Origin of the sequence: Rheinheimera sp. 1928-s, assembly GCF_029269265.1 — a bacterium.
Taxonomy (GTDB): Bacteria; Pseudomonadota; Gammaproteobacteria; order Enterobacterales; family Alteromonadaceae; genus Pararheinheimera.
The window spans coordinates 346,028-402,773 of record NZ_JARIXP010000003.1; the positions used below are offsets into that span (position 1 = coordinate 346,028).

Sequence of the window (56,746 nt, forward strand, 5' to 3'; positions counted from 1 at the left end):
AACCGGGCTCTGCTTTAACTGTCGCAAGAAAGCATCTCCCATCACTTCAGTGATATGCCCATCGGCATGCCGCTGACAAAAAAACACTGAATTACTTGGAGCATTGTTACGCAGATCAAATTCAAACTTCCGATTCGCTTTACTGAGAATTGATCCTTTTGGAAACCTATTGGTGATAAATAACATGGCAAATCCCTTCTGTGTAAATGACGTTTCACCCGAACCTTTTTCGGGCACAGAAAGCATAGACAGATAATGGGGAAATTCACTACAGCAGAGCAGAGTTTTCACTCATATTGCCCACTGCAAATGCTTCAAGGCTGACCGCAAGAGGAGGTGGTCGATTGCAACCTTAGCCCTGCGTCTTTTCACCTTGTTTTGCTCAGGTTTGTGCTGGATCAAAGACCAGTTAACTGAAAGGCGTAGCATGAGGGACAAAGCACAGACAGGATAAACGCAATGACCGATTATAAATCTGTACTGCTTGCATCAGAGCGTCAATTGCAACACAAGCTGGATAAACTCCATGCGGACTTTGGCATAACTGCTAACGCCAATAGTTCAGAGCGGGCACTGGAGCGCGAAAATGATGAAGTGCTGAATCAGCTGGAACGCCAGACCGCACAAGCGCTACAACAGGTTCGCAACGCACTGCACGCCATAGCTGTAGGGAGCTACGGTAGCTGCATTGATTGTGGTGAAAAAATTCAGGCAGAACGATTAGATCTTTTACCTTACAGCCTGCAGTGCCAGCACTGCGCCTAACCAAAAACGGGGAAAACTATGCCAGATAAACACGATTTACATGCTGAATTTCCGGAATACAAAGAACAAATCCATCAGTTAAAGCAACACAACAATCACTTTGCTGTGTTGTTCAACCGCTACCATGAAATTGACCACGAAATACACCGTATTGAGCAAGGCTCAGAAGTCTGCAGCGACGATTATCTCGAGCAACAAAAAGTACAGCGTCTGCACTTAAAAGATGATTTATACATGATGATCAAAGCGGCTGAAGCGGCAGTTTAATCACCAGGACATGACTGCCAGCACACCAAGCACAAAGGCCGGTTCAAATCCGGCCTTTGACTTTAATCGGCTTTTTGTTCCAGTTCCAGCTTACGTTTTTCAGCTTGTTGTAACAGTTGATCCAGCGTAGCACGGTCATATACTTTGCCCTGATACAACAAAGTTTCAATACTGCGACTGGCTTTAATATCAGTCAGCGGGTTTTGGTTCAGTAGAACTAAATCTGCTTTTTTCCCGACAGCTATACTGCCGTAATCCTTGTCCTGACGCATAAAACGCGCACCATTGATGGTAGCCGTTTGCAGAATTTGAGCTGGTGTTAAACCAGCCTGCTGGAACAACTCCAGTTCGTCATGTAATGCCTGAGCCGGGTAGACATAAGTGTTCAGTGCTGCTGAATCACTGCCTGCCAGCAAAGTGACACCAGCCTGCTGCAGATAAGGTAATTGACTGGCAATCAGTTGTTCTTTGTCTTTACGCTGTTGTCGCTGTTCCGGCGTTTCATTGGCCATACGGTCAATACGCCATTGATAGTTAGAAGTAAAATCTTTGGTCAGATACTTTAAAAACTCATCATGGCTATGGTCAGTGTCATGCAAATGCGCCAGTTGCTGGCCACCAATTAAAGTGGGGGTAACTGCTACATTCAGCTGTTTGAGCATGCGGTAGCCTTGCAGCGCCTGCTGCTGATTAAAACCTGTTTTGTAGTGTTCTGCTGCTTGTTGATTCGTCAGGGTTCCGGCTCGCACTCTGGCGGCAACAAGACCTTCATCAGCAAAACCCAAACGCAGAAGATAAGAAGCATGTTCAAGGCTGGATAATCCTGCTTCGGCCAATTGCGCAATACTGGTGCCATAAGGCACATGGCTGGACACTAACAAACCACGTTTTTTTGCTTCTTTAATGGTTGCCAGATATAAATCAGCTTGCAGAGTATTTTCAGTGATCTTGATAAAGTCGACCTGCATCTGCTGCAACTTATCCATACCAGCGAGCATATCGGCTTCGCTGCCTATTTCCAGATCGCCATCCCATAAAGAGTTGATGCCTTCAAACTTCTGACCAGCGGTAAAAATTTTAGGCCCAAGCAGCTTGTTCTGATTAACCTGCTCACGCCAGTTCAGCACTACAGGAGCTAAATTGCTGGCCGCCTCACGCACACCGGTAATGCCATAGGCCAGATACACAGGTAAAAGCAGCGCATTGTCTTCCACTAAGTCGCGGCCTTCAAAATGCACATGCATATCCCACAAGCCCGGAATTAAATAGCGGCCACCTGCATCCAGTTGCTGCGCCTTTGGGTAATCACTTAACTTTGCTTCAGGCAAAATTGCCTGAATACGGTCTTGTTTGATCACCAGCAACTGGTCTTGCACCAACTGGCCTGTTTCCACATCAACCAGTTGCAGATTATGCAGCACCAGCAAAGGTTCGTTTGCCTTAGGGGTGCAACTGAATAAAACCACAGCAGCAGTGGCAATCAACGAAAGACGGATTAATTTCATCATCAACTCACGACAAATAACAAAGGCCTTATAGTGCCGCAACTAGCTGAAATACCTCTAGCTCGTCAAACGCAGTAAAAGCTACGCTGGTCTTATTGCTGTTCTGTATCCAGTTGTTCCATTTGCTTTAAAGCACTTAAGGAAACAGTGTTATTACTTTGAGCCTGGCTGTGTTTTGCCGCAAAAGCTTTACCATAGCGCCAATTCAAAGCCGTGGATCACAGCAATGCAGCAGTGGTGGTTATTGTTTAGCATAGCCTTGGTGACAACCTTTTCACCTGGCCCTGCCGTATTATTTGCCGTCAGTAATGCTTTGGGTATGGGAGCACGCACTGCAGTATTTGGCTCTTTGGGCAATGTACTGGGGCTAAGCTTATTATCCTTGCTGGCTTTTGTGGGTTTAGGTGTGGTGCTTGCCGCCTCACCACTGGCGTTTTTTATGTTGAAAATAGCTGGGGCAGGTTATCTGGTGTATCTGGCGCTGCAGCAATGGCAGCAGAGCAAGCAAAACAAAGCTGTGCAGGCTGGAGTACCACAAAAACGCCGGCAAATATTCCGTCAGGGCTTTGTCGTAGCCATTACCAACCCAAAAGCCATTTTGTTTTTCTCCGCATTGTTTCCACAATTTATTCAGCCGGATCAGGCTGCATGGCCGCAGTTTAGCCTGCTAAACGTTACTTTTATTCTCTGTTCTTTAATTTCACATGGCAGCTATTTGTTGCTGGCACATAAACTTCAGCCTTACCTGCAGCAGCCTAAACCCGCCCGCTGGCTGAACCGGATCAGCGCTTTGTTATTGCTGTTAATTGGCGTCAGTTTGCTATGGACTGAAAGCGGTAGCTGGTAACTGCCGCTTTATGTTTTTTCTCAACACCTATTGATCTTTTTCCTTTCAAGTCTGTGAAACGTTGTTTTGTCCTACAATAGGATGTATAAAAACTGCACAGCATTCAACCTACTGCATAAATCAAACTCCATACCTATCAATGGGAGAACTCGATGAGAGTAATAAAACCACTATTGCTGGCCCTCGGTTTTGGCCTGAGCGCTACAGCGCTGGCCGCCACACAAATTCAGCTTGATAGCAGCACTCAAGGTGCTGTGATCAATAAAAATATCTACGGTCAGTTTGCCGAACATTTAGGCCGCGGCATTTATGAAGGTATTTGGGTTGGCCAGGATTCAAAAATTGCCAACACCAAAGGCTGGCGTAACGATGTGTTAGCCGCGCTAAAAGACTTACAGGTGCCTTTGGTCCGCTGGCCAGGCGGCTGCTTTGCCGACGAATACCATTGGCGTGATGGCATAGGCCCACACAAACAAAGACCAGTAAAAGTAAACACCAACTGGGGCGGTGTGGAAGAAGACAACGCTGTAGGCACCCATGAGTTTTTTGATCTGGTGGAAATGCTCGGCGCTGAAGCTTATGTTAACGGTAACCTCGGCACAGGTACGCCACAGGAAATGGCTGAATGGCTGGAATATATGACAGCCGAAGGCAAATCCACTTTAGCCGAATTGCGCCGTAAAAACGGCCGCGATAAGCCATTTAAAGTGCATTATTTTGCTGTGGGTAACGAAGCCTGGGGTTGTGGCGGTAATATGTCGGTGGAGTACTACACCAATTTGTATAAGCATTACACCACCTTTCTGAAAACTCCGGCCAACAATACGCCCAAATGGATAGCCAGTGGCAGCCATGGTGAAGACACTTCATGGGCAGACTACATGACAGCCAATATCAAACAAAAAATGGATGCGGTGAGTTTCCATTACTACACCTTGCCTACAGGCCAATGGGATGTGAAAGGCGCAGCGCTGCAATTCCCGGAAAGTGACTGGATCAGCACCATGCACCGTACTCTGGCAATGGATGGTTTTATTACCAATAACAAAGTGGTGATGGATAAACATGATCCAGAGAAAAAAGTAGGTTTTTATGTCGATGAATGGGGCACCTGGTATGACGTTGAAAAAGGCGAGAATCCAGGCTTTTTGTACCAACAGAACAGCTTAAGAGACGCCATAGTAGCGGCACTGAACTTCAATATTTTCCATAAGCATGCCGACCGGGTGCATATGACCAATATTGCTCAGATGGTGAACGTATTGCAGGCCATGATACTGACAGATAAGGAAAAAATGCTCCTGACTCCTACTTACCATGCCTTTAAAATGTATGTGCCGTTTCAGGATGCCACCGCCTTACCGCTGAAGCTGAGCAATGTACCAGATTACAAACTGGGTGAGCTTTCAATACCAGCAGTCAGTGCCACAGCAGCAAAAGCCAAAGACGGCCATGTGTATCTGGCGCTGGTAAATGCCAATCCAAACAAAGCAGAAACAGCAGAGATCAACCTAGCAGGCATTACTATCAACAGCGTATCAGGCCAGTTACTGACAGCTGATGCGATGGACGCGCACAATACCTTCGCCAAACCAGAGGCCATTAAGCCAAAAGCTTTTAGTGCCAAAGGTAAAAACGGTAAGCTCAGCCTGGAGTTACCTGCGAAATCAATACTGGTTGTAAAAGTACAATAAGTGAATATGGGGTCAGAACACATTAGTTACGCATAACTAATGTGTTCTGACCCCATTTTTATCCCCTACCTTAGAAAAGAAAAACCTGCCGGATACTGATGCCAGCCATCAAAATCAGCTTTGCTTAAAGGCACCTGCTGAGCACGGGCTATGGCGTATACCATGCTGTAATGAAAGTAAAAATTAGGTAAGGCATACAAATAGACAAACTGCTCACCCGCCAGCTCCAGCTCTGCAAAACCCGCTGTGGTTGCTATAGGTTTTTGCTGCCAACCAGCAAAGTCTGGTGCTGTCAGCAGTGTTAAATAATCCAGACTCAACTGAATTTGTTGCTGTAGATCCAGCCACACAGGCATAGGTTTAGTAAAATTTGGCACTTCTTTTTCACATAAAGCACAACAAGCACGCAATGAAAAACCAATAGCAGTCTGCGCTTGCTGCCAGAGCGGAAACTGCTCAGCCGTTAAAGCAGCATCCAGCAAATCGGCATCATGCTGCTGAATTTTCTGCAACAACAAGGCGAACTGGCGCAAAGGATGAATAAAAAGCTCGTTGGGTAACATAGAGATATCCTTGCTCAATGCTAAAAATCTTTGGTTTAGTTACAGATATAACCCGTTCAGCAGCATCAGCATAACGCCAAAATGGGTTTAATACAGCCTGTTGATGTTGATGGTATCGACATGACGCAAGAACGTGTCGAAAAAATACGTTTTTTTAAACATGGCTTCTTGATATGTCGATGGTATCGACCTATTTCAGCTTGGGTAAGAACAAAATTTGAAGATTAATTACACTCACCGCGACAAATGTCGCAGATTTCACTTGACCACAATGTGACATCTGTCGCACTCTAAAGGCATAGTGAAATCACAGATTCAATTTTATGCACCAACCTACTGCTCCTGAGCTGGAAATTCTGAAGTTACTTTGGTTAAAACAACCTCTTACCGCGCGTGAATTGCATGACGAGCTGGAATCAGTGCTCGGCTGGGGTTATTCCTCTACCCGCAAAACTCTGGAGCGGATGGGTGAAAAAGGTTTTGTCGCTTGTGAAGCTTTGGGCAATAAAAACAGCTACAAAGCGCTACTGGACAAAATGCCGACGCTGGCGGCTTTTGCGCAGGATTTTGGCCGCAGGGTGTTTGAACTGAATGGTCCTTTGCCTGTAGCTATGTTTGCCAACAGCAAGCTGGTGAATGCGGATGAAATAGCTGACTTAGAAAAACTGCTGGCCGATTTAGCCCAGCAGCAAAATGCGCCAAGCAAAAAAGACGGGGCTTAAGATGGCTGAACAATTGTTGCTTTCTTTACTGCTTTGTAGCCTGTGGTCCGGACTGCTTTGGTTTGCGACTCAGCCTTTACTGAAAAAATTTAGCGCTTTGCAGCATTGGCCTGCTTTGTATTGGTGCCTGCTTATTTTAAGTTTTTTACCTTTATTACCTATGCCAGAGCTGTATCAAAGCTGGACTGTGCCTTCAGTATTATTGCTGGACACAGTGACGTCAGTGCAGGTTTTAGCAGCTCAACCGCAACATCCCAGCTTAGTGGAACCTGCTGTGAATACGACGTTTTATTGGCATATCACCTTAAGTGTTGTATGTATTGTCAGTTTGTTACTGCTATGGCGCTTAGTGAAACAATGGCAACAAGTACATCAACTGATCGCTCAGGCAGAACAGGTAGATACAGCGTCCTTACTAAGCCAGGCACAGCTTGAAGTCTTGCCTCAGCGTTTTGAAATTCGCCAAACCCAGGCTGCAATTTCGCCTTTTGTTGCTGGCTGGAACCGTATGGTCTTGGTGTTGCCCGCTTATATCGAGGATATGTCAGAGCAGCAGCGCCAGTTATTGATCGATCACGAACTGGTGCATTTGCAACGACGCGACCCACAACAGCTGTTACTGCTGCGTATTCTGGTGGCTTTATGTTGGTTTAACCCTGTATTACGACTGATTGAACAGGCCTTTATCCGCAGTATGGAGTTGGCGGTAGACAAAGCCGTACTGGCAAAGCAACCCGAACAAGCACTGTTGTATGGTAAAACCTTACTTTGCAGTTTAAAGCAAAGTCAGACAGAGCAAATGCCAGCGCTGATGCCGGGTTTTATTCAAAGCAATGCAAGCCAAAGTTTTTACCAACAACGTTTGCAGCAGTTATTTCAGCCTGCACCACAGTTGTCATACTGGCAAAAATGGCGCGCTACAGCAGTGTTATGCTGCACGGCTTTACTACTGAATGTGGGTTGCGCTCAGCTTAGCTTCAGCTCGCCGCCACAAGAATGGGTATTGCCTGTTGGCAAAGTGCCTATCAACTCTTTTTATGGTGAAAAACACCCGTTTCGCAAAAACCGCCCACATCAGGGGCTGGATTTTGGTGCTAAACGTGGCGCCACGGTAAAAGCAGCACAAAAAGGCAAAGTACTGATTGCCGACGACAAAAGCTTACATGACAGATATGGCAAAACGGTGTTGATTGACCATGGTCACGGTTATCAAACCTTGTACGCCCATCTGGATGATTTTTATATAAAACCAGGCCAGACGGTAGAACCAGGCCAGCCTATAGGCAAAGTGGGGTCGACAGGCCGGGTGACTGGGCCACATTTACATTTTGAATTGCTGGTTGACGGAAAACAGCAAGATCCAACTCCTTATTTAAAGTTGTAGTAGTTAAGGCAACCTGATGAAATTATTTATAAAAACCACCTTATGCAGCCTCTTGCTTTGCGTTTTTTCAACCTCAGCACAGTTTCAGCAAACCGAACTGCTGCAAGGGCTGGATTTGCAGTTTAGGGTGCAGCTAAACAAAGCCAAAGTGCCAGGTGGTGCTTATGCCGTAGTGCGTGGCAACCAGATTATTGCTACTGGCAGTTATGGTGTGCGGGCAATGGGCAAACCGGACAAAATTGATGCCGACACCGTATTCCGGCTGGCCTCTGTGTCGAAAACCTTTACCGGAGGCATCAGCGTATTGGCGGCGCAGCAAGGTAAAGTCAATTTAGATTTGCCGCTGATTAATTATGTACCTGAATTTAAATTAAAAACCGCTGCTGCTACCCGGCAAATTAAAGTGGATCAGGTGCTTAGCCAAAGCACGGGATTAATGCCTCATGCTTATGAAAATATGCTGGAAGACAAACAAACGCCGGAGCAAATTTTACCTAAATTCCGGGAACTTGACCCAGGCTGTAAACCCGGTACTTGTTACAGCTACCAGAACATTGTGTTTGCTTTGTTGGATCAGGTGCTCAATCGTGGTACAGGTCAAAGCTACGAAGAATTATTACCCGAACGTATTTTTAAACCTCTGCAAATGAACACAGCTTCGGTGGGCTATGCTCCTTTTTTAGCCTCTGAAAACAAAGCTATGCCACATAAAAGAGGCGGCAAAGGCTGGCGCCCTGTCAAAATCGACCCGAACTTTTATTGGGTCAATCCGGCCGCTGGTGTCAATGCCAGCGTCAATGATATGGCCAAGTACCTGATTGCCATGTTGGGGCATAAACCCGGCGTATTCAGTGCTGAAGCTTTAGCTCAGTTGCAACAACCTATGGTGAAATTACGCGGCAAACCTCGCTGGCCGGTGTGGCAACAATTCAAGCAGGTATCAAGCTGGTATGGCCGTGGTTGGCGTGTGATCCAATACGATGAAAACAAACTGTTTTATCACGGCGGTGTCGTCGATGGTTTCCGGCCTTATATCGCGTATTCACCAGAGCAGGACATAGGTTTAGTACTGCTAACCAATGCCGAAGCGGACATCACAGGCGATTTAGCCAAATGGTTCTGGCAACAGGTTTTAAGCTCTTAATTCTTAACCATTCAGAAGGATTCGCCATGAGGTTATTTATAGTTCTGTGTGCATTGTTCAGCCTGAACTTATCGGCGGACGAACAATTTCCGGCCTGGGAATTACCTAATACCCAGGTGCATCAGCTACCAGCGCAAAACAGTGGCCGCCATTACGAAGTTTGGGTTGAACTACCGCCATCCTATGGCAAAACAGAGAAGAAGTTTCCGGTACTCTTTGTGTCTGATGCCAATTACGCCTTTCCGCTAATTCGTAGCATCCGCAACCGTTTAGGTGCCGGTGGTCAGAATATTGAAGACTTTGTCATTGTAGGTTTGTCCTACGCCAAAGAAGATAATCCAACCGATAGCCGCAGCCTGGATTACACCCCAACCAATATTCTGGCGAATAGCAAAAAACGCAGCAAACATTTAACAGCTAAAGCTTATGGCGGCGCGGCTTTATATGCAGAGTATCTGCGACAACAAGTGATCCCTTTTGTGCTGAACCACTATCAGGTCAACCCAAAACGTAAATTGTTTGTTGGACATTCTTATGGTGGCTTATTAGGCGCACAAATACTGCTGACCCAGCCCGCTACGTTTGATACTTATATTCTAAGCAGCCCGTCGTTGTGGTTTGACGCAAAAACTATGTTCAGGCTGGAACAGCAGTACGCGACCAACCACAAAGATTTAACAGCTCAAGTGCAGCTGTATGCCGCTGAATTTGAACAGATAAAACCCGGACCAAGGTATGCCACCAGAGTCGACCTGCTCGCCGATATGAAGCTGTTTGAAAAAACCCTGAAAAGCCGGAACTACCCAGGTTTACAGATTCAAAGCCAGATTATTGCCGACGAAGATCATTTATCAGTGTTCCCTTCGATGATAAGCCGGGCTTTGGTTAAACTATTGCCTGGGCATGGCCCTTATACGCCGGGCTGATGACAGCCTTGTGCAGTCAGCGCATAATGCTTTTAACCTTGAATAACGAGCACAGGAGAGCACTATGAAATTAGTTAAACAAATACTGCTGACTACAGCACTGACTTTCGCTGCCTTTAGCACTTCAGCCAGCACTTTTGGTGGTGTTGTGGATAAAACCAAGCTGGTTGAGGTCGCTGATATTCTGGCGAAACCACAAAGCTACCTGCAGCAACAAGTGACGGTCAAAGGCACTGTGGAAGCGGTCTGCAAGAAAAAAGGCTGCTGGATGCAATTTGCGGCCGATGCTAATCAGCCGACTTTTCGCATTAAAGTAAAAGACGGCGATATGGTGTTTCCGGTGAGCGCCAAAGGCAAAACTGCTTATGCCAGTGGCAAGCTGGACCCTATCGAAATGGATTTAGAATCGACCCGTGAATATTTGGCGCATAAAGCCGAAGAACAAGGCGAAGCCTTTGATCCGCAAAGCGTCACTGAAGCCATCACTTTGTATCAGTTAGTGCCTGTCGCTGTTGAGATTGCAGATTAATCATTGTAGGGACGACCTTTATGGTCGTCCGGAACTCACATGAGCACTCAAGAGTTGTATTTTCAGCCCAACAGCAGCTTGACTGCTTTGGGTTTTAGCCAGCATCTGCCATCTGAGCAGCTAAAACCCTGGGTGCAGCAATACTGGACCATACAGGTTCCAGAGCAAGTGGATACTACACAACCTTATCCACAATATCCGGATGGCGGCAGCAATCTGACCTTTGAATTCCTGCCAAACCAGCTACCCTCGGCCTATATCCACTACAGCCAACAATTAAACCAAAGTTCATTTTTGCCAGGCCAGCATTTGCTGAGTGTGCGTTTCCTTGCCACAGGAGCTTTTCAGTTATTGGGCGTTAGTCCTGCCGAGCTGACGAAAGCAGCATTGGATATTCGCCTATGCAATCTGGTGGGCCTGGATTGGTTATTGGATCAACTGGCGAACAGCTCTAATCTGCCAGCCCGGCTTACAGCTATTGAATGTTGGTTATTACATTTAGCCGAACAGAGGGTGTCAAATACAACTTTGGTGCAAAAAAGCCTGACACTATTGCAGCAACCAGCCGCCGATTTGCAGCACTTGTACAGCCAGTTGCCAAAAAGCCGCCGACAGTTTGAACGCTTGTTTAAGCTGGAAACAGGTTTATCACCCGCGCAATTACAGCTGCTGTTTAAAGTAAAACTGGCAAGATTTTTAATCAGTAACAACCCAATCATTGACTTAGCCAGTGTGGCACAGCAAGCTGGTTTTTATGATCAAGCTCATATGCATCAGCATTTTGTCCGCATCACAGGCCAAACCCCGGGCCAGTATAAAAAACGTAAGATGTCGCAATTCTCCAATTCTGCCTGATAGCATGCCAGTACACTGAACACCTCAACTAACGGAGGTATTTATGTCAAAACGTATCAGTCGTAATGCGGTGTATAAAGGCCAGCCTGCTATAGTGCAGCATCTGGTGGGCTTAGCCAAAGCGGCCGAAGATTCTGGTTTGGATAAAAGCCTGATCCACTTAATGAAAATTCGGGCTTCCCAATTAAATGGCTGCGCCTTTTGCCAACATATGCATGCCAATGAAGCGAGAAAAGATGGTGAACAACAACATCGGCTGGATGTATTGCCATCCTGGCAGGAAGTGAAATCTGCTTTTACAGCCCGCGAGCAAGCAGCGTTAATCTGGACTGAAGCTTTAACTTTAGTGGCAGGTAAAGGGGTGTCGGATCAAGACTATGCTACTGTTGCAGAGCACTACTCAGAGCAGGAAATTTTGAACCTGACGGCGCTGATCGTCACCATCAATAGCTGGAACCGCATCGCAGTGGCCTTTCATTTTCAGCCTGAGTTTTAAAGCGTTATCGAATAGACGGGCGGGCACAAGGCCCGCCCCATGTTTTTAGCTTTACACCAGTTCCAGTTCTTGCGGCTCTTTCAAAAAATAGAATGCAAGCAACAACAGAGCCACAGGAAACAGAAAAATAGTACCAGGGCTTAAGAAAATGCTGAACTGCAAAACACAACAAAGCAACAGCACTACGGCAAAACATTTTAACAGGCCAGAAGCCGCGGTTCGCTTTAACAACAAAACAATGGCCAACACAAATGCAACCACAGCATAGGCAAACAAAATACCAAGTGCCACAGCAACTGTAGTTTCAGCGATCATGCTAAGTTGTGCATCCGGCATAACGCCACCTGAAAACACGATCACCAGATCAACCACTACTGTGGCGTGAAAGGCCACAACCAGCAAGGTCATCACAAGTAACAACACAGCTGCCGACCCCGACTGCAAACGCTCTGCAAAACTACGACGCAAACTCAGGTACACATACACCTCAAGTGCGCCTATCAGCACAAAAGCCAAATCTGACCAGCTGAGTTTCAGCAAGTCCGCTTTATATACTTCCATAAAGTTATCTGAACTCAGATGAAAGATATATAACCAGTACACCGGAAAACACAACGCCAATAACAAAGCCGCAATGCCCGGCCACAGATACTCATGATTTCGCATAAAACCTCCTGTTTAACTCAAATGCCGTTTTTGTCTTTTGCAGAGTCATCGGCAACATATTGCAAAATATCGCCAGGCTGACAGCTCAGAGCCTGACAAATGGCGGCCAGCGTACTAAAGCGGATAGCCTTCACCTTACCGGTTTTTAGCAACGACAGATTGGTCATGGATACCCCAACCTGTTGCGATAACTCGGTAAGCGACATCTTCTTTTTCGCCAGTTCTATATCGAGATTAATTTGTATGTTCATAGAAGTTGAATCTAGCTGACAATTTTATGATGATCAACTATTTTTTTATGTTTATCGTAAAATATTCAGCATAACAAATGATGGACTAAGTCCAGGACTGAACCTGAGCAGGGGGTGAAGATGCAGTTTTACAGTGATCTAGCGTAAACGGACAGGCGGGCGGGGATAAACTTTTTCTGGTTTTATGCTCAGCAAATAGACGGGCGGGCACAAGGCCCGCCCCTACGTTTTTTTCCATCAAAATTTTCGTAGGGGCGACTTTTATGGTCGCCCGCAGCCATGACTAGGCAGTGTTTCCAGCATCCACCACACGGCGCTGCATTTGCACCAGCGTGATTAAATAACAGATGACTGTGACTAAAGCGGCAGAGGTAATGGAATTCAGCGGTAACCATAAAAAAGCAGCAAAAAGGCCAAAAGCGCGCATCAATAAATGCTGTAAACCCAGCTTGTGTTGAATAATCCAGCCGTATAAAGGCCAGTGAATGGCTAAAGCTAAAGCCAGACTAAAAGGCACCAGTTTGGGTTGAGCGAACAGCAAAATTATATGCAAAACCCAGAGTGAGTTGGCCATAATGACACCTGTCAGCATCAGCTTGCCCAAGATATGGCCTTTCATAAACATATCTTCGTTGCGCCATTTGGCAAACAACAACGCCAGTGGAAAAATAGCGCCTGAGCCAAACAACATCACCAGCAATACGGTGTTAAAAGGCAACAGCAGGCTAAGCACCAGCACCACTGACCAAAACACTGTGCCAGCCAATGGCATAGACATCGACTTGTTACTGCGCTGTTCAAACTCCTGCCGAAGCTGGCTTAAAGTAAGTTCCATCACACACTCCTTGTTTAACATTATGTAAACAAATTAGTGCGCAATGATGCAGCTGTCAAATTTTAAATTGTTGATTTAAAAGGAACAATCAGGCTTCAGGGCGACGCCACAACCAAATAGCAACACAGCAGAGAAAAGGTGGTAACAGCAGTTTGAGCAAAAAAGGAGCAGGGGATAGCAGTAACATAACCACAGACAACGACATCATGCCTAGCGCCATATATTTGGCTTTACGGGGTACAGCGCCTTGTTCACGCCAGCGCTTTAATGGCGGACCAAAACTGGGATGCTCTAATAACCAGATTTCTAACCGAGGCCAACCTTTGCCTGCAGACCAGGCAGACACCAACAAAAATGGCACTGTGGGTAAACCGGGCAAGACGACGCCTATTAAGCCCAACAACAAACTGATACCAGCGAGCAAACGCCAGCAGGAGACTTTTAGCAGCTTTAACATTACAACTTCATCGGACTAGCGGATCCAGCCTTTGCTGATGGTACGGAAGTTATCTGTACCAGCTTTATCCAGCCACTCAAAAGCCAGCATTTCTTTACTGATAATCTGGGCACCGGCCTGCTGTAAACGCAACAAAGCCAGTTGACGGTTTTGCTCAGTACGGGAGCCTACAGCCTCTTCCACAATAAACACCTGATAACCGGCAGCTAAGGCATCCATTGCACTTTGCAGCACACAAACATGAGTTTCGGTGCCGATGATCACCAGTTGGGTTTTACCGCTTAGTTTTAAACGCTCAGCAATCAGAGGTTCACGCAAGGCGCTGAAATGAATTTTTTCCATCACATGGTCTTCAGGCACTAACTCGGCTAAAGCAGCTAAGGTAACACCCAAACCTTGTGGGTATTGTTCGGTAGCAAGCACAGGCACGCCAAGCTGTACGGCAATTTGTAATACCCAGGCAGCAGCTTGTTCTACTTCTTTGCCTTGATCGATCACCGGAGCCAGTTTTTCCTGCATATCAATAAGCAGAACCATACTGTCACTTTGTTTTACAAGCATGTCTTGCTCCTGAACCCAAAGTATCAGGTTCTGTTAATCCGGTTCATTGGCGGCCTGTTGCCGTTCTTTGCGCTCTTGCATTTCAGCAAAAGCGGCGTTGATTTCATCCAGCACAGCGCCAACATCAGCCGCCTGTTCTGCTTCAGCGAATTCGCCTGTCAGTTCGGTATTTGGATTTAAATTACCGGCTTCAAATAAGGCCCAGATTTCTTTGGCATATTTAGTGGCAGCAAGTTCAGGTGCAAACTGAGCGTAATATTGGGTGATGTTATTAACATCACGCTCCAGCATCCACTGCGCATTATTATTGGCAGCAGCGTCTACGGCTTGCGGCAAATCGATAATGACAGGGCCTTGTGGGTCCTGCAGTACATTAAATTCGGATAAGTCGCCATGCACCAAACCGACCGACAACATGCGCAGAATATCCTGCATCATGGTTTTGTGGTCACGGCGGGCTTGTTCGGCGGTCAGTTGAATATCATTTAAACGAGGGGCAACATCACCTTCGGCGTCTAAAATCAGTTCCATCAGCAAAATGCCGTCAAAACAGCCATAAGGCACAGGCACCCGTACACCAGCGTCGGCCAGTTTGTACAAGGCATCAACTTCAGCGTTTTGCCAGCTTTCTTCGGCTTGTTCGCGGCCAAAGCTCGAGCCCTTTTCCATAGCGCGGGCCCGTCTGGAACTGCGTACTTTACGACCTTCCTGATACTGCACGGCTTTTTTAAAGCTGCGCTGACTGGCGTCTTTATACACTTTGGCGCAGCGAATATCGTCCCCGCAACGTACCACGTATACGGAGGCTTCTTTGCCACTCATCAGTGGCCTGAGTACTTCATCCACCAGACCTTCGTCGATCAGCGGCTGAATGCGTTTTGGAGTTTTCATTGCGCACTTATACCTTGTTTAACGCAGGCGTAAAAGAGTAAATCCGATTTTTTATCAAGGCAAAGAAACAGCCGCTGATGAAGGCGGCTTTCTATGAGGCACAATATACCAGTCGTACTTAATACTTGATACTACAGCCGTATGGCTTAGTCACGGCAGGATTAGCCGGATTACCTGCCAGTACTGCTGTTAACGCATCAGAAAAATAGGGTGTGGCTTTGGCAATATCGTCCACTTTGGCTGACGGAATGCTGTCGATACCGCCCATATATTGCAATACACCTTTTTTATCAATTACATACATATGAGGTGTGGTTTTGGCATCATAAGCTTTACCTGTGACACCTGTTTCATCAAACAAAACGGCATCCGGAGTTGCATTACGGCTGCTGGTCAGCTCATCTGCTTTAGCAGGAGTCACATGGCCTTGTTTGCCCGGAGCTGATGAAATCACTGTCAGCCAGACCACATCATCAGTGCCAAACTGTTTTTGTAAGCCCTGCATATTGCCGCTGTAATGTTTCACCACAAAAGGACAATCGTGATTGGTCCATTCCAGCACTACAGTTTTGCCAGCAAAGTCGGCCAACGAATGGCTCTGGCCTTTGCTGTCAGTCAGGTTGAATGCCGGTGCGGCCTGACCGACTTGAGGTGCGGCAAACAAACTGCCAGCAAAAAATAATGCAGATAAACTTAAAGCAAGCTTGAGTTTCATGGTTTAACTCCTGTGGCTATTGACTGGTAATTAAGGGTTGTTTACTGCTCAATTGCTCTAACGCCTGACGTAATGAATCCGGCGTTAAAATTTGGGGTAAAATTTCCGGCGGCTGTCCTGGCCAATACAACACATACAAAGGCACACCATCACGCTGGAACTGGCGTAAGTAGGCACTAATGGCAGGGTCTTTATTAGTCCAGTCGCCTTTTAAATAAGTCAGGTTATACAATGCCATAGCCGCTTTGCTGCTGTCTGTGTTGAGTGCCACACGCTCATTCACTAAACAAGTAATACACCAGTCGGCCGTCATATTCACCAGTACAGGCTGCCCCTCCTGCACCAGTTGCTTTAAGCGTTGTTCTGACCAGGCTTCAGCATGATCAGTTTTTGCAATCTTCTGAGCTACAGGCTGTGGATACCAGAGTAAAGCAATGGAACCTGCCACAAGCAACAGTGCTATCAGACTGCTGACTTTACCGGCTTGTTGTAGTTGCTGCTGTCCCCACAACCAGCAAGCTGCTCCCACTAATACCAAACCCACTAAGGCCAAAGCTAAGGCATCTAAACCTTGCTGACGGCCATAAACCCACAACAGCCAGACCGCACTTAAATACAAAGGATAGGCCAGCCATTGCTTCAGCTTTTCCATCCAAAGCCCGGGTTTAGGCAGCACAGCAGCAAAACCAGGCCACCAGGCCAATAGCAGGAAAGGCAATGCCATACCCAAACCTAACGCAGCAAAAATAGCCAAAGCCGCCAGCGCAGGCTGAGTGGCGGCATAACCTAAAGCCGTCCCCATAAAAGGCGCTGTGCAAGGGCTGGCCACTACTACAGCTAACACACCGGTGAAAAATGAACCTTTATGGCCTTGCTTTTGCGTCAGTTGCTGGCCTGAACTCATCCAGCCAATGCCCAGTTGCATCACACCAGATAAACTTAAACCTAATACAAATAGCAGATAAGCCAGTAAGCCTACGATCAATGGGTTCTGTAACTGGAAGCCCCAGCCAACCGCCTGCCCTGCGGCTCTGAACACTAACAGTAACGCAGCTAACAACACAAAACTAATGATGACACCAGCGCTGTACCATAAGGCTTCAGCTTTGATCTGCGGTGTCGAATTCTGACCATTGGCCAGACTTAAAGCCTTTAATGACAACACAGGGAATACGCACGGCATCAGGTTCAGGATCAAACCACCCAAAGTGGCCAACAGCAACATTCCCAACCAATCCAGCAGGCTGAAGCTTGCCAGGCTGAGTTCTGAGCTGACCGGCACACCTTCGTGCTGCAGCTGCAGCAATACAGGGCCTGCCACAGTGTTTAACACCAGCTCAAACTGGGCCGGCGCCTGGCTGAAGTAAGTGTTTTTCTGCTGGCGTAATAACAATTCGCCGTCAACCCAATCCATTTCCTGCGGCGCGGCATGGTCGACCAGCTCGGGTGCTGAGACAAAAAAAGCCGATACTTTTAAGTCTTCCGGCATCTGCACAACAGCGGAGAACTTCTGATTTTGCACATCATAACGGCCTTGCAGCGACACTGGCTTTGGTTGCTTCTGGCTGGCTTGCTCAAAGAGTTGTTTGTAGTCACGTGCTTCAATAGCGGTTTGTGTGACAGGCAAATTCAGCTCAAAACTGGCCTCTGCCGGAATACAAATTTCTTTGCACACCAGCCAATCCACTTTGGCTTTGATCGGGAGTTGAGACTGGTTAAAATCGGCCGGTATAGTGAGTTCCGACACTAAAATAGTGGGGCCTTCAAAACCGTAATTGACCAGTGGGGGCACTGCAATTGCCATAGGAGCCGGCCACTGGATAGCGCCAGCCGTCACGCCTTCAGGCAAAGTCCAGTCAATACTGGTGGCTAAGCCGGAGTCTCCGGGGTTTTGCCAATAGGTATGCCAATGGTCATCCGGAATAAAATGCAGCGCCAGTTTAAATGTCTGCCCGGGCATCAGGTCCTGATGATCGCTGACCAACTCTGCTTTTAAATGGCTGGCCTTGACCCAGCCACTGGTTTGAGCCTGAACAGTGCCAGCCGCCAGCAGCAGTAAAACAGCAGAGAAAAAGAGTCTCAAAAACAAAGTCATCTGTTAAATTTTAAACCTGCATACCAAGATGTTTTTAGTGTACGGCATTCCCGCAGCAGGGATCAGCCGTCAAACGCAGCTGGCTGGGTTTCTACCTCAGCCAGCAAACAGACCGGACCATGCTCCTGCATTTATGACAAACAATATTGAATTGCTGATCACAAACCCTTATGGCTGTTGCAAAGCCCATTCAGTCAGTAAACGCACGCCATAACCCGTTGCACCTTTGGTATTCACTTCGTTATCTGTTCTGCTTAACGCATTGCCAGCTATATCCAGGTGAGCCCATGGTGTATCACCGGTAAATTGCTTTAAGAACCAGGCTGCAGTGGAAGCACCAGTGCTGCTGCCGGTGTTTTTCATATCAGCAATATCACTTTTGATTTCMTCAGCAAACTGCGAACCTAAAGGTAAACGCCAGACGGGCTCATCTACTTTTTCACCCGCTAAGGTCAGTTGATCCACCAGCGACTGTTGCTCTGAAAACAAACCGGCATAATAAGTACCTACAGCACCCACTTTGGCACCTGTTAAAGTAGCAATGTCCACCATAGCGCGCGGCTGGAATTCTTTATTGGCATACCACAGGGCATCAGCCAAGACTAAGCGGCCTTCGGCATCGGTATTGGTGACCTGAATAGTTAAACCCGCAGCAGATTTCAACACATCGCCTGGTAACATGGCTTTATCAGACACCATATTTTCAGCCATTGCCATCACAGCGACCACATTGACAGGGGCTTTTTGCAGCGCCAGTGCTTTGATAGTGCCTAAAGCTGCGGCTGCACCTGCCATATCGCTGGTCATTCTCACTATAGAGTCGGAATCTGTTTTCAGATTGTAACCGCCCGTATCAAAAGTAATGCCCTTGCCGACAATGGCCAGCGGCTTCTGTTCACTGCCCTGCCAGTGCGCCACCACTAAACGGGGTGGTCTTTGACTGCCTTTACCCACAGCCAATAATGCACCCATGCCCAGTTTTTCCATAGCCGGCACATCCAGCACCCGCACTTTAACACCCAGCTTTTCCAGTGCTTTTGCTTGCGCAGCAAAAGTCTCTGGTGTTAAGCCTGCGGCAGGTTCGTTTACCAGATCCCGGGCTAAAAACACGCCCTGAGTAACAGCCTGCAGCTTGCTGAACTGGCGATCTGCAGCTTGTTCATCTGTCACCAGTATTTCCAGCTTTTTGGCTTTTTCTGCTTTGTTTTTGGTGAAATAGCGGTCAAAGCTGTAAGAACGTAATTCAATACCATGTGCCAGCTGAGCGGCAAAATCAGCATTGCTTAACCCCGATTGCACAGCTGCTGTGTCTACCGTAAAAGAGTTAGCTTTGTCTTTTTTCATCCAGGCGGCAATGTCTGCCCCCAGGTTATTGCTGGTGGCAGCCGTCAGATCTTTAGGTTCACCTGTACCAAGCAGAACCACTCTGTTGTAACCAGCCACTTCAGCCAGCACATCCAGCTGAGCGGCTTTTTTGGCTTTAAAGTCTGCGGTTTTAATAGCGTGCTGTATGGCTTTGTGTTGCAACACTGCAGAAGAAGATTGAGTCAGTTGCTCAGGGCTGACCAGCAGCACCAGTGTATCGGCATCCAGTTCAGCCTTTTGGTTCATTTCAATAGCCGGAACTGCGGCTACAGCAGAGTAAGACAAGAGCAAAGTGGCCAGACTGGTCATCACTGTTTTCATAGGGGTGTTTCCTTTTTAATTGTAGTGCAGCAGAGAGTGACCAAAGCTGCGACGAACAACAAGCTAAATCCGGTTAAATTGAATAATTTAAGCGACCAACTCAGTTGAATAAGCTGCCGGAAGCTAAAATTTATCAGTGATAGAATTGAGCCAAACCAAAAGCAATGTTACAAGTGAGCCTTGGATTTCATCTTTCATATTCGCCCTCATCAAAGGATTGTTTATTCCGATGGCTCTGCAACTTAATTTGTTCGATCAATGGCTTATGTCTGTTAAAGCACCAGCAAACTGCTCAGTTGTGCAGCGTTTTTGCCTGGAGTTTTTATTTTTTGGTATTAAACAGGCCCGCGCCTGCTTATTTGTCGGCTTGTTTTTTCTGTCTGTGCTGCTAGTACCACGCGAAGGCATAGCTGGCGTCAGCCGTTATGATCTGTTGTTACTACTGGCTTTGCTGATCCAAATCTGGATGGTCTGGGCCAAACTGGAAACCTGGGATGAGGCCAAAGCCATCAGCTTATTTCATATTGTTGGTTTTGTGCTGGAGGTCTTTAAAACCTCTGGTGCGATTCAGTCCTGGAGCTACCCGGATCCTGCTTTAAGCAAAGTGTTCGGCGTACCACTATTTGCCGGTTTTATGTATGCCGCGGTCGGCAGTTACATTATTCAAATCTGGCGTCTGATGGAGTTGAGGGTCAGGCATCATCCGCCTTATTGGATGGCCGCTTTGATTGCGTCCCTGATTTATCTTAACTTTTTCAGCCATCATTATATTGGTGATTACCGCTGGTATCTGGCGGCTATTACCTTAGGTTTGTATGCCAGAACTATAGTGTTCTACCATCCGCTGGATAAGGAACGGCAAATGCCCTTGTTGCTTGGTTTTGTGTTGGTTGGATTTTTTATCTGGCTGGCAGAAAACATCAGCACTTTTATGGGCTTGTGGAGTTATCCGAACCAGCTTGGCGCCTGGTCTGTGGTGCATGTTGGCAAATGGAGCTCCTGGTCATTGCTGGTGATTATGACCTTTACCATAGTGGCGCAGCTGAAATACGTGAAAGCCAGAATTCATGTGCCTGAATAAAGTGAAAACAATCTTGCTTGAACATTAAGCTGATTCAGGAAATATCTCTTTGTCACTTAATGCTGTAATCAGCGTATCAAATACCAACCTGACCCGATCAGGTACAGGGCCACGTTGGGGCCTGTAAACAGACAAAGGCCAGGGTTTGGGATCAAGTTCAGGCAGCAAACGAACTAAGGCACCAGAACGCAGATGAGGAATCGCCATACAAGATGCCAGTTGCGATACGCCAAGGCCTGCCAGAGTTGCATCGGCTTCCGTTTCGGAATCATCTGCGACAAAACTGATTTTTTTCGGAGACCACAGCTGGCCCTCTTGAAAATACCAGTGCCAAGCCCGGCCAGTGGCTTTGTCCATCAAGGCTGTTGTCGGCAGCTCGGCCAGTTGTTCTAAGTCCAGCGGAACCCCGTATTTTGACAGCAACAACGGGCTGGCTGCCAGAAACAGACCCACAGAAGATACTTTACGAGCAATAAAACCGTTGTCCCGGATCAGTCCAATCCGCACTCCTACATCAATTTGCTCATCCACTACATCCGCAATCTGATCCGACAAACGTAAATCGAGCTGCAAAGCCGGATGTTGCTGTGCCAGAGCACTCAGCACAGGCATCAGTATAGGCCGAATCACTCTCGGAGCGGCCAACCGCACTAATCCGGCAATAGTGTTATTTGAAACAGCCTGATGCTGCTGAAATAAAGCATCCAATTGCTGCAGACTATGTTTCGCCTGAATCGCAAAACCTTCAGCGAAACGGGTTAGCCGGATATGACGGGTACTGCGATGGAACAATACCTCACCCGTGCTTTGCTCCAATTGCTGCACAGCGCGAGTCACAGCCTGAGGTGAAATGCCCAACCTTACCGCAGCAGCTTTAAAACTGTCACTTTCTGCCGCAGTACAAAAAATTCGCAATAATTCAACTTTGTTGAGCATTAACTATTCCAATTCCTGGAATTAAAAAATAAAAATATTTCCATTTTTTGGATTTGTCTATCACTTCATACTGAACAGGTCGAAATTAACTTTGTTCAACCTGAGCGGGAATATAGCCATGAGTCAGAATATTGCAGGAAAAACGGTAGTCATTACAGGTGCCAGCAGCGGTTTAGGTGAAGCCACGGCTTACCATCTGGCCAGCTTAGGCGCCAATGTAGTATTGGGTGCGCGCCGTGAGGACAAGCTGCAACAGATAGCTGCGACTATCGAAGCTAAAGGCGGGCAAGCAGCATATCTGGTGACAGACGTGACTAAAGCCAATGAGGTAAAAGCCCTGGTCGATCTGGCTGTCAGTCGTTTTGGCAAGTTGGATGTGATTATTAATAACGCAGGCCTGATGTCTATTGCCCCTATCAGTGAATTAAAAACTGATGAATGGGATCGGATGATCGATATTAATATCAAAGGTGTGTTGTACGGCATAGCCGCAGCGCTGCCGGTGTTTGAACAACAACAATCCGGTCATTTTATTAATATCTCGTCTGTGGCTGGTATTAAAGTCTTCAGCCCGGGCGGCACAGTCTACAGCGGTACCAAGTTTGCGGTACGAGCCATCAGTGAAGGTCTGCGCCATGAGGTAGGTGGTGCAATACGTACCACTACTATATTGCCAGGTGCAGTAGATTCAGAACTGAAGCACGGCAGTAGCCACCAGCAAAGCGCAGAATTTGTTGGTAACTTCTATCAAATCGCTATTCCTGCAGATTCAGTAGCACGGGCTGTGGCCTACGCGATAGAACAACCAAAGGATGTAGATATTAACGAAATAGTGCTGCGCCCTACTGTGCAGGACTTCTAAACCTGCACCACCAGCTACCAGTCAATCTGAGTTTTATTGCGGAAAAACGCACCGGTCGGGCCATCCTCAGCTAATGTGGCCAGCCAGACTGGTGTTTCCGCTCCTTGCTCCGGGCTTAAATCGGCGGCTTCTCCGCCCATACGGGTGCGAACCCAGCCAGGACAAGCGGCATTCACCTTCACTTCCGGCATGAATTCACGGGCACAACTGWCAGTAACGGCATTTAGCGCAGCTTTACTGATGGCATAACAAGCAGGCCCTTCCAAACCTTCGGAAAAACTGCCCCAACCGGATGAAAGATTAACAATGCGGCCATAGCCCCTTTGTTTCATCAACTGCCCGAAGACTTTGCACAGTATAAAAGGCGCCACAGTATTGACAGACAGACTGTGGATTAAATCTTCAGCCTGAGTGTGCGGTACATCAGTGGAATGCAGCATGGCAGCGTTATTGATCAGCACATCAACAGGACCATATTGACGCTCGATCTGCAGCGCTTTTTGTTCCAGCAATAAGGGATCGGTTAAATCCAGCCGCAGCGCTGTACCTGCCCCCAACAAAGACACCGCCTCTTCGGCATCTTTTTGATGCCTGGCCGCCAACAGCACTTGAAAACCACCTTGCTGTATCAAACTTTTAGCAATAGCAAAACCTATACCCCGGTTTGCACCTGTGATCAGCACTGTTTTTTGTTGCTGTGCCATATTCCGCTCCCTGATAACTGACCATTTATCCATTCACCCTACTTTATTCGCATTTTCAGATGAAATTCTGCGAAGTGCAGCGCAAATTTACCTACACTAAGCCACAAGACGACCCGAAGCTCCCACTCAGGCGAGGAAAACTTCTGATGCCCAACATCAGCTTACTGCAAAAAATAGCACTGTCGTTCCTGTTTTGGCTATTTTGCAGTGCTATTGCGACGACTGCAATGGCATGTGAGTTTGAAGTGAAACTTAAACGCTCTTGCGCTGAAGAGCTGGAGGAAGACTTGTTGCCCAAAGTACCATTTCAGGTGCAGCGCAACAGCAATTTTTTGCATCTGCAAACCAAGGCCGGAGCTTTGGCTTTTCCTGTGTTTAAAGAAAAAACCGACGAAGATACCCAGCCTTATCTGGTGTCTTATTTAGCAGCAGTGCAACTGGCCGTGATTTGGGTTTTTGAATACCGTGGCCGCAGTGTGTATCTGGTGAATACTCAGACCGGTTTACAGACCCAGATTAATGGCTTTCCTTTGTTATCTCCGGACAACAAACGTTTACTGGTGTATTCCGAGGGGCTTTCAGATAAGGAAAACGCCAATCTGGTGGTGATTTACCAGATCCGTCACCACAAGCTGTATGCCGAACTGGTGCTCAGCGGTGACGACAACAGAATACAACCCTGGAACCCACTGGATGTGCGTTGGGTGAGTCCGGAGAAAGCAGAATTTATCAGGCTGCATCATCATAATGGCAAGGAAGAACAAAAACTTCAAAGCCTGGAACTGCAACAAGGGACATGGCAACTGCTGTAAATCACTTAACCTCTGGCTGGAGACATTTTCGCTTTAGTGCAAATACTGCTGGCTGACTGGTAAACGCGACAATTGCCACACTTTGTATCTCTGACAAACCGCTTTGTATTCAGCTCTGAGTTTGGCGGATTCCTGCAGCACAGCAATACTGGCCGGATGATCGCCGTCCAAACGCTGCAGCATTTGTTCAAACCAGTTTAAACCATGCCTTAACGTGGTTTGACAACGCCGCCATCTTTGTTGCTGCGCATAAGTTTCCGCCAGATTCTGAATAGAAATGGATAAACAAAAAGTGGGCAACGAAGCTTCTTCCCGGCTTAACTCAGGCGGACAGCAGATAAAAGCACAGTGATACCAGACAGGCCAAACATCAGAAATAGCCTGACGGTAAAAGCTCGCCGCTGCCGCCAAATGCCGTTCGCTAAAAGCCTGATTGCCCTGAGCAATAATCTGTTGCCAATTATCCATGCCATGGTTCCAATTGAGAATTGATATCATCTAGACTATTTCAATTGCGAATGGTTCGCAACAAAATCAATGAAATTTGTCAAATCCATAATCAGGCTGTAATTCCAGATGTGAAATGGCTGTCCCTAAAATGTTGGTCCACACTCTGCTGTGCCGGCCAGGACCTGAATCAGGACCGGACTACTTATAAAAAATAACAGCAATTTGAGGACAAATAGATGCAACATAAAAATCTGCTATTCCCACTTTTAGCGTTAAGCTGTGCCGTCAGTACTGCGGTGCATGCCAACAATCTGGCGATCACAGGCCCGGGTGCCGGAGCCGACGGTTCCAGTAAAGCCAGCGGTATCAGTTATTCAGATGTCAGAGACAACGACTTACAAAGCTACTGGCAACCTTCCAGTAACTCAAATCAACGGGTTTCAGTGAAATGGAGCTCTGCCGTTCAGTTGAATCAGGTGGTGCTGAAAGAATCTGGTTCCGCCGTCACCAGTTGGCGTCTGGTCAACAACGACAATGGCGCTGAACTAGCCAGCGGCAGCAGTATTGGCAGCAATAAAGTGCTGAATTTAAGCACCATCAGCAGTAAAAAGCTGAATCTGGAAATTATCAGCGCCAGCTCAGCGCCCCGCATTGCCGAATTTGAAGTCTATCTGAATACAGAAGGCGGCACAGATCCGGACCCTACGGATCCAACAGAGCCAGTTGACCCTACAGATCCGACCGACCCGCCGCCAACAGGTGAAGTTACGGCTTGCAGTGCCAGCCCACAAGGTTTTGCGTCGCTGGATGGAGGCACCACAGGAGGCGCAGGTGCCAATGCGGTGACAGTAACAGCAACCACAGGAGCTGAAATTCAGGCCGCTTTGGCCAACAGAGATTTAAACCGCCCTTTAACCATCAGAGTCAATGGCACTATTACCACCGCCAACTCAGGTGGTGTCAGTAAGTTTGATATTAAAGATATGAATAACGTCAGTATTATCGGTGTGGGCAATAACGCCTTATTTGATGGCATAGGCATTAAAGTCTTCCGCGCCAATAACGTCATTCTGCGCAATTTAAAGCTGCGTTATGTCAATACAGGGGATAAAGATGCTATTACGCTGGAAGGGCCAGCCAGCAATATCTGGATCGATCACAACGAAATTTACAACAGTCTGGATGTAGGGAAAGACTATTACGACGAGTTAGTCAGCGGCAAGAAAGACGTAGATAAAGTAACGATTTCATACAACTATCTGCACGACAGCTGGAAAACCTCGTTATGGGGCAACAGCGATTCTGACAACTTCAACCGCCGCATTACCTTTCACCATAACTACTGGCAAAGAGTCAATTCACGCCTGCCGTTATTCCGTTTTGGCCAGGGCCATATTTACAACAATTACTACACCGAAGTGCAGGACACTGGCATTAACAGCAGAATGGGCGCGGTGATCCGTATTGAAAATAATGTGTTTGAAAACACCACTAATCCTATAGTGTCATTTTATTCCAGCGCTTTGGGTTACTGGGATACCAGAGGTAATCAGTTCAGTAATACCACCTGGCAAGCCATGCCATCTGAAGGTGTGATTGCAGGACCCAATGTGCAGCCGAATGCAGTATTAAATCTGCCGTACAGCTTCGCTTTATTGCCCACGAACGAAGTAAAAGCTCATGTGATAGCCAATGCTGGCGTGAATAAATGTAGTTTTTGATCGTCAGCGTAACAAAACAAAAACCGGCTCATTTCATCAACTGAGCCGGTTTTTTTACTTTGTATTGAATGGATGCTGTCAGTCTTTTTTCGCTAACAAATAAGTGACTACAGCATTTAAATCTTGCTGGAAATTTTGCTGACTTAAGCCAGAGAACTTCACCAGGTACTTGCCGTTGACCAAGAGTGTAGGTACACCTTGCAGTACTTTGGCTTCAGAGTAGTGATCCTGACTTTTTTTCATAGTAGCTACTTCAGCAACGACAGCCGGATTAACCATGCCTGAGTCAAACAACATAGCCGGAATATCATTCACCACCAACAGGTTACGGATATCTTGTTCTGAACTGAAAGTCGCGCGCTGATTATGTAAATAATCGAAAATCACATTTGAAATACGATCGCCCTGGCCTGCATTTTTGGCCACCACATAAGCCTTAGCTAAAGACTGCTGTAGCTCAGGCGGAGCCACCCGTAGAAAATCGACATGGTGCTTGGTCAGGCTGACACCTGTAGGCAGGTTTTTATCCAGAGCCTGAGCAAAGGGTTCAAAGGCTTTGCAATGCCCGCAATAAAACGAAAAGAACTCCAGAACTTCAGGTTTAGTTGTCGCTTTTTCTGCGATCACCTCGTAATGCACACCTTCCTGATACTGCACAGGGGACGCTGCAGAAGCAAATGCCATAACAGGAGCAAACAGCAAAGCGGCCAATAATTTTTTCAACATAAAAAGCGCCTTATTAAGATTGAGTCAGTAAAAAATTAACTAACTGCTTAAACTCTTCATCCTGATTTTCACGGCTCAAACCCTGGCTCAGAATTTTGTATTTACCGTTAACGATAAAAGTAGGAACACTGCTTAATACCCGACGGGCAGATAAAACATCCTGCTCTTTTTTCATTTGTTTAGCAGCACCAACCACAGTAAAGCTTTTAATCGCTTTGTCGTAAGTGTCTGCATCTACGCCACTGGCAACTGCAACTGCTTTGATCTCGTCATCGTTAGCAAAACTTTTACGCTCTACATGAATATGATTAAAAAGCGCGCTGGCAATCTCGTCACCTTTACCCAGGTTTTTCGCAACCAGGTAAGCTTTGGCCAGGGTGACCTGAATTTCCGGTGATGCATGTTGTAAAAAGTCGACATGTACTTTTTTCAGTTCAGCACCTGTTGGTAATTGTTTAGCTAAGGCCTGCACTTTAGGCTCGTAGGCAAAACAAGCAGGGCAATAAAAAGAGAAAAATTCTTTTACTTCAGGCTTGGCTGTGGCTTGCTCTGAAATCACTTCGTAGTGTTTACCTTCTTCAAACTGAGCAGCAAAAACTGCAACAGGTAATAACAAAGCACCGACTAACAACGCTGTTAACTTTTTCATTATTCAAATGTTCCTTGGAATAAAACTGCCACTACTCTAACAAAAACTTACCACTGGGGCATCAAAGAAAGTGGGCTCTGGTCACAGAATTTCAGCTGTTCATCCAGCGCCCTTAACTGTTGCTGCCAATATTGGTCTGTACTGAACCATGGAAAGTTCTTCGGAAACGCCGGATCGCTCCACCTTTTTGCGATCCAGGCCATATAAGACAAAATCCGCATAGCCCGCAAAGGTTCGATTAAACGCAGCTCTTTATGGTCAAAATCGCAGTACTGCTCATACTCTTCCAGCAATAACGACAACTGGTAGGTTTGCTCCACTCTGTCGCCGTTTAGCAATAACCATAAATCCTGCACCGCAGGGCCGTTACGACTGTCGTCAAAATCCAGCAACAGTGGTCTGTCGTCGTGCCATAACAAATTGCCTATATGGCAGTCGCCATGCACACGGCGGATTTTTTCAGGCTTATACAAAGGACCGACCTTGTCGCATAACTGTTGCATCATGGCCTGATAATCTTTTTCCAGCGAAGGCGGAATCAAGCCCGATTGCAACAAGCTTTGCTGGCTGTCGAGCAAAAAGGTTTGATGGTTTATGGTTGGCCTGTGTACAAAAGGCCGGGCAGCGCCTACCTGATGCACCATGCCTAAAAAACGCCCCAATTGCAGCATTTGATTATCGTTATCTGGCTCTAAAGTACGGCCACCCCGGCTAGGGAATACGGACAAATAAAAGCCGCCATAGGACAACACCTGCTGACCGTCACGCGCCACAGCTTCGGCCACTGGCACTTCAATCTCTGCCAGTTCAGCAACAAACTGATGCTCTTCATTCAGTTGCTCAAAACTCCAGCGTTCTGGCCGGTAAAACTTCACCACCCAGCTTTTGCGATCATCATCTCTAAACTGACAGACTCTGTTTTCAAAGCTGTTGAGTTGCAATAAACCCGAGCTGACATCAAAGCCATAATGAAATAAGGCATCCAGCATTAAATCCGGACTTAAAGTAGAAAAGTCAAAAGTGCTCATGGAATTCCGTAGAAGCTATAAAAATGGGGTCAGATCACATTAGTTATACATAACTAATGTGATCTGACCCCCAATTTATGGGTAGCCTAGTCTAACGCTTTTACTGATTTAACGGGCGGAAAAGAACTTGCTACCCTGAGTTAAACGAATGTCAGGCTCGTCGCTGTCCTGCAATACAAACTCAATATCCAGCACAGGTTTTTTCGCATCCACCGGATCCAAAGACAAACTGATCGGCAGGTTAGCAGTTTCACCACCTTTGATGGTCAGCTCTTTTTCACCCAACCACTGTGCTTGATCCAAACCTTCAACCGACACTTGATAGGTTTGTTCCAGCTGCGATTTGTTTATCACTTTTAAGGTGTAGGTGTTTTCAATTAAACCTTCGTCGGTTTCACGGTATAAAGCGCCCCGGTCACGCACTATGTCCATCACCACAGGTTTACGCACCACTAAGGTCCAGGCAAAGGCTGCACACACAGCAACCAGCACCATAAAGTAACCCACTAACTTGCCACGCACTACTTTAGTGGTTTTGCCTTCCAGACTATGTTCTGTGGTGTAGCTGATTAAGCCTTTGGCATACCCCATTTTATCCATAGTATCGTCACAGGCATCGATACAGGCTCCGCAGTTAATACACTCGTACTGCAAGCCGTTACGAATATCAATGCCGGTAGGGCAAACATGCACGCATAAATTACAGTCGATACAATCGCCTAAGCCTTTGGCTTTGTAGTCTGTGTCTTTACGGGCACGTGGCCCCCGGTTTTCACCGCGTTTGGCGTCGTAAGTGACTGTAAAAGTGTCTTTATCAAACATGGCCGACTGGAAACGAGCGTAAGGGCAAATGTGCGTACACATAATTTCGCGCATCCAGCCTGCATTGCCATAAGTACAGAAAGCAAAAAACCAGACTGAAACCGCAGCCCAGAAGCTGGCTTCTAGTGTAAAAAATTGGATAAACAGTTGATCAACAGGGGTAAAGTAGCCAACAAAAATCAGTGCTGTGAGTACAGAAAATGCCAGCCAGCTGAAATGGGTCAGGCCTTTTTTCATCACTTTGCTGAAGCTCCAGGGGTCCTGATCCAGCTTCATGCGCTGATTACGGGTGCCCTGAATTTTTTCTTCAAACCACATGAAAATAAAAGTCCATACGGTTTGCGGACATAAATAACCACACCAGACCCGGCCATAAAAGGTGGTGACAAAAAACAATGCAAAAGCGCCAATGACAAAAATCCAGGCCAGAATAGTGAAATCCTGTGGCCACAAGGTCATACCAAAGATATAAAACCTTTGCTCAACCAAATCGAACAAAATAGCTTGCTGACCATGAAACTCCAGCCAGGGTAACAACATAAACAGACCCATAAACACAAAGCCTATATTACGCCTTAAGCTTTGATGCAGGCCCTTCACAGCCCGAATGTAAATACGGTCTCTTGGGTTGTATTTGGCTTTTTTGTCCGGATTGGGTTGATGCACCTCTACCGGAATGTTTTTAATATCTATCTTGTTATCCACGCCCATTCCTCGTGCTGCTACCCAGTATTCAGTGTAGCAGGCTGTTTAATGCAGCTTGTTGATACAGGACAAGCCCAGCTTTGTTTTGACCAATCCGTGACCACAGTGCCAGTCTGCTTTTGGCATAATAGTCAAGGTTGCTGAAGCCTGGCCTCTGCTGCTTTCTGTTATAACCCTATGTGCTACTGCAATAATCGAACCAAAGGCCCGTAGTATATAACACTATGATCCATATTGAATTTTTATCTCAAGAACAGTTTAGGCGTGTCAACTTTGTTTACAGTACAGCATATTTTGGTAGCCTGATTGACAGTGTCATGCTGCTCTTGCTGTGTTATAAACAATAGAGTTATAAATGGGGTAACAAGTTATGCGCAATTTTTTGCTGTTGTGTTTGCTGATAGTCAGCACCCTGACCTTTTATGACCACCCACGAATGTTGCCTTATTCAGAACCTGTGCTGGACTGGTTAGCCGAACATATTTCACTGCCTGGCGCTCAGTCTGATTCCATGGTCACCCGTAAAATTCAAAAAGCTTTTTATGCGATAGGCCAGGATTACGGTACAGGCCAGCAGGAAGCATTAGCCAAAGCAGCGCAGAACATCACCAACCTGCTGCAATTTCGCCGCGACTACTGCCAAAACGGTGATTTTCATCCAGCCTTATTTGGCGACGCCATGACAAGGGCTTGTGATGTGTTAAGGCAATATCCGAAGCTGGAAGAGTTCAGGCAGCAGTGATAAAAACTTCAGACATCAAAAACCCGCAAACTTGCATAGCAATCACAGAGCCGAAAACCAAGATACACAGCAACAGCTGTTGCCAATAAAATCAAAAGGTGTGGTGCTGCACTAAAAAAATACTTCAAAGACAAGTTCACTGCTGTCCCCATTGCCAAACCCACAACAACTTTTAAAGGGAGTAACGAGGTTATTCTTGGAACCAGCATATAACCACACCAAGGACAACGAGCATCGCCCAACAGCAACAGTAATTTACGAACCTGACGACTCACATTAGTTGAACAATGTGGACAATGATTTTCTGGTATGCGGAAACTTAATTTAAATATTCTCATGGGTTACAGCACTGCAAGCCTCTGCATTCAAAAATCGAAGTCATCTTCTTCCTCTGGTTCTAGAGAATACAAAATATCGATGAATGGCTGAAACACAAAACCAACAAACAATACCGTACAGATAATAAAAGGTAGTGAACTGTTCAAAAACAACTGCATGGTAATACCAAAAATAGTCCCCAGAAACCAGGAGTTCAGAAACACAGAATTCTGCTTGATCCTGACCAAGCCGTTACAGTGGATACAGTGTATGGAAGGTTGCAATATAAGCCCTTTTCTTTGTCTTAGGCTCAGTGCTTTCTGGCAATGAGGGCATTGAACGTCAAGCATGATGCTGATCCTCAATTTTAGAAATGCGCTATTTTACATGACCCCCATTGGTACTCAGCAGCTTCGGATTGGTAAACAACGTCACTCTTTATTATCTTTTTTCTTTAAAATAAATACTATTTTATTTATCGTGCTATCCGCTTCAGAAGGTGTGACTCCGCATTTTTTTGAGTAAATTATCTTAGCTTTATTAACATCTCCATTTATTATACTTTCAACAATATCAACAATGCTTTCATCATCTGTGTTGTATTTTTCACCAAGTATTTTTTTCAAATTTTTTTTAATCTCAACAACTGAAAATATTAAATAAACAGTCCCAAATGTAATTAGTAAATAAATAATATCCATATGTACCTCTCAATGAAGTACCGCCCATAAACAAGTTGGGCGGTATATAAAATATAAATGTTATTCTTGCATCATCAGCCAACCAGCAGCAGCAGACAAGCCAACAACAGCAATAACCCCAATCGGACTAATAGCAAATGCAGCAGCTATACCCATTTTCGCCCAACCAGTACCAAAGGTCGCTATGCCTATACCTGCAGCCAAGCCTCCAGCTGCAGCTGCCTCAGCCATATCTCCACCACTCACTTCTTCCACTTGTTCAAATGTTAACTCTTGCATTTTATCTCTCCTTGAGTTGATTAACGAGTGCAGCCTGCCTTTAAGGCTTAAGAGCGGCTCATATAACCAAGCCATTAGGCTGCGTTGTTTCAGCACTACACCCGCATTTAGCAACAATGCCCGGTTGAAGCGGAACAGTGTTGTTAAAAGCACGGATTTGTCGCTTCCCAAACAACAAAAAACACAAAATTTACTTAAGGTTAAATATAATTTAACAATAAAGAAAAACAAGCGATAGCCAGACCAAAATGAGGGATCAGACTTTAATAGTTTGATGAATAAAGAAATTTAATTTTGCAGATTTTTAGGGGGAAAACCTGAGGAGATCAAGCTGAAATCAAAGAGGGAAACCAAGCAGAGGCCTGCTGGCCCCAGCTTGTGAAAACATCAAAGCTACAACACATCCACTTTAATTTTGGTGATCACATCCAGTGCTTTTTGTTTGGCGTGATCGACGTTGTCGCCTAAAGCCAAAGCCACACCCATACGGCGTTCGCCTTGCACTTCGGGTTTGCCAAACAGGCGCAGGTCGGTGTCCGGTTGCATTAAAGCCTGAGCTAAGTTGCCATAACCAATTTGCTCCGAGTTGCCAGAAACCAGCAATACAGCTGAAGCGGCTGGGCCGTATTGGCGAATGAGCGGGATAGGCAAGCCTAAAATAGCGCGGGCATGCAGCGCGAATTCGGAATAGTTTTGTGAAATTAACGTCACCATACCAGTGTCGTGTGGTCGTGGTGATACTTCGCTAAACCAGACTTCGTCGCCCTTCACGAATAACTCGACACCAAATAAACCAAAGCCACCTAAAGCTTCAGTGACTAAAGCAGCGTAACTTTGAGCTTTCTCCAATGCAGCAGCCGACATGGCCTGAGGTTGCCATGATTCGCGGTAATCACCTTTTTCCTGACGATGGCCAACAGGTTCGCAGTACTGGGTGCCGGAAATGGAACGAACTGTCAGCAACGTGATTTCATAGTCAAAGTCGATAAAACCTTCGACGATAACCCGGCCTTTACCGGCACGGCCACCTTCCTGTGCATAAGCCCAGGCGGCTTCTAAATCAGCGTCGGATTTCAGCACAGACTGGCCCTTGCCGGAGGACGACATAATAGGTTTCACTACACAAGGGTAACCAATATGCGCCACTGCAGCTAAATAGCTGGCTTTGTCATCGGCAAAACGGAAAGGTGAAGTAGGCAGTTGTAACTCTTCTGCCGCCAAACGGCGAATACCTTCACGGTTCATCGTCAGGTTGGCCGCTTTAGCGCTTGGGATCACAGTAAAACCTTGCTGCTCCAGCTCGACTAGCGTGCTGGTGGCTATGGCTTCCAGCTCGGGTACGATCAGCGCTGGTTTTTCTTTGATCACAATTTGGCGCAAAGTGGCACGATCCAGCATAGAAATTACATAATGGCGATCGGCCACTTGCATAGCGGGCGCATTGGCGTAACGGTCGACTGCTATCACTTCACAGCCTAAACGTTTGAGTTCAATACATACTTCTTTACCCAGTTCTCCGCTACCTAATAACAGCACTTTGGTGGCATTGGCGGCACCCGGGGTTCCTATCTGGCTCATCTGCAGCTCCTTGATTTAATGTGCAAGAGCATAACAAAAATCATCCGCCAACACTTAATGATTTAAGCGGGTTCAGGCGCTGATTGAGGTATAGTAAAGCTAAACCAAAATAGAGCATTTTTATGTCAGAGCAACTATGCCCTTTATGTCAGCAAGCTAATTTATGCAAAGCAGGCACTGCTGAGCAGAACCAGTGCTGGTGTATGCAGCAAGAGTTTCCGGCTGAGCTGCTGGCGCAGGTGCCGGATCAAAATAGCTGCATTTGTGCTGGCTGTTTAAAGCGCTTTAGAAGACAGGCCGAGCCAGTACAACAATTTAAACCTCACTAATCACACAGTGCTATTTGGTATTTTGCCATTTACCTGAACGTTTCATTGTGCCCCAAGTGCTTTTGCTGTTGCGTGCCCACAGCCATAAACCTTTTAAACGCCACCAGGAATTCAGTTGGCGATAACCAAAGTTCTCCAGCACTGCCATTAAAAACAACCGCATAATGCTGCGCCCGCCCGGATAGACAGGGTACGACATTTCTTCCAGCACCAGCGCTACTACAGAAATCAGTATGCCAAAACCTATAGTCACCACTAAAAAGGCTACTAAAGCGGCCGGGTCTAACCAGCCTGCCAACCAGGTAAATAACATAAACAAATACCCCAGCACTTCCAGCGCAGGGCCTAAGGCTTCAAATAACAAAGCAAACGGAAAAGCTAACCAGCCAACAGCTCCAGATTTCCTATGAAATAACAAAGACATATTGGCACTTAAACTTTCCAGCAACCCCCTTTGCCAGCGCACGCGCTGCTGTGCAAGTGTAGCCAGATCTTCCGGCGCTTCAGTCCAGCAAACAGGATCAGGAATAAAATAAATGCGGTATTTGCGGTTATTCAGCCGCATATGTTTGTGCATCCGCACCACCAGCTCCATATCTTCGCCTATGGTTTTATGCCGGTAACCACCGACTTCAATCACCAGGTCTTTTTTAAACAAACCAAAAGCTCCACTGATGATCAATAAAGCGTTTAAAGACGACCAGCCCAAACGACCAAACAAGAAACCACGCAGGTATTCGACTATTTGCAGTTGCGGCAATAGTTTATTGGGTAAAGCCGCTTTTAATAACAAACCATCTTTCACCTGACAGCCATTCGCGATACGTACAGTTCCGCCTGCGGCAATGGCGTTTGGATCTTCCAGAAAAGGCCGGATAATGCGCAGTAAGCTGTCGCGTTGCAAAATAGAGTCGGCGTCTACACCACAAAACAGCGGAAAACGCGATAAATTCACCCCGGCGTTTAACGCATCCGCTTTACCGCCATTGGCTTTATCTATCACTTTTAAGTTTGGGTAGCGGCTGGACTGATAAATACCGCGAATTTGCTGACAAGGTAAACGTAAAGGGCAAGTGGCTGATGACAAAGTTAAAGCAAAACTGTCTTTCAGCACCTGTAAGGTTTCATCTTTTGAGCCATCATTGATGACGATCACTTCGTATTCAGGGTAGGTCAATTGCAATAATGACAAGACCGAACTGGCAATGGTTTCCTGTTCGTTGTAGGCAGGCACCAGCACAGAAATAGGGGTTAAAAAACTGGCGTAGCTGGCTGGTAGCAGCTCAGTGCGGGCCGACTGGATATGGCTGCGCATCACCAACAAAGCCACTAAATTCAGGATCAGGTAACCCGCAGACAAACAGACAAAATAACCGACCAACAGCCATTGTAAAGGCACCAACCAAGGGGCCAGATCCAATTGCTGTATCCATTGATGAGTCAAATCTATGCTCTGCTGCAACCAGTCGTTTGCCATCAGGTTCTTCCTTGCTGTTGACGCTGTTGTTCTTCCTTCACCTGCAACAAAATAGCGATAGCAAAAGGGTCTGTCAGTTGTTGTTGCCACTGTTGTAGCTGCTCACCCTCAACGCCAGGCAAGGCAACCAAACTTTGTGCCGCACGATAACGCACCCACCAGCTGGAATCCGACAACATCTTTAGTAACAAAGGTCCATCCGAACTGTCGCCTAGCCGGGCCAGAGCTTTGGCTAACTGCACCCGGACTTCCCACTGCGGATTGTCGACCTGCTGGCGTAATAATGGCAATAAATCGGGCGATACTGCGCAGGCAAAAGCTGTGGTCAACAGTTCCATTTCATCCGGGTAGTGCACTAAAGCTTGCTGGATCAAAGGCTGGCTATCGATGGGTGACAAAATATGCATCAGTTTAATCAAGCGCCTCAACTCTTTGGCAGTGGCTTTTTCAGCGCATTCAGTAATGGACCTCACCAGCAAATCATGAGGCAAGCGCACCAGCAAACCTGCCAGTCGGCTGACCGACCAATCGTCCCGGTGAATTTGACTCAAAATCACAGGTAAACCCAGTTTTGGATCTATGGCCAATAAAGCTCTGGCCGCCACCAGCGAAAAAATAGTACGTTTGTCCAGTACATGAGGGATCAAATCAGCAAATGCAGATTTCTCCTGCACTATGCCCAGCGCCATAATGGCGGTGAGTTTTTTATCTGTGCTGTAGCCATGCAGCCATTGCTTCATCACTGGAATTAAATTCAGTTGTTGTGCCAGTTCGGCCAGACGACTGGATGCACTGCCTCGCACTGTTTGTTCCAACTGCAACCATAATTGCACTACAAAACCAAAACCTTCAGCAGTCAATTGTGGCAAGGGCCCTGTATTTTCGTCCGGCGAATAAATCCAGGAAAACAGTATAGGCGTCCATTGTTCTGTGGCCTGCTGGCGACTTTTGTCACGCTGCCGTCTTTCATAATGCATGAATAAAGTCAGCACCAGCAGCAAGAGTGTCATCAGTAATAACACAGCGCTGCTGTACCAAACCAGCTGCACTATCACATCAGAGTGTGTATCGGACACCTAAACCCACCTCGGTTTTTTCGTATAACACATCTTGTTCAGACCAGCTCAGGTTGTACAACAGGCTCCAGTCGGTGGCAAAAGAGAATTGGCCAAATAAGCCAATGCGGGTGACATCCATCACCAACACACGGTTAGGCAAACGTTCCAGTTCTTTACCTTTGACCAACAAGGCAGTGAGCGAATCGGTATCGTTAAAGTAATAACTCGCTTGCAGTACATGAGTATTGGCTGAGCCAGTATCTTCAGGTCTGGAGTGATACAAGGTATAAGCATAACGCCATGAACCACTGTAATGTTCATTCATCAGGCTATAGCTGCGGCTGTCTTGCTGATCGTCATTGGAAACAGATACCCCAGGAGTAATAACCCAGCCTTTGCTCCATTGCCAGGCTAACTGGCTGCCAATTGAGAGTTCGGGCCGCACTCTGTTTTGTGGGCTGTAACCGGCTTGCCCCAACCAGGTCAGGTTGTCACTGATTTTATAATAACCATCCGTCAACCATTCCTGATCCTCCAAATCAAACCGCTTACTGCGCTGCCAGCGAGCGCCCCAACCATAATCTGTGGCCGCATGACGTAAACCGGCATAATAAAATGAGCCATCGGCAAAACTGTCCGACAGTTGCTCATAACCTGCCCCTGTTTCCAGTTGATAACTTTCAGCTGCCACACAAACCAGTGGCGCTAAGGCAGCCAGCCCTAAAACTAAGCTTTTGATCATCCTTGCTTTCCTATAAGACGACGCAAACGAGCACTTAGCTCAGGTGGCTGAAAGGGTTTAACCAAATAATCATCTGCACCTTTTTTCAGAGCAAGAGCTATATCTTCTTCCCCCATTTTGGACGTCAGAATTAACACTGGCACTTTAGCCATGCTGGATTGATTGCGGATCAATTCAAGTAAAAATAAACCATCAAAAAAGGGCAACATTAAATCCAGCACCACAGCACTGAAGTCGCGACCAGATAACACCAGTTCCTGCGCCTGCTGACCATCTTTCAGCCACTCCACCTGATAACCATCACGTTGCAAAATAAAAACTAACAACTTGCCGATCAGTTCATCATCCTCAACCAGTAATACAGTTTTCATGCCCATCAATACTCCATAACTCCGGCTGTCCTGGCTACTTTCTTAAGCTAATTCACCGGCTTGTTCAAGCAATAGAGGAAAAAAAGACATCACAGGGCGATAAAGTACGGAGCTACCACTTGGATTTGTATACAAATTAAATTAATGTATTCAAAAGCACTTATTCAGGTAAAGATTTATGTGGCGCGACTTTAGCTTATCAGCCATAGCTGCTGGTTTTGTGGCTGTATTGGTTGGTTTTGCCAGCTCTGTGGCTATTGTATTTCAGGCTGCAGCTGCGGCGGGCGCTGATCAGGCGGTGATGGCATCCTGGATTTTAGCCCTGGGCCTTGGCATGGGCTTCACCTGTATTGGTTTGTCCTTGTATTTCAAAGCGCCACTACTAACGGCCTGGTCCACTCCGGGAGCTGCACTTTTAGTCAGCAGTTTGCAGGGCCTGAGTTTAGCCGAAGCAGTGGGCGTGTTTATTTTCGCTGCAGCTTTAAGTTTATTACTTGGCCTGACGGGCTGGTTTGAAAAACTCAGCAATAAAATTCCGCTACAAATAGCCTCTGCCATGCTGGCTGGTATTTTATTTAACTTTGGTTTGTCGATATTTACCTCTTTGCAGCAGGATTTATGGCTGGTGGGGCTGATGTGCGCTACTTATCTGGTCAGTAAACAGTACTTGCCCCGGTATGCTATTCCGTTGGTGTTGGTGGTGGCCGTGCTTTATGCCAGCGTGCAAGGCCAGCTCAGCCTGGCGCAAGTGCATTTTGACTGGCCTGCACCAATCTGGATTTGGCCAGAATGGTCCATCAAGGCTTTAATTGGCGTAGGTTTGCCGCTGTTTATTGTCACTTTAACCTCGCAAAATATTCCGGGTTTAGCTGTATTTAAAAGTAGCGGTTACAACCTGCCAGTATCACCACTGATTAACGCCAGCGCTGTGACTACTATAGTGCTGGCACCTTTAGGGGCTTTTTCTATTAATTTAGCTGCTATTACTGCAGCCATTTGTGCCAGCCCTGAAGCTCATACTGATCCGGCAAAAAGATACAGCGCTGGTGTGGCCGCTGGTATCTTTTATTTACTGACTGGCTTGGCCGGTGCAGCTGTGGTGGCTTTATTTGCCGCCTTTCCAACTACTTTAGTTACAGCTTTGGCAGGTTTGGCTTTGCTTGGCACTATAGGAACTAATTTAGCCTTAACCACACAAGCTGGGCCACACAGAGAAGCTGCAGTAGTCACTTTGCTGGTAACAGTTTCAGGCGTCAGCTTTTTTGGTATAGCCTCAGCTTTTTGGGGGTTAGTGGCTGGTTTATGTTGTGCACTGATGTTAAAACTGCCACAAAAAAAGGCCAGTTAATATGACCAAAGCCAGTTTATACCAGCAGTTAAAACAAGATATTCGTCAGGGAATTTGGCCTGCAGGTGCAGTGCTGAATCAGCAAAAGTTATCGGATTATTATCAGGTGAGCCGTATTCCGGTGCGCGATGCGTTGCAGCAATTAAAAGCTGAAGCCTTGCTGGTGATGGCGGGCAAAGCCAGCTTAATGGTACCGCCTTTAACAGCAGAAGAAGCTGAAGAGTTGTATCAAATTCGCTTACAGCTCGAGCCTATGGCGCTGCGTCGTGCTTTTCCCCAGCTCACTTTTAGTCTGCTTGGGCAGGCTGAAGATTTATTACAGCAGATAGAACAGGACCAGCATTTATCTGCCGCAGACAGAGGCGCACTCAACTGGCAGTTTCATCTGATGTTATATCAGGCAAGCCATTGCCCACATTTGCTACGGTTGCTGCATAGCCTGCACCAGCAAGTGGAGCGCTATTTAGGTTTTCAGGAAATAAGTCTGAATTACGCAGATACCAGTCATCAGGAACACCGGGAACTGCTTGAGTTACTGCGAACGCAACAATTGGATGCTGCGGTGGCTTTACTACAACAGCATATTCAGCAGGCAGGTGAGTTATTAACCCGTCACTTACGACAACAACCTGCCTGATTCGACAGAACTGTAGGGGCACGGTTTATCCGCGCCCGTCTTTAATCCAACAGAATTTCTAATCTATTCAGATTAAACTTTACGGCGACGCCAAAAAGCCAGACCAGCTAACGCCAGCAATAAAGCGGAGCCCATTGAACCACCACCTGAAGAACCGCTGTCAGTCTCCTGGCCTGCCAAAGTATTTGGCGTCGGATTCAGATTAGCAGCTGTAGTTGGACTGTCGTTGATCACAGTAATTTTTTCAATCACAACCAGATTGTTGGCGGTAATAGCGATATTATTGCCGAAATCTGTGGCGCTGTAGTTACGCAGCGGAGTTTGTCCAAAAGGGCCAGATCCACCTGGTACATACAGATTATTAATACTTTCAATAATCGAAAGGCCAGTGCCAGTCACGACACCAAACACAGTATAACCACCATTGTCTCTGTCCAGATGGCTGGAGTTGTTGACAACATTCACATACCAATGATTCGTTGCACTATTCGGAAGATTTGCCCTTTTTGCCATAGCCACAGTACCACGCACATTAGACAATTTTGGCTCGTTTTCTACCTCGGCTCGTTGCGGAATATCAACTAAAGGCATTGTGTTATTGCCGCTGTAGCGCTGACCTGTCTGTACCACAAAGTCTTTTATTGACCTGTGGAATACAGCATTGTTATAAGACCCGTCGTTGACGTAGGACAGAAAGTTAGCCACAGTTTTTGGTGTAGTTTGGTCAAACAGGTTAATTTCAAAATCACCCATATTGGTTTCAACCAATACGATGGTGGCGTCAGCCTGTTGACTGGTGAAAGCTAAAGCGGCGGCAAAAGTGGTTGTTAGTATAGTTTTTTTAAACATCACAAGGATCCCTGAAAGAAAGTCACCCGACTTTAATTCAGTCGGGCTCAGCAATCCAGCCCCATTACACTTAGTTACGAACTAAACAACTTTGTGAACTCTTTTCCCTGCAACTCCAGCAGCAGGAAAACGTCTTTTCTTATAGGCCAGTTTTTTTGGGAGGTCGTTTTAGCGACTATTGCTGATATCTTAGCATTAAGCATCCCTTCTAAAGCGCACTTGCAACCAGCTCAGATGAAGCGCAGCTGTTTTTGTAGATTGCCCGTTACACCGATCTCCGGTTAATTAGTGCGCCACTTCAAATACCCCCTGTACATCTCCAAGAAGTTGCGAATTACACTTAATTACTTTTCCAAAAAGGAAAAAATGGTTAACTCATTGATGCCTTAAGGCGCAAAAAACGTTAATAACAATGAGTAAGGATTGCATATGAAGTTGTTTTTTTTACTACTGACATTCGTATTGGCCACATTTAGTGTAGCTGTACATGCAGAAGAATCAGGGTTTTATCCAGCAAAAGCAGTAGAGGGCTCTAATGTAAAGTTTGTGTACAAAAACCCCCGCCCTTCTACACACCTTTGCTCTGTTAGCGGTTTACCTGGGCTTTCTTCCAACCATATCTTTAGTGACATTTCATTTAATTTAATAGCCAGTAAAACCATTAAAGCCAGGGTTCATTGCGGCTTCTACGGACCTATACCACCTAACCCTGATCCTGTTTACTATCAGGAGATCATTACCGATCTCCAATTTACAGCAGCGCCTGTCATTACCATGTCTTTCCCATCAGGTATTTATGTCGGTATGAAATATCCGTTAAAAATTACTCATAGAAATACTCAATCGTGCGCATTGTTTATGGGTAACAATTCTTACCCCACAGTTGCATCGGTACCATCATCCTATGAGTGGAATTATGAGTGGAGTAATGGCGCAGGAACGACGCAAGCGTTTCACTTAAAATGTATTGGAGATGACGGGGTAGCAGTAAATACGACTAAATCCTTTACTCTTACCGCATACCCTGGAGACCCTAAAGCTCCTCAAATTACACACTTTGGTCATGGTAATTTAAATCAAGGGAATACTGGTCTTTATTGGTCAACGCAAAATGTATCCCAATGCAAGCTCAGCGGCATGGGTATAACAGCAAATGTCTCAACCAGCGGTTTTGGGTATAATGTCACTGTGCCATTCGGAAACACAAAATTTACTTTGGCATGTTCAAATGGTGCTAAAACGGTAACCAAAGATCTGGTCGTTACCAGACAATCACTCCCTGGTAGCGGTGGTGGTGGTGGCGGCGGTACTCAACCTGTGATTGAATTATCTGATCTTCCAATTGAGGTAATGCGAAAAGAAAACAACGTTTCAATTTTTGAACAGGCTCAAGCTCTGGATGACGAGAACCATCAAATTGTTCGGTTTTATACACCTGATGAAAACGTACAAGGTGTGTTAGTGATAGACAGGATCAAAAATCATGTTGACGCATATCTTTACAACGAGTACGAAAACTCAAGTGAGCATATTGCGACTATTTTTGGTCTTTTAGATGCACGCGATATAGATAGTATTGTTTATGATACAGAGACAAAAGCAGTGTCTATAGTTTTGAAAAAATAAACATACCGCTAAATTTTTAAGGATACCGAATACTTACTGAGACTTATCTCCCGTCTCAGTAAGTATATCGCCTGTAGTATAAAAAGAGGTATCTGGATATTCCGAGGTCAGTCAATACTTAATCAGTCCTCTGGAGCTGTTTGAGCAAGCAGATTAATTTCAAAATTCCCAGTATCGTTCTAAATCAAAAAGCGATCAGCATTACGATTTTTTCAACATAGATTTTACAGTAATCCGACGTGAATCACAGAGCCAGAGCTTAAGCTTGTGCCATTGCAGTTGGTAACGAACTAAGCCACTTTCTTAACTCGTTTAGCTGCGGATCCTGCAGCAGGAAATCGTCTTTTTTTCTTATAAGCTGGTTTTTGTGGAGCCGCAGTTTTGGCTATTTCAGCAGACACCTGTGCCTGTTGCACCAGCTTGGTAATTTCTGGCTGCAACTGTGCCATAAAGTGCGGATAGTCTTGTTGCTGATGGCAAATCTGTTCCAGCTGGGCTTCCCATAAGGCGGTTAAATCCGGTGCTGTAATACGTTGTGGCAAACTTTGAATAAAAACGCGGCCTAACTGGCTGGCACGAATTTGTTTACCCTGACGCTGCAAATAACCCCGTTTAAATAACAACTCCAGAATTCCGGCACGGGTGGCTTCAGTACCTAAACCTGCGGTTTCTTTTAAGATACGTTTAAGCTCTGGATCGGTCACAAAGCGGCTGATCCCCGTCATAGCCGCCAATAAAGTAGCATCAGTAAAATAAGCCGGAGGCTGAGTTTGTTTTGACAGCAATTCTGACTGACCCGACTGCAATGGTTGGCCTTTAGTTAAAGGTGGTAATGTCTGCAGTTCATCTGCTTCTTCGTCCTGATCTTCTTTTTGATTAGCTTTATAAAAAGCTTTCCAGCCCAGGGACTGCACCTGACGTGCCTGAGCTTTAAACAAACCTCCGGCAATTTTAATCAGCGCTTGCTGCTCAAGATAGCAGTATGGCGGAAAAAACTGCCATAAAAACTGCCGCGCTATCAGCCAATAGAGTTTGGCTTCAAACGTATTCAGACTGGCTGACTTCAACGCTTTGTCGGTCGGGATAATAGCGTGGTGAGCCGTGATTTTACTGTCATCCCAGGCTTTGCTGCGCAGGCTCATACTGGCCTGCTGCTGAATTTCTGCCAGCTCCGGGCTGTTGGCTGTTATAGCGCGGCATACAGCTGCAGACTGGCTAAATTGCTGCTCTGGCAAATGCCTGCAATCCGAACGTGGATAAGTAATGAGTTGATGGCGTTCATACAATTGCTGACAGGTATCCAGCACTTGTTGTGCTGTCATGCCATAAAGTTTTGCCGCTTCAATTTGCAAAGCCGACAAACTAAAAGGCAAAGGCGCGTACTGTTTTTTCGGTTGCTGCTGCACCTGTTCCACCACAGCAGGTTGATGACTGGTTTTGCGTTGCACCAGTTCAGCCAGTTCCCGGTTCAGTACCCGGCCTTCTTCATCCTGATAAGGGGCGCAGGCTTCACTGGGTTGCCAGATGGCAGTAAAAGGCCAGTCGGCGCCTGTTAAATGTGCCTTCACCTGATAGAAGTCACGGCTGACAAAGTTTTCGATCTGCAAGTCACGTTGCACTACTAAACCTAACACCGGGGTTTGCACCCGGCCGACAGACAACACGCCCTGATAACCTTGCTTCTGACCATGTAAGGTATAAGCACGGGTTAAATTAATGCCATACAGCCAGTCGGCTCTGCTACGCGCCAGAGCGCTTTGCGACAAAGGCGCAAATTCAGAATTCATTTTTAACTGCTGCAACGCCAGGCGCACAGCAGCAGGGGTTAAATCGTTTAACAGTAACCTTTTGGTTTGCTTCAGTTTGGTTTGGCTGATTTTGCTGTGTTGCAGCACTTCATCCACCAGCAACTGGCCTTCCCGATCCGGATCGCCGGCATGCACCAGTTCAGTGGCTTCTTTAATCAGTTGGGTCAGTATTTTCAGCTGAGCTTTGCTTTGTGTTTTAGGTACCAGCTTCCATTGATCGGGCAGAATAGGTAAATGCTCCAGCCGCCAGCTTTTAAATACCGGATCATAAGCTTCGGGTTCGGCCTGCTCTAACAAATGGCCAAGACACCAACTGACTTTATCGCCATTATTGAGCTGCAGATAACCCTGCTGCTTTTGATGTGCCCCAAAGGCATCGGCAATAGCACGGGCCATACTGGGTTTTTCCGCTATAAATAGACGCATGCTATAAGCCCAACAAAATACTGTATGAAAAAACAGTTAATTTAACCGCAGTTTTCCCAAAAAAGCAAAGGCTGGAGCATTTGTTTTCTACCAGTCACAGAGTAAGCTAAGGTTTTACCGGAATAAACCGGTGCCTGCTTTGGTGAAGTGTCAGCATTGATTAAAATTTCAACTCCAAGTTTGACGCTGTTGCGCATCTTTCTGCTGGCCATTACTTATTTTGTTTTCGGCCAACTGGCTATTTTGCTGGCAGTAGCCCCGGGTATGGCGACTTCTGTATTTCCTTCTTTGGGTATAGCTATTGCCGCAGCATTGTTATGGGGTTACCCGATGCTGGCCGGTGCCTTTTTAGGTTCGCTGGTTTTTAAGCTGGTTCAGCCCGACTGGCCAGCAGATTTAACCTGGTCAGATAAAATAGTCTACAGCTTAAGCATGGCTGCCATCACAGCTTTGACTGTCGCTTTTGCTTTAAGCACTGTGCGTCGTTTCGCCAATTTTCACAGCGCCCTGACCTATGAAAAAAGCATACTCTGGCTTTTTGTGCTGGCAGGTCCTTTTGCTTGCTTCATCAGCTCTGGTTTATCCACTCTGGTGTTGCAGCAGTTTGATTTGGTCACTTCTGATAACACCGGAATCAACTGGTTTACCTGGTGGATTGGCGACATGATTGGCGTGATGATCGCCATTCCTCTGGTGTTTATGTTATTTGCCAAGCCCCGTCCTTTATGGCGTGCTCGCTGGCTCACCGTCGGTTTACCTTTGTTGGTCTGTACTGCTTTGGTGGTGGCTTTGTTTGTGCTTGCCCGCTTTCAACAACACCAGAGCCAGCAGCAAAAGTTCTTTGATCAATCAGAACAAATCAGCGCCACTTTTCAATTCAGGGTCAGTAAAGTGCTGCAGCAAATGCAAATGCTTGAACGACTGTTTGCCACTCAAACTGAAGTCACAGAAGTTATGTTTCAGCAGTTTTTAGAGGACTACCCCTGGCATGAAGCGGGTGTACTGTTTTTTGACTGGGTAGAGCTGGTGCCGCATCAACAACGCACAGCAGTGGAAGCACAACTGCAAACAGGTTTTAAAGAATATGCCAACCCCGGAGTAAGGCCTGCTGCCCAACGTTCAGACTATAGCGTGATTCGGTATCTGGCTTCGGCCTCTGGTGATAAGTCTCTGGCAGGTCTGGATTTAGCTGCAGATCCGGTGCGAAAAGAAGCCATGGATTATGCGAGGGATTCGGGCAGTATCAGCATCACGGCGCCAGTGCGACTGGTCAGTGGTAATGCAGCTTTAATGTTTTTTATTCCTGTCTATCAGCAGGGGGTGGTTCCAAAAAGCCTTGATGAAAAACGCACACAAATTCGTGGTTTTATCTGCGGTATTTTTGAAACCTCAGAACTGGTGAAAACCAGTTTAAGCCAGTACAACACCTCAGAGTTTCATTTACATATCAGAGATTTAGGCACAGGCCTGCCCTATTACAGCTCGTTGCCTGAATTACCGGCTCAGGCCAGTTCTCTGACCTGGACCCGACAATGGTCGCATGCAGGGCGCTCACTGGAACTGCAATTGGTGCCCAGTAAAGCCATGCTGAACCTCAGTTCAGGCCAGCAAAGCTGGTATGTGTTAACAGGTGGCCTGGTGTTATGTAGCCTGCTGGGGATATTCCTGCTGGTTTTGACTGGTCGTTCGGCTCGTATTGAACATTTGATCACCCAGCGTACTAAGGAACTGAGCTCGATTCTGGATAACGCCATTGAGTCTATAGTGATAGTCGACCAGCAAGGCCTTATTGAGCGGGTGAATAAAGAAACCTCTTTGCTGTTTGGTTACGCCATGCCCTCGCTGTTACGCCAGCCTGTCAGTAAGTTATTGGCCTGTTTACCTGAACATAAAAATCATCAATTGCTGCAACCTTTAACAGTGGACCAACTGAATTTATGGGTGGGCCACACCGTTGAAGTTACAGGCTTAAGCCAGGACGGCCAGCAAATCCCGCTGGAAATGGGCTTAAGCAGGGTAGATATAGCAGATAAACATTTGTATACCCTGATGTTGCACGATTTACGTGAACGCAAAAAAATAGACAGAATGAAAAGTGAATTTATCTCTACTGTCAGTCATGAACTGCGCACGCCCCTGACCTCAATCAACGGTTCTTTAGGTTTATTGGCGGGTGGTGTGGTTGGTGAATTACCTCCTCAGGCACAACAGTTGGTGCAGATTGCCAAAACCAATACAGACAGACTGGCACGCTTAGTCAACGATATTCTGGATATTGAAAAGCTGGAATTTGGCCAGTTGAAACTGCAACCGGCAGAAGTGGAAGTGTTGGCCTTGCTGCAAGAAGCCAAACTGCAAAATCAGGCCTATGCCGATAAATACTCAGTACGGCTGGATTTAGTAGCTCCCACAGACGCAACTCCAGTCTATTTGTATCAGGACAAATTCCGTTTGCTGCAAATTTTGTCGAACTTAATCTCTAATGCAATTAAATTTTCCCCCAGTCACTCCGTGGTGAAGTTAAGTTATCAGCTGCAGGATCAACACCTTGTGATCAAAGTAAAAGATCAGGGTGCTGGTATTGCCGAATCCTTTCGCAGCAAAATTTTCCAAAAGTTTGCTCAGGCCGACAGCTCCGACAGCCGCAGCAATCAGGGTTCTGGTTTGGGCTTAAATATCAGTAAGACTCTGGTAGAAATGATGCAAGGTACTATCGACTTTGAATCAGAAATGGGCAAAGGCACCTGCTTTAGCCTGACTTTTCCCTATTACCAACAGCTCAATCGCCACGAAAAAACCACGGAGCCCAGGTAAAAGGATCGTCTGAAACTAAAAAATCCCGCATCTCTTGTCGATTTTTTTGAACCTGAACCGACTAAGGTGTGAAAGACAGTGAAACCGCGGTCAGTTCATATCAACAGGAGGGCTTTATGGCCAAAATGCTTTTTGTTAATTTACCCTGCAGCAACTTAGCTGCTTCAATCGAATTTTATCAGGCGCTGGGCTTTAGCCAGAATATGCAGTTCAGCGACGACACAGCAGCTTGTATGGTCTGGAGCGAGCATATTTACGTGATGTTATTAACTCATGCCAAATGGCAAAGTTTTACTCAAAGACCGATCCCAGACTCAGGCAGCAGCGAGGTGATGCTGGCTTTAAGTTGTGACAACAAAGCAGCAGTGGATCAAGTGTGTAATGCAGCGGCTAAAGCTGGTGGTACAGCTGATATTAATGCCAAACAGGATTTAGGTTTTATGTATGGCCGCTCAGTGCTGGATTTAGATGGTCATATCTGGGAGTTTTTCTGGATGGACCCGGCCGCAGTGGCAGGCTAAACCAGCCAAAACCCAGCTACAACATCAGGCGATAACCTATCCCTGCTTCGGTTTTCAGATACTTGGGTTCGGTGGGGTCGTCGCCTATTTTTTGTCGTAAGTGGCTGATCACAATACGTAAATAATGGGTGTCCTGACCATGGGTTGGGCCCCAAATTTGTTCCAGTAGCTGTTTTTGTGTGATCACGCATTGCCTGTGCTGCGCCAAAGTAGCCAACACCGCATATTCTTTGGGCGTCAGTTCCACTTCCACAGCTTTGCAGGTCACCAGACGGCGGGCCAGATCTATATGCAGATAACCATCATCCAGCACTGCAGGGGTTTTATCCGGTAAACGGTCGCGTAATTGTGCCCGCACCCGCGCCAGCAACTCTTCAACACTAAAAGGTTTAGTGACGTAGTCCTGAGCGCCTATATCCAAAGCTTTGATTTTGTCGGAGTCACCATTACGCACTGACAAAACAATAACAGGAACCTTGGAAAAACTGCGTAATTCGCTTAATAAATCCAGACCGTCGCCATCGGGCAAACCTAAATCCAGCACCAACAAATCCGGCTGCTGGCGCACTAAAGCCGCCAGACCAGACTCGACTGAATCAGCCTCAGTCACGTCATAACCGACACTTTTTAACGCAATCCGCAGCATTTTTCGGATTTGCATTTCGTCATCAACAACCAGAATTCGGGCGGACAATAGGGTTAGTCTCCTGCTTGGATTTCAGGCAAAGGCAATTCGACGATAAAACGTGAACCAGTGCCAACACGGGCTGAGGTGGCTTTGACTGAACCTCCGTGCGCACCAATCATGCCACGACAAATCGCCAGCCCCATACCGGTATTGTGCCTTTTACTGTCGCCGTCGGCCACCACATAAAACATATCAAAGACTTTTTCCCGCAGCGCTTCCGGAATACCAGGGCCACTGTCTTCAATTTCAATGCGGCAGACTTTGCCTTGCTGACTAACCCAAACCCGCACAGGCTCCCCATCAGGGCTGTATTTAGCCGCATTTTCCAGAATATTAAACAGCCCTTGTTCCAGCAAAGCGGCATGGGCATAGAGTAAAGGTAAATCCGGCGCAGCTTCGTATTCCACCTCTACTTGCGGGAAAAAGCGCTTTAAACGTTGTTTGGCACTGCCAATAATATCGGCCACTGACACCCAATCCCGTTCCAGCTTTAAGGTGCCGTGCCCTAAACGCGTCATATCCAGCAGGTTTTGGATATACCTGTCCAACCGCTGACTTTCCAGCAGGATGGTGCTTAACAGCTCATTCCGATCTTCTTTAGATAACTGCTGGTCCAGCACCTGTAAACTCTCAGCGGAACCCATCATGGCGGCCAGCGGTGAGCGTAAATCGTGCGAGACAGAAGACAATAAAGCCGAACGCAATTGCTCCATTTCAGCTTTAAGTTTCGAGCTCTCCAGTTCCGTATTCAGGCTAATGCGCTGCCAGACACTGACTGCCTGCTGGCTTAAAGTCGCCATTAAATCTCTGTCGTCTGGCCTTAGTACCTGCACAGTCGCGGGAAACTGCAGCACTATGACGGCGATAGTTTTACCTTGCACAACCAATGGCAAAGCTGTCCACTGGCTGGCATTGAGGGTATCGCTAAAACGTCCGGCCATTTGCTGATGCCGTCTGGACCAATCAATCATCGCCTGATCCAAGGCCAGCAAAGGCTGATTTAGCGCAGGTATAAGCTGCTGCTCTGAATCAAAACTGACCAGATGGACAGGGCAGCGTAGCGCCTGAGTTAATTGAGTGGCCAAAATAGTCCAGAGTTCATCGGTTTGATGGATCACTGTCAGTTGCTGAGCAAAATCCCGTTGTAATTCTGAGTATCTGTTGGCTTCTTTGAGTAGCAACAATTGCTGCCTGATACGCGAGGCGGCCGGGCCACAAGTCATACCTATCACCAGCATAAAAATCAGCGTGGCGACATCATCGTTTTTATTCACATTAAAGGTGAAATAAGGTTCGGTCAGGAAAAAGTTAAAGCTGAAAAACGACAACAGCGCGGTAAAAATAGCAGGGCGGGCGCCATATTTCAGACCACAAAGCACCACAGCCAACACAAAAATCAGCACCAGATTGCCACTTTGCAGCCATTGGTCCAAAGCTAAAGCCAAAGCACTGGCGGCTGCGGTAAAAAGTGCACCAAAAGCATAACCGGCTTTTTGGCCAAAGGTGCCTGAAGCGGGCGCTGACACTCTGGTTTGTTGGGTCGATTCGCCAGAGCGATACACCGACACTTCCAGTGGTAAACCGCTATTAATCAGTTGTTGGTACAAGGGCTTACGCCAGGGTTGCATCACGCGTTTTGTGCCAGCACCCACCAGCACAGCGTTAATACGATGCTCAGTGATGTAAGGCAAAATGGTCTGTAAAGTAGAAGGGCCACGCAAAATATCGGTCTGAGCGCCAAGTTCACGCGCTAAGGCAAAGGCCGACTGTAAGCGTTGTTGTGTCGACTGATACTGCATTTGCCCGGTATCGACCCAGACCACCACCCAAGGCATCTGACGTTTTTCGGCAACACGGCGACCAATGCGGATCAGGTATTCATGGTCGCGGCGGTTGGAGATCAGCACCAGCAATTTATCCTGAATCAGATAATCACTGCCACGGGCTTTGGCGTCCTGCTCGGTTTTTAACTGGGCATCCACATGGCTCATCACCAGCTTCATCGCCATTTCACGCAGCGCTGTTAAGGTTTCCAGCTGGAAAAACTGCTTCACCGCCAAAGCGGCATAATCCGCTACATAGACCTTGCCTTGCTGCAAACGCTCCAGCAGGTGATTGGGCGCTAAATCGACAAAAACTAATTGCTGTGCACTGTCGATAAACTGATCCGGTACTGTTTCCTTCACCCGAATGCCACTGATTTGCAACACTAAATCGTTCAGGCTGGCAATATGCTGCACATTGATCGTGGTGTACACATCTATGCCAGCGGCCAATAACTCGGCAATATCCTGATAACGCCTTTTATGCCGGCTACCCGGAATATTACTGTGCGCCAGCTCGTCCACCAGCAACAGGGCCGGTCTGGCGGCTAAAGCAGCATCTAAATCAAATTCGGTTAACTGTTGGCCCTGATAATCCAACTGACGCCGTGGTAACAGCTCAAAGCCTTGCAACAACGCTTCTGTGTCAGCGCGGCCATGAGTTTCTACCAGCCCCACCATCACTGCTGTGCCTTGTTGCATGCGCTCGCGGGCAGCATTAAGCATGGCGCAGGTTTTACCTACACCAGGCGCGGCACCTAAAAAGATCTTCAGCTGGCCACCCTGCTGCTGTTGCAGGTTTTTTAGCAGCGCATCAGCTTGTTGTCTGCGGGAGTCTGTTACCACGGATTCTTTCCTTTAGAAGTTTTTGCCGACGCTAATAAGGAAGCGACTATCACAAAGGTCGCTGCACGCCGCGCTGCTCACAGAAGTTCCGGCGTAACCTACAGACCAATTCAGGCCCAGTTGAGTAGTGTTTAGCTTGATACCCCAATCGGTATAGCCTGAACCATCTTCGCTTGCTGAAGCTAAAAAGTTTTTAAATTCCAATGTATTAGCAAACTTATTGTAGCCCAGATGCCATTGCAGCTGCAGCTGCTCTGTGAGTTGCTGATTCCAGTCAGCGCTTAAGTACCAGAATTTACCCACACCAGCGCCAAAATAATCGTCGGTCAGCGCCAGCCCAAAAGTCCAGTCCTGATAAATCAGCTTGCCGTAACCTTCGATAAAGTTAAATTGATCGGTGCTGTTATCACCTTTCGGGTAACGGTATTGCATCAGGCCCAAATCCACTGTCCAGTCCGGGGCTACAGCAAAGCTGCGGCCAGCAGAAATATCCAGCTCCATGCTGCCTTGACCAAATTTAATATTCGAACCCCAGGCACTGGCATACCAACCAGATTCAGTGGCCAACGTCAGGCTACCCTGCAATGCAGGGCCTTCATCGGTTTGTGAAATACCGCGGTATAAATAATCTGAAATCAACAACACAGAGCCCGTACTATTGACTGTTTCCGCCTGAAGCGGGCTGACGAATAACAGGCCTGAACTCAGAATGGCCGCACTTAAAGTCGATACTAGATAACGCATAATAATTCCTGATTAAAGCGGGAGAAAAACTGTGAGAACTGAACAGGTTAGGATTCAGCCCCACAGCGGTTTGGTGTCCCGTTAAACACCAAACCTGAAACTAATTTCTGTCACTTTTTATTGCGCAGAAGCTGAGCCGCCACTTTGCTGCAGCGGAAAATCTTTATCCAACGCCAGATTAAGCAACAACACATTGACTCGTGGCTGGCCAAAAATGCCCCACTGTGGCGCTTCTGTTTGTTGTTCAACTAATTTATTCAACAAATCTGAAGGGATGCTGCGTGCAGCGGCCACCCGCTTTAACTGCAAAGCTGCAGCTTCAGGCGAAATATGTGGGTCGACACCAGAGCCAGAGCTTGCCAATAAATCTATGGGCAGTTCAGTGGCTGCCAACTGATAACGCTCTGTCAGTACAGCACTCTCTGCCGCTACTCTGTCGCGTAAAGCAGGGTTGGACGGCGCTAAGTTACTACCGCCAGTCGACATAGGGTCGGTATTGACGCTGCTTGGACGGCCATGAAAATAGACATCACTGCTAAAAGGCTGGGCTATTAACGCCGAACCTACAGCTTTGCCATCAACCAGCACTAAAGAGCCAGTGGCTTGTTGTGGAAATAACAGGCCAGCTAAACCTGTAACACTGCCGCTATAAACCAGACCACAAGTCACCAGCATCACAGCGGCTAAACCCGCAGCCGGACGCCAGATGGCATGATGCGATGAAAGGGCCGATTCAGAACCAGCATGGACAATTAAAGTAGTGTTCATAGTTAAAACATCCAGTTCAGTAAAACATCAATCAATTTGATCGCGGCAAAAGGCAATAACACCCCACCTAAACCGAAGATCAACATATTGTTGCGTAACAGTTTTTCAGCACTGATGGCACGGATTTTTACACCTTTGAGTGCCAGCGGAATTAAGGCCGGAATAATCAGCGCATTAAAAATCAGTGCAGATAACACCGCCATTTTTGGGTCCGGCAGCTGCATAAAATTCAGCGCAGCAATACCAGGCATAGCGGCCGCAAAAACGGCTGGCACTATGACAAAGTACTTGGCCACATCATTGGCTAAAGAGAAGGTGGTTAAAGCGCCACGGGTGATCAGCAACTGTTTGCCTACTTCCACCACGGCCAGCAGCTTGGTTGGATCTGAATCCAGATCCACCATATTGCCTGCTTCTTTGGCGGCCTGAGTACCGGAATTCATGGCTAAGCCGACGTCGGCCTGAGCTAAAGCAGGCGCATCGTTGGTGCCGTCACCGACCATAGCGACTAAGCGGCCTAAAGCCTGTTCGCGGCGAATAAGCGCAAGTTTGTCTTCAGGGCGGGCTTCAGCTACAAAGTCATCGACACCAGCAGCAGCGGCAATAGCGCCAGCAGTAATAGGGTTGTCACCTGTGACCATAATGGTGCGTACACCTAAAGCACGCAGCTCGGCAAAACGCTCAGCCACACCAGGTTTAATCACATCAGATAATTGGATCACACCCAAAATACGTTGCTGATTGGCCACAACTAAAGGCGTTGCGCCTTGTTGCGCCACTTTGGTGACTATAGGGTCCAGACTGTTTGGCACAGCCAAACCGCGGCTTTGCGCCCATTTTTTTACCGCATCGGCAGCGCCTTTCACCCAGTGTTCACCGTTATCCAGTTGCACACCTGATAAACGGGTTTGAGCGCTGAATGGAATAAACTGGGCATTGTCTGGCAGAGTTTCAGCTGCAGCACCTTGCTCCTGCGCCAGACGCACCACAGATTTACCTTCAGGCGTTGGATCCTGCACTGAGCAAAGCACAGCGCCACGCACCAGTTCAGACTGAGCGACACCTGGCAGCGCAAAAAACGCAGTCGCCTGACGGTCACCAAAAGTGATGGTGCCGGTTTTATCCAGCAATAAAGTATCGATATCACCCGCTACTTCAACAGCTTTACCCGACTTGGCAATCACATTGGCAGCCAAAGCGCGGTTCATACCGGCAATACCTATGGCAGGCAATAAACCGGCAATAGTGGTTGGAATTAAACAGACCACCAGCGCTATCAGCATCAACAGATCAAGTTCGATCCCAACAAAAGCAGCCATGGCTGGTAAGGTCGCCACAGCTATTAAAAACACTAAAGTTAAAGCGGCTAACAGCACTGTCAGCGCCAGCTCGTTTGGTGTTTTTTGTCTGTTGGTGCCTTCAACCAAGCTGATCATTTTATCAAGGAAACTATGACCAGCTTCTGCCGTCACCATCACAGTAATAGTACCGTTCAATACCTTGGTACCGGCAATAACACCTGAGTGGTCGGTACCGGCTTCACGCAGCACTGGCGCTGATTCACCTGTTAAGGCCGACTCATTGATAGTGGCAACACCTACTACAATTTCACCGTCTGCTGGCACAAACTGGCCTGCTTCCACCAGCACTTTGTCACCGGCTTTTAACTGACTGGCGGATACTGCTATAGGTTCTTCGGATTCACGCAGCAACTGAGCTGTTAAATCACGACGGGTTGCTTTTAAGCTGGCAGCCTGACCACGGCCACGGGCTTCGGCTATAGCTTCGGCAAAGTTAGCAAACCATAAGGTGAAAAACAGGATCAGACTGCTGGCCAGTTCAAAGCCGTAGTCTTTGCCATTTATTACACTGTTGGCTGTCATACCCAGCGCCAGCACTGTACCCATCCATACCACCAGCATCACAGGGCTTTTAATCGCCAGTTGTGGCTGTAGTTTTACAAAAGCCTGTACGCTGGCCTGAGCTAAGGCATTACTCATTTTAAATCACCTGCAATAGAAGTTAATTCCAGTGCTTCGCCAATTGGGCCCAGCACCATAGAAGGTAAAAAGGACAGGAAATTCAGGATTAAAATCACTGTGACCAAAGTGACACCAAAGGTCAGGTTATGCAGAGGTAAGGTACCGTTGCTGACTGGGATCTGACGTTTTTTCGCCAATAAACCTGCAATCACCAGCGGGATCACTAGCGGTAAATAACGACCCAGTAACAGCACAATCACACAGCTGATATTCCACCACTGCGTGTTGTCGCCTAAGCCTTCAAAACCAGAACCATTGTTGGCAAAAGCTGAAGTGTATTCATAAAACACCTGGGCAATACCGTGCAAACCAGGGTTGCTGTTGCCGGTAATTGAAGGGATAGCCACTGTGATAGCTGTAAAAGTTAAAATCACCGCACTGGGCAATACCAGCAATACACCAAGCCAGCTGATTTCGGTTTTTTCCAGCTTACGGCCAAAGATTTCCGGTGTGCGGCCTATCATCAGACCGGCAATAAACACCGCTATCCAGACGTAGACAATAAAGTTCACAAAACCACAACCAATACCGCCCCAGATGGCATTGATCAGCATGCCGGAACGGGTGACTAAGCCAGCTACAGGGTTCAGTGAGTCATGCATTGCATTAACTGAACCATTGGAGGTTTGAGTGGTGAGCGTGGCCCAAAGTGCGGATAAGTCGGTGCCTAGCCGTACCTCTTTGCCTTCCATATTACCCGTTTGCTGAGCTAAACCCGTAAAAGCAACATTCGGCTGCTGCTCGCTGTAAATAGCGGCGCCAACACAAAGCAGGCTTAAAAAGCCCATCACGGCCAAAGACATTCTGGCAAAACCACGTTGACGCAGCAGACCACCGGCCATAAACACAATGGCGATAGGGATCAGCACCAGCGCTATGGTTTCAATGGCATTAGCTACGGGAGTTGGATTTTCCAGCGGGTTAGAACTGTTAGGGCCATACCAGCCACCACCATTAGTACCCAGTTGTTTAATAGCGACCATAGCGGCAACAGGGCCTAATGGGATCTTCTGCTCTGTAAGACTCTGGCCTTGTTCCAGTACCGGTACTGTTGGACTGGCCTGATAACTTGAAGGCACACCCTGGCTGGCTAATAACAGCGCCACTACAGCAGCTAAAGGCAACATCAACCGCAGCACAGCGCGCACAGTGTCCTGATAGTAGTTACCTAAATCACGCTCTTCACCTTCAGCGGCTTCAGCAGAATTACGACCGCCCATCAAACCACGTAATACCGCCAGACAAACAGCCAAACCCATAGCAGGAGTAACAAACTGCAAAGTGACAATAACAAAACCCTGGCTTAAATAGCTCAGCTGAGCCTGGCCAGAATAATGTTGTTGGTTGGTATTAGTTAAAAAGGATACAGCCGTATGCAGCGCTAAATCCCAACTCAATGGCCCTATGCCATCCGGGTTCATCGGCAATACATGCTGGAACATCAACAGCAAAAAGGCGATCACGCCCAGCACCAGGTTACTGATTAAAAAAGCTATACCATAGCTTTTCCAGTTCATACCTGCGCTGGCTTTTACGCCCAAAACTTTGAAAATCCCGTTTTCAACAGGACCAAACACCTTGTCACTCCAATGCTTCTGACCGGAAAAAATTCCGACCATATAAGCGCGCAAAGGCCATGCCAACAGCAAAGCCAAAGCTAAAATCAACATAACGTCCATCAATGGCTCCTCAGAACTTTTCCGGTGCCAACATGGCGTAAATCAACAAAGCGCTTAAGGCGCCAATCAACATCAATAACAACCAGCCCATCTCGGCATCCTCAGTGGTATAAATCCGCTGCAAAGCTTAGAAGCCAGAGGCGTAAAGTCTCCAGATGGATAAAAGTGAAGGGCGTAAAGAG

Annotated in this window: 58 protein-coding genes (1 of these 58 only partly in view); 22 read left to right on the forward strand and 36 right to left on the reverse strand. The window is 46.9% G+C overall.

The window, feature by feature from the left end; all coding sequences use genetic code 11:
* Window positions 1-186: the 5' end (the start) of an alpha/beta hydrolase gene (locus P3C17_RS09250; protein WP_300929166.1), read on the reverse strand. The gene continues 789 nt to the left of window position 1, outside the view; only the first 186 of its 975 coding nucleotides appear in the window; the start codon lies at window positions 184-186; the stop codon falls past the left edge of the window.
* 273 nt (window positions 187-459) lie between these two features.
* Between P3C17_RS09250 and P3C17_RS09255 the strand changes: the two genes are divergently transcribed.
* Both P3C17_RS09255 and P3C17_RS09260 read left to right on the forward strand, forming a co-directional pair.
* Window positions 460-765 carry a TraR/DksA C4-type zinc finger protein gene (locus P3C17_RS09255; RefSeq protein ID WP_300929167.1) on the forward strand — a complete coding sequence of 102 codons (306 nt, stop codon included), beginning with the start codon at window positions 460-462 and terminating at the stop codon, window positions 763-765.
* Window positions 766-783: 18 nt separating this feature from the next.
* Window positions 784-1,032: a YdcH family protein gene (locus P3C17_RS09260; RefSeq protein WP_300929168.1), complete on the forward strand. Its 249-nt coding sequence runs from the start codon at window positions 784-786 to the stop codon at window positions 1,030-1,032.
* A 62-nt stretch (window positions 1,033-1,094) separates the two neighbouring features.
* On the opposite strand, the gene P3C17_RS09265 is transcribed toward P3C17_RS09260, so the two are convergent.
* Window positions 1,095-2,537: an amidohydrolase family protein gene (locus tag P3C17_RS09265; protein WP_300929169.1), complete on the reverse strand. Its 1,443-nt coding sequence runs from the start codon at window positions 2,535-2,537 to the stop codon at window positions 1,095-1,097.
* A 226-nt stretch (window positions 2,538-2,763) separates the two neighbouring features.
* Between P3C17_RS09265 and P3C17_RS09270 the strand changes: the two genes are divergently transcribed.
* The gene (locus tag P3C17_RS09270; protein ID WP_300929170.1) at window positions 2,764-3,384 is read left to right on the forward strand and encodes a LysE family translocator; all 621 of its coding nucleotides are present in this window, start codon (window positions 2,764-2,766) and stop codon (window positions 3,382-3,384) included.
* 152 nt (window positions 3,385-3,536) lie between these two features.
* Window positions 3,537-5,078 (forward strand): alpha-L-arabinofuranosidase C-terminal domain-containing protein, encoded by a 1,542-nt coding sequence (locus P3C17_RS09275; protein ID WP_300929171.1) that lies wholly within the window; start codon window positions 3,537-3,539, stop codon window positions 5,076-5,078.
* Window positions 5,079-5,143: 65 nt separating this feature from the next.
* Here the strand turns inward: P3C17_RS09275 and P3C17_RS09280 are convergent, their stop codons facing one another.
* Entirely contained in the window at window positions 5,144-5,641 is a 498-nt protein-coding gene (locus P3C17_RS09280) for a DUF1993 family protein (RefSeq protein WP_300929172.1), read from the reverse strand.
* 323 nt (window positions 5,642-5,964) lie between these two features.
* Between P3C17_RS09280 and P3C17_RS09285 the strand changes: the two genes are divergently transcribed.
* From P3C17_RS09285 to P3C17_RS09315, 7 genes are all read left to right on the forward strand, one after another.
* Window positions 5,965-6,363 (forward strand): BlaI/MecI/CopY family transcriptional regulator, encoded by a 399-nt coding sequence (locus tag P3C17_RS09285; protein ID WP_300929173.1) that lies wholly within the window; start codon window positions 5,965-5,967, stop codon window positions 6,361-6,363.
* A gap of 1 nt (window position 6,364) precedes the next feature.
* Window positions 6,365-7,747, forward strand: coding sequence for a M23/M56 family metallopeptidase (locus tag P3C17_RS09290; RefSeq protein WP_300929174.1), 1,383 nt, complete (start codon window positions 6,365-6,367; stop codon window positions 7,745-7,747).
* A 16-nt stretch (window positions 7,748-7,763) separates the two neighbouring features.
* Complete coding sequence (locus P3C17_RS09295) at window positions 7,764-8,891, forward strand: serine hydrolase domain-containing protein (RefSeq protein ID WP_300929175.1); 1,128 nt, start codon at window positions 7,764-7,766, stop codon at window positions 8,889-8,891.
* A gap of 26 nt (window positions 8,892-8,917) precedes the next feature.
* A complete protein-coding gene (locus P3C17_RS09300; RefSeq protein WP_300929176.1) occupies window positions 8,918-9,817 on the forward strand; it encodes an alpha/beta hydrolase-fold protein in 900 nt (299 codons plus the stop codon).
* A gap of 64 nt (window positions 9,818-9,881) precedes the next feature.
* Window positions 9,882-10,346 carry a DUF4920 domain-containing protein gene (locus tag P3C17_RS09305; protein ID WP_300929177.1) on the forward strand — a complete coding sequence of 155 codons (465 nt, stop codon included), beginning with the start codon at window positions 9,882-9,884 and terminating at the stop codon, window positions 10,344-10,346.
* 39 nt (window positions 10,347-10,385) lie between these two features.
* On the forward strand, window positions 10,386-11,201 hold the full coding sequence (locus P3C17_RS09310; RefSeq protein ID WP_300929178.1) for a helix-turn-helix domain-containing protein: 816 nt from the start codon (window positions 10,386-10,388) through the stop codon (window positions 11,199-11,201).
* A gap of 43 nt (window positions 11,202-11,244) precedes the next feature.
* Window positions 11,245-11,697, forward strand: coding sequence for a carboxymuconolactone decarboxylase family protein (locus P3C17_RS09315; protein ID WP_300929179.1), 453 nt, complete (start codon window positions 11,245-11,247; stop codon window positions 11,695-11,697).
* A gap of 51 nt (window positions 11,698-11,748) precedes the next feature.
* Here the strand turns inward: P3C17_RS09315 and P3C17_RS09320 are convergent, their stop codons facing one another.
* From P3C17_RS09320 to P3C17_RS09360, 9 genes are all read right to left on the reverse strand, one after another.
* The gene (locus P3C17_RS09320; RefSeq protein ID WP_300929180.1) at window positions 11,749-12,363 is read right to left on the reverse strand and encodes a hypothetical protein; all 615 of its coding nucleotides are present in this window, start codon (window positions 12,361-12,363) and stop codon (window positions 11,749-11,751) included.
* 17 nt (window positions 12,364-12,380) lie between these two features.
* Window positions 12,381-12,614 carry a helix-turn-helix transcriptional regulator gene (locus P3C17_RS09325; protein WP_127685227.1) on the reverse strand — a complete coding sequence of 78 codons (234 nt, stop codon included), beginning with the start codon at window positions 12,612-12,614 and terminating at the stop codon, window positions 12,381-12,383.
* A gap of 283 nt (window positions 12,615-12,897) precedes the next feature.
* The gene (locus P3C17_RS09330; RefSeq protein WP_300929181.1) at window positions 12,898-13,449 is read right to left on the reverse strand and encodes a hypothetical protein; all 552 of its coding nucleotides are present in this window, start codon (window positions 13,447-13,449) and stop codon (window positions 12,898-12,900) included.
* An 88-nt stretch (window positions 13,450-13,537) separates the two neighbouring features.
* Window positions 13,538-13,906, reverse strand: a complete 369-nt coding sequence (locus P3C17_RS09335) for a YbaN family protein (protein WP_300929182.1) — start codon at window positions 13,904-13,906, stop codon at window positions 13,538-13,540.
* A 15-nt stretch (window positions 13,907-13,921) separates the two neighbouring features.
* A complete protein-coding gene (locus P3C17_RS09340) occupies window positions 13,922-14,467 on the reverse strand; it encodes an isochorismatase family protein (protein WP_300929183.1) in 546 nt (181 codons plus the stop codon).
* A gap of 33 nt (window positions 14,468-14,500) precedes the next feature.
* Window positions 14,501-15,358, reverse strand: a complete 858-nt coding sequence (locus tag P3C17_RS09345) for a PA4780 family RIO1-like protein kinase (RefSeq protein WP_233010909.1) — start codon at window positions 15,356-15,358, stop codon at window positions 14,501-14,503.
* 118 nt (window positions 15,359-15,476) lie between these two features.
* A complete protein-coding gene (locus tag P3C17_RS09350; protein WP_300929184.1) occupies window positions 15,477-16,073 on the reverse strand; it encodes a thioredoxin family protein in 597 nt (198 codons plus the stop codon).
* Between the two features lie 16 nt (window positions 16,074-16,089).
* Window positions 16,090-18,156: a protein-disulfide reductase DsbD domain-containing protein gene (locus P3C17_RS09355; RefSeq protein WP_300929185.1), complete on the reverse strand. Its 2,067-nt coding sequence runs from the start codon at window positions 18,154-18,156 to the stop codon at window positions 16,090-16,092.
* A gap of 180 nt (window positions 18,157-18,336) precedes the next feature.
* The gene (locus tag P3C17_RS09360) at window positions 18,337-19,854 is read right to left on the reverse strand and encodes a leucyl aminopeptidase (protein WP_300929186.1); all 1,518 of its coding nucleotides are present in this window, start codon (window positions 19,852-19,854) and stop codon (window positions 18,337-18,339) included.
* A 229-nt stretch (window positions 19,855-20,083) separates the two neighbouring features.
* Between P3C17_RS09360 and P3C17_RS09365 the strand changes: the two genes are divergently transcribed.
* Window positions 20,084-20,935: a DUF817 domain-containing protein gene (locus tag P3C17_RS09365; RefSeq protein WP_300929187.1), complete on the forward strand. Its 852-nt coding sequence runs from the start codon at window positions 20,084-20,086 to the stop codon at window positions 20,933-20,935.
* 24 nt (window positions 20,936-20,959) lie between these two features.
* Here the strand turns inward: P3C17_RS09365 and P3C17_RS09370 are convergent, their stop codons facing one another.
* Window positions 20,960-21,871 carry a LysR family transcriptional regulator gene (locus P3C17_RS09370; RefSeq protein WP_300929188.1) on the reverse strand — a complete coding sequence of 304 codons (912 nt, stop codon included), beginning with the start codon at window positions 21,869-21,871 and terminating at the stop codon, window positions 20,960-20,962.
* Window positions 21,872-21,989: 118 nt separating this feature from the next.
* Here P3C17_RS09370 and P3C17_RS09375 point away from each other — a divergent pair, with 118 nt between their 5' ends.
* Entirely contained in the window at window positions 21,990-22,733 is a 744-nt protein-coding gene (locus P3C17_RS09375) for an SDR family oxidoreductase (protein ID WP_300929189.1), read from the forward strand.
* A gap of 14 nt (window positions 22,734-22,747) precedes the next feature.
* Here the strand turns inward: P3C17_RS09375 and P3C17_RS09380 are convergent, their stop codons facing one another.
* Complete coding sequence (locus P3C17_RS09380; protein ID WP_300929190.1) at window positions 22,748-23,437, reverse strand: SDR family NAD(P)-dependent oxidoreductase; 690 nt, start codon at window positions 23,435-23,437, stop codon at window positions 22,748-22,750.
* A 146-nt stretch (window positions 23,438-23,583) separates the two neighbouring features.
* On the opposite strand from P3C17_RS09380, the gene P3C17_RS09385 reads away from it, so the two are divergent.
* The gene (locus tag P3C17_RS09385) at window positions 23,584-24,249 is read left to right on the forward strand and encodes a hypothetical protein (RefSeq protein WP_300929191.1); all 666 of its coding nucleotides are present in this window, start codon (window positions 23,584-23,586) and stop codon (window positions 24,247-24,249) included.
* Between the two features lie 33 nt (window positions 24,250-24,282).
* Here the strand turns inward: P3C17_RS09385 and P3C17_RS09390 are convergent, their stop codons facing one another.
* A complete protein-coding gene (locus P3C17_RS09390) occupies window positions 24,283-24,717 on the reverse strand; it encodes a hypothetical protein (protein ID WP_300929192.1) in 435 nt (144 codons plus the stop codon).
* A gap of 218 nt (window positions 24,718-24,935) precedes the next feature.
* Between P3C17_RS09390 and P3C17_RS09395 the strand changes: the two genes are divergently transcribed.
* Window positions 24,936-26,420, forward strand: a complete 1,485-nt coding sequence (locus tag P3C17_RS09395; protein WP_300929193.1) for a pectate lyase — start codon at window positions 24,936-24,938, stop codon at window positions 26,418-26,420.
* A gap of 78 nt (window positions 26,421-26,498) precedes the next feature.
* Here the strand turns inward: P3C17_RS09395 and P3C17_RS09400 are convergent, their stop codons facing one another.
* The 4 genes from P3C17_RS09400 to ccoG form a co-directional block, all read right to left on the reverse strand.
* Window positions 26,499-27,146, reverse strand: a complete 648-nt coding sequence (locus P3C17_RS09400) for a thiol:disulfide interchange protein DsbA/DsbL (protein ID WP_300929194.1) — start codon at window positions 27,144-27,146, stop codon at window positions 26,499-26,501.
* Between the two features lie 13 nt (window positions 27,147-27,159).
* Window positions 27,160-27,795, reverse strand: coding sequence for a thiol:disulfide interchange protein DsbA/DsbL (locus P3C17_RS09405; RefSeq protein WP_300929195.1), 636 nt, complete (start codon window positions 27,793-27,795; stop codon window positions 27,160-27,162).
* A gap of 47 nt (window positions 27,796-27,842) precedes the next feature.
* A complete protein-coding gene (locus P3C17_RS09410) occupies window positions 27,843-28,823 on the reverse strand; it encodes a serine/threonine protein kinase (protein WP_233080204.1) in 981 nt (326 codons plus the stop codon).
* A gap of 108 nt (window positions 28,824-28,931) precedes the next feature.
* On the reverse strand, window positions 28,932-30,350 hold the full coding sequence (gene ccoG, locus P3C17_RS09415) for a cytochrome c oxidase accessory protein CcoG (RefSeq protein ID WP_300929196.1): 1,419 nt from the start codon (window positions 30,348-30,350) through the stop codon (window positions 28,932-28,934).
* Between the two features lie 370 nt (window positions 30,351-30,720).
* On the opposite strand from ccoG, the gene P3C17_RS09420 reads away from it, so the two are divergent.
* On the forward strand, window positions 30,721-31,092 hold the full coding sequence (locus P3C17_RS09420) for a hypothetical protein (RefSeq protein ID WP_233080202.1): 372 nt from the start codon (window positions 30,721-30,723) through the stop codon (window positions 31,090-31,092).
* Window positions 31,093-31,100: 8 nt separating this feature from the next.
* Here the strand turns inward: P3C17_RS09420 and P3C17_RS09425 are convergent, their stop codons facing one another.
* From P3C17_RS09425 to purT, 5 genes are all read right to left on the reverse strand, one after another.
* Entirely contained in the window at window positions 31,101-31,430 is a 330-nt protein-coding gene (locus P3C17_RS09425) for a hypothetical protein (RefSeq protein WP_300929197.1), read from the reverse strand.
* Between the two features lie 27 nt (window positions 31,431-31,457).
* Entirely contained in the window at window positions 31,458-31,634 is a 177-nt protein-coding gene (locus P3C17_RS09430; protein ID WP_300929198.1) for a hypothetical protein, read from the reverse strand.
* Between the two features lie 207 nt (window positions 31,635-31,841).
* The gene (locus tag P3C17_RS09435; RefSeq protein WP_300929199.1) at window positions 31,842-32,111 is read right to left on the reverse strand and encodes a hypothetical protein; all 270 of its coding nucleotides are present in this window, start codon (window positions 32,109-32,111) and stop codon (window positions 31,842-31,844) included.
* Window positions 32,112-32,171: 60 nt separating this feature from the next.
* Entirely contained in the window at window positions 32,172-32,390 is a 219-nt protein-coding gene (locus tag P3C17_RS09440; RefSeq protein ID WP_300929200.1) for a hypothetical protein, read from the reverse strand.
* A gap of 393 nt (window positions 32,391-32,783) precedes the next feature.
* On the reverse strand, window positions 32,784-33,968 hold the full coding sequence (purT, locus tag P3C17_RS09445) for a formate-dependent phosphoribosylglycinamide formyltransferase (RefSeq protein ID WP_300929201.1): 1,185 nt from the start codon (window positions 33,966-33,968) through the stop codon (window positions 32,784-32,786).
* 122 nt (window positions 33,969-34,090) lie between these two features.
* On the opposite strand from purT, the gene P3C17_RS09450 reads away from it, so the two are divergent.
* Window positions 34,091-34,297, forward strand: coding sequence for a cysteine-rich CWC family protein (locus P3C17_RS09450; protein ID WP_300929202.1), 207 nt, complete (start codon window positions 34,091-34,093; stop codon window positions 34,295-34,297).
* A 10-nt stretch (window positions 34,298-34,307) separates the two neighbouring features.
* Here P3C17_RS09450 and P3C17_RS09455 read toward each other — a convergent pair whose 3' ends face one another.
* Genes P3C17_RS09455 through P3C17_RS09470 form a run of 4 tightly spaced genes read right to left on the reverse strand, consistent with a single transcriptional unit; the run spans window position 34,308 to window position 37,945 of the window.
* Window positions 34,308-35,774 carry a glycosyltransferase gene (locus P3C17_RS09455; RefSeq protein ID WP_300929203.1) on the reverse strand — a complete coding sequence of 489 codons (1,467 nt, stop codon included), beginning with the start codon at window positions 35,772-35,774 and terminating at the stop codon, window positions 34,308-34,310.
* Window positions 35,774-36,850: a HEAT repeat domain-containing protein gene (locus P3C17_RS09460; protein ID WP_300929204.1), complete on the reverse strand. Its 1,077-nt coding sequence runs from the start codon at window positions 36,848-36,850 to the stop codon at window positions 35,774-35,776. The genes P3C17_RS09455 and P3C17_RS09460 overlap by 1 nt, the downstream gene beginning before the upstream one ends.
* Complete coding sequence (locus P3C17_RS09465; RefSeq protein WP_300929205.1) at window positions 36,831-37,574, reverse strand: YaiO family outer membrane beta-barrel protein; 744 nt, start codon at window positions 37,572-37,574, stop codon at window positions 36,831-36,833. Before P3C17_RS09465 ends, P3C17_RS09460 begins: the two co-directional genes overlap by 20 nt.
* The gene (locus P3C17_RS09470) at window positions 37,571-37,945 is read right to left on the reverse strand and encodes a response regulator (protein ID WP_300929206.1); all 375 of its coding nucleotides are present in this window, start codon (window positions 37,943-37,945) and stop codon (window positions 37,571-37,573) included. The genes P3C17_RS09465 and P3C17_RS09470 overlap by 4 nt, the downstream gene beginning before the upstream one ends.
* A gap of 178 nt (window positions 37,946-38,123) precedes the next feature.
* On the opposite strand from P3C17_RS09470, the gene P3C17_RS09475 reads away from it, so the two are divergent.
* Together P3C17_RS09475 and P3C17_RS09480 are read left to right on the forward strand one after the other, a co-directional pair.
* Complete coding sequence (locus tag P3C17_RS09475) at window positions 38,124-39,293, forward strand: benzoate/H(+) symporter BenE family transporter (RefSeq protein ID WP_300929207.1); 1,170 nt, start codon at window positions 38,124-38,126, stop codon at window positions 39,291-39,293.
* 1 nt (window position 39,294) lies between these two features.
* Window positions 39,295-39,930, forward strand: coding sequence for a GntR family transcriptional regulator (locus tag P3C17_RS09480; RefSeq protein WP_300929208.1), 636 nt, complete (start codon window positions 39,295-39,297; stop codon window positions 39,928-39,930).
* Between the two features lie 72 nt (window positions 39,931-40,002).
* Here P3C17_RS09480 and P3C17_RS09485 read toward each other — a convergent pair whose 3' ends face one another.
* Window positions 40,003-40,779, reverse strand: coding sequence for a peptidylprolyl isomerase (locus P3C17_RS09485; RefSeq protein WP_300929209.1), 777 nt, complete (start codon window positions 40,777-40,779; stop codon window positions 40,003-40,005).
* Window positions 40,780-41,208: 429 nt separating this feature from the next.
* Between P3C17_RS09485 and P3C17_RS09490 the strand changes: the two genes are divergently transcribed.
* The gene (locus P3C17_RS09490; RefSeq protein WP_300929210.1) at window positions 41,209-42,405 is read left to right on the forward strand and encodes a hypothetical protein; all 1,197 of its coding nucleotides are present in this window, start codon (window positions 41,209-41,211) and stop codon (window positions 42,403-42,405) included.
* 290 nt (window positions 42,406-42,695) lie between these two features.
* On the opposite strand, the gene P3C17_RS09495 is transcribed toward P3C17_RS09490, so the two are convergent.
* Complete coding sequence (locus P3C17_RS09495) at window positions 42,696-44,639, reverse strand: DNA topoisomerase III (protein ID WP_300929211.1); 1,944 nt, start codon at window positions 44,637-44,639, stop codon at window positions 42,696-42,698.
* Window positions 44,640-44,795: 156 nt separating this feature from the next.
* Between P3C17_RS09495 and P3C17_RS09500 the strand changes: the two genes are divergently transcribed.
* Window positions 44,796-47,453 carry a CHASE domain-containing protein gene (locus P3C17_RS09500; RefSeq protein ID WP_300929212.1) on the forward strand — a complete coding sequence of 886 codons (2,658 nt, stop codon included), beginning with the start codon at window positions 44,796-44,798 and terminating at the stop codon, window positions 47,451-47,453.
* A 116-nt stretch (window positions 47,454-47,569) separates the two neighbouring features.
* Entirely contained in the window at window positions 47,570-47,974 is a 405-nt protein-coding gene (locus tag P3C17_RS09505) for a VOC family protein (protein WP_300929213.1), read from the forward strand.
* A 16-nt stretch (window positions 47,975-47,990) separates the two neighbouring features.
* Here the strand turns inward: P3C17_RS09505 and P3C17_RS09510 are convergent, their stop codons facing one another.
* From P3C17_RS09510 to kdpA, 6 genes are all read right to left on the reverse strand, one after another.
* Window positions 47,991-48,668, reverse strand: coding sequence for a response regulator (locus tag P3C17_RS09510; protein ID WP_300929214.1), 678 nt, complete (start codon window positions 48,666-48,668; stop codon window positions 47,991-47,993).
* A 5-nt stretch (window positions 48,669-48,673) separates the two neighbouring features.
* Window positions 48,674-51,331, reverse strand: coding sequence for a sensor histidine kinase KdpD (locus tag P3C17_RS09515; RefSeq protein ID WP_300929215.1), 2,658 nt, complete (start codon window positions 51,329-51,331; stop codon window positions 48,674-48,676).
* Between the two features lie 12 nt (window positions 51,332-51,343).
* Entirely contained in the window at window positions 51,344-52,075 is a 732-nt protein-coding gene (locus P3C17_RS09520) for a TorF family putative porin (protein ID WP_300929216.1), read from the reverse strand.
* A gap of 117 nt (window positions 52,076-52,192) precedes the next feature.
* Window positions 52,193-52,843, reverse strand: coding sequence for a potassium-transporting ATPase subunit KdpC (gene kdpC, locus P3C17_RS09525; RefSeq protein ID WP_300929217.1), 651 nt, complete (start codon window positions 52,841-52,843; stop codon window positions 52,193-52,195).
* A gap of 2 nt (window positions 52,844-52,845) precedes the next feature.
* Window positions 52,846-54,843 (reverse strand): potassium-transporting ATPase subunit KdpB, encoded by a 1,998-nt coding sequence (gene kdpB / locus P3C17_RS09530; protein ID WP_300929218.1) that lies wholly within the window; start codon window positions 54,841-54,843, stop codon window positions 52,846-52,848.
* Entirely contained in the window at window positions 54,840-56,564 is a 1,725-nt protein-coding gene (gene kdpA / locus P3C17_RS09535) for a potassium-transporting ATPase subunit KdpA (RefSeq protein ID WP_300929219.1), read from the reverse strand. The genes kdpB and kdpA overlap by 4 nt, the downstream gene beginning before the upstream one ends.
* Window positions 56,565-56,746: the final 182 nt, after the last annotated feature.

Excerpts from the sequence above, each read along its gene's own strand:
- P3C17_RS09345 (WP_233010909.1), bottom strand. The coding sequence starts at position 15,358 with ATGAAAACTCCAAAACGCATTCAGCCGCTGATCGACGAAGGTCTGGTG.
- P3C17_RS09405 (WP_300929195.1), bottom strand. The coding sequence starts at position 27,795 with ATGAAAAAGTTAACAGCGTTGTTAGTCGGTGCTTTGTTATTACCTGTT.
- purT (WP_300929201.1), bottom strand. The coding sequence starts at position 33,968 with ATGAGCCAGATAGGAACCCCGGGTGCCGCCAATGCCACCAAAGTGCTG.
- P3C17_RS09300 (WP_300929176.1), top strand. The coding sequence starts at position 8,918 with ATGAGGTTATTTATAGTTCTGTGTGCATTGTTCAGCCTGAACTTATCG.
- P3C17_RS09260 (WP_300929168.1), top strand. The coding sequence starts at position 784 with ATGCCAGATAAACACGATTTACATGCTGAATTTCCGGAATACAAAGAA.
- P3C17_RS09370 (WP_300929188.1), bottom strand. The coding sequence starts at position 21,871 with ATGCTCAACAAAGTTGAATTATTGCGAATTTTTTGTACTGCGGCAGAA.
- P3C17_RS09385 (WP_300929191.1), top strand. The coding sequence starts at position 23,584 with ATGCCCAACATCAGCTTACTGCAAAAAATAGCACTGTCGTTCCTGTTT.
- P3C17_RS09275 (WP_300929171.1), top strand. The coding sequence starts at position 3,537 with ATGAGAGTAATAAAACCACTATTGCTGGCCCTCGGTTTTGGCCTGAGC.
- P3C17_RS09395 (WP_300929193.1), top strand. The coding sequence starts at position 24,936 with ATGCAACATAAAAATCTGCTATTCCCACTTTTAGCGTTAAGCTGTGCC.
- P3C17_RS09465 (WP_300929205.1), bottom strand. The coding sequence starts at position 37,574 with ATGATCAAAAGCTTAGTTTTAGGGCTGGCTGCCTTAGCGCCACTGGTT.
- P3C17_RS09440 (WP_300929200.1), bottom strand. The coding sequence starts at position 32,390 with ATGCAAGAGTTAACATTTGAACAAGTGGAAGAAGTGAGTGGTGGAGAT.
- P3C17_RS09310 (WP_300929178.1), top strand. The coding sequence starts at position 10,386 with ATGAGCACTCAAGAGTTGTATTTTCAGCCCAACAGCAGCTTGACTGCT.
- P3C17_RS09295 (WP_300929175.1), top strand. The coding sequence starts at position 7,764 with ATGAAATTATTTATAAAAACCACCTTATGCAGCCTCTTGCTTTGCGTT.
- P3C17_RS09365 (WP_300929187.1), top strand. The coding sequence starts at position 20,084 with ATGGCTCTGCAACTTAATTTGTTCGATCAATGGCTTATGTCTGTTAAA.
- P3C17_RS09375 (WP_300929189.1), top strand. The coding sequence starts at position 21,990 with ATGAGTCAGAATATTGCAGGAAAAACGGTAGTCATTACAGGTGCCAGC.
- P3C17_RS09320 (WP_300929180.1), bottom strand. The coding sequence starts at position 12,363 with ATGCGAAATCATGAGTATCTGTGGCCGGGCATTGCGGCTTTGTTATTG.
- P3C17_RS09325 (WP_127685227.1), bottom strand. The coding sequence starts at position 12,614 with ATGAACATACAAATTAATCTCGATATAGAACTGGCGAAAAAGAAGATG.
- P3C17_RS09290 (WP_300929174.1), top strand. The coding sequence starts at position 6,365 with ATGGCTGAACAATTGTTGCTTTCTTTACTGCTTTGTAGCCTGTGGTCC.
- P3C17_RS09505 (WP_300929213.1), top strand. The coding sequence starts at position 47,570 with ATGGCCAAAATGCTTTTTGTTAATTTACCCTGCAGCAACTTAGCTGCT.
- P3C17_RS09315 (WP_300929179.1), top strand. The coding sequence starts at position 11,245 with ATGTCAAAACGTATCAGTCGTAATGCGGTGTATAAAGGCCAGCCTGCT.
- P3C17_RS09520 (WP_300929216.1), bottom strand. The coding sequence starts at position 52,075 with ATGCGTTATCTAGTATCGACTTTAAGTGCGGCCATTCTGAGTTCAGGC.
- P3C17_RS09475 (WP_300929207.1), top strand. The coding sequence starts at position 38,124 with ATGTGGCGCGACTTTAGCTTATCAGCCATAGCTGCTGGTTTTGTGGCT.
- P3C17_RS09470 (WP_300929206.1), bottom strand. The coding sequence starts at position 37,945 with ATGAAAACTGTATTACTGGTTGAGGATGATGAACTGATCGGCAAGTTG.
- P3C17_RS09450 (WP_300929202.1), top strand. The coding sequence starts at position 34,091 with ATGTCAGAGCAACTATGCCCTTTATGTCAGCAAGCTAATTTATGCAAA.
- P3C17_RS09270 (WP_300929170.1), top strand. The coding sequence starts at position 2,764 with ATGCAGCAGTGGTGGTTATTGTTTAGCATAGCCTTGGTGACAACCTTT.
- P3C17_RS09435 (WP_300929199.1), bottom strand. The coding sequence starts at position 32,111 with ATGGATATTATTTATTTACTAATTACATTTGGGACTGTTTATTTAATA.
- P3C17_RS09265 (WP_300929169.1), bottom strand. The coding sequence starts at position 2,537 with ATGAAATTAATCCGTCTTTCGTTGATTGCCACTGCTGCTGTGGTTTTA.
- P3C17_RS09280 (WP_300929172.1), bottom strand. The coding sequence starts at position 5,641 with ATGTTACCCAACGAGCTTTTTATTCATCCTTTGCGCCAGTTCGCCTTG.
- kdpB (WP_300929218.1), bottom strand. The coding sequence starts at position 54,843 with ATGAGTAATGCCTTAGCTCAGGCCAGCGTACAGGCTTTTGTAAAACTA.
- kdpC (WP_300929217.1), bottom strand. The coding sequence starts at position 52,843 with ATGAACACTACTTTAATTGTCCATGCTGGTTCTGAATCGGCCCTTTCA.
- P3C17_RS09335 (WP_300929182.1), bottom strand. The coding sequence starts at position 13,906 with ATGTTAAAGCTGCTAAAAGTCTCCTGCTGGCGTTTGCTCGCTGGTATC.
- kdpA (WP_300929219.1), bottom strand. The coding sequence starts at position 56,564 with ATGGACGTTATGTTGATTTTAGCTTTGGCTTTGCTGTTGGCATGGCCT.
- P3C17_RS09455 (WP_300929203.1), bottom strand. The coding sequence starts at position 35,774 with ATGGCAAACGACTGGTTGCAGCAGAGCATAGATTTGACTCATCAATGG.
- P3C17_RS09410 (WP_233080204.1), bottom strand. The coding sequence starts at position 28,823 with ATGAGCACTTTTGACTTTTCTACTTTAAGTCCGGATTTAATGCTGGAT.
- P3C17_RS09425 (WP_300929197.1), bottom strand. The coding sequence starts at position 31,430 with ATGAGAATATTTAAATTAAGTTTCCGCATACCAGAAAATCATTGTCCA.
- P3C17_RS09350 (WP_300929184.1), bottom strand. The coding sequence starts at position 16,073 with ATGAAACTCAAGCTTGCTTTAAGTTTATCTGCATTATTTTTTGCTGGC.
- P3C17_RS09330 (WP_300929181.1), bottom strand. The coding sequence starts at position 13,449 with ATGGAACTTACTTTAAGCCAGCTTCGGCAGGAGTTTGAACAGCGCAGT.
- P3C17_RS09480 (WP_300929208.1), top strand. The coding sequence starts at position 39,295 with ATGACCAAAGCCAGTTTATACCAGCAGTTAAAACAAGATATTCGTCAG.
- P3C17_RS09400 (WP_300929194.1), bottom strand. The coding sequence starts at position 27,146 with ATGTTGAAAAAATTATTGGCCGCTTTGCTGTTTGCTCCTGTTATGGCA.
- P3C17_RS09255 (WP_300929167.1), top strand. The coding sequence starts at position 460 with ATGACCGATTATAAATCTGTACTGCTTGCATCAGAGCGTCAATTGCAA.
- P3C17_RS09495 (WP_300929211.1), bottom strand. The coding sequence starts at position 44,639 with ATGCGTCTATTTATAGCGGAAAAACCCAGTATGGCCCGTGCTATTGCC.
- P3C17_RS09340 (WP_300929183.1), bottom strand. The coding sequence starts at position 14,467 with ATGCTTGTAAAACAAAGTGACAGTATGGTTCTGCTTATTGATATGCAG.
- P3C17_RS09305 (WP_300929177.1), top strand. The coding sequence starts at position 9,882 with ATGAAATTAGTTAAACAAATACTGCTGACTACAGCACTGACTTTCGCT.
- P3C17_RS09490 (WP_300929210.1), top strand. The coding sequence starts at position 41,209 with ATGAAGTTGTTTTTTTTACTACTGACATTCGTATTGGCCACATTTAGT.
- P3C17_RS09420 (WP_233080202.1), top strand. The coding sequence starts at position 30,721 with ATGCGCAATTTTTTGCTGTTGTGTTTGCTGATAGTCAGCACCCTGACC.
- P3C17_RS09390 (WP_300929192.1), bottom strand. The coding sequence starts at position 24,717 with ATGGATAATTGGCAACAGATTATTGCTCAGGGCAATCAGGCTTTTAGC.
- P3C17_RS09285 (WP_300929173.1), top strand. The coding sequence starts at position 5,965 with ATGCACCAACCTACTGCTCCTGAGCTGGAAATTCTGAAGTTACTTTGG.
- P3C17_RS09485 (WP_300929209.1), bottom strand. The coding sequence starts at position 40,779 with ATGTTTAAAAAAACTATACTAACAACCACTTTTGCCGCCGCTTTAGCT.